Raw genomic sequence first — 55,897 nt, 5'->3', positions numbered from 1 at the left:
GTCCTGGCGCAGTTCCCGCGCCTGGTCGGGGGTGAAGGAGGCCGGGCCGTGCTCCGCCTCGGAGAGCGGGCAGCGCTGTTCCTTCGGGGTGATCAGCACGGCCCGTCCGCAGCCCTTCTCCGTGGAGAACGACTCGCAGTTCGCGTTGCCGACGACGAGCCGGTCCACATCGGCGCGCACGTCCACCGGGAGGGTCTGCGAGACCGCGCGCCGCAGGGGCTCCGTGTCCTTGTGGCTGCTGTTGTCGCCCGCGGTGACGAGCCCGGTCAGGGCCGGCAGCTTCGGGGTGTACTCGTGGCGGGCCTGGACGTCCTGACTGTTCTGGTACGTGGCCACCGCGACCGTGCCGGCGATGGCGGCCAGCACGGCGGCCACGGCGGGAGCCGTACGCCCCCGGTTGCGGACGGCGTCGCGCAGCGCGAGCCGGGGCGCCAGTGGGAGCCACCGGCCGAGCCTCCCGAACAGGCCGACCAGCGTCGGGGTGAGGGCGACGATGCCCAGCTCGGCGAGGGCGCTGCCGCCCGCGACGACGGTGGTGCTGATCCGGGAGCTGCTTCCGTACAGGGCGACGGCGGCTCCGGAGGCCATGGCGAGCAGGCCGAGGACGGGCAGGATCCGGTTGGCCCGGCGCACGCCCCGGCGCCCGGTCAGGGAGGCCAGCACGGTCTGCCGGGAGGCGGTGACCGCCGGGACGATGGCGGCCAGCAGGCCGGTGACGACGGCCAGCAGCGCGATGCCGAGCAACTCCGCCGGGCGGACGGTGAAGCCGGCGAAGCGGGCGCCGATCTGCTCCTCCAGTACGGGTCGCAGCCCGAAGGTGAGGGCCATGCCGAGGGCGGTGCCGACGACGGCGGCAGCGGCGCCGATCACCACGCCGCCGGAGAGCACGACGGCCCGGATGTGGCGGCGGTCGCCGCCGTTGGCCCCGACCAGGCCGAGCTGGCGGTGCGAGCGGCGGGCGCCGACCGCGAAGGCGGGACCGGCGAGCAGGCAGATCTCCAACATGGCCAGGCCCACGACCGTGGCCACCACGGCCCGTTCGGCCAGCTTGCCGGAGGCGTTGGCCACCGCCTCGTACCGGTTCTTCGGTTCCTGCTTGTACAGGGGCACCTCGGAGTCCGCCGGCGGGTTCAGGATCACGCTGCGGGACTCGACGACGCCGCCCTTGGCGTTGGTCTCCTTGACCATGTTCCACGTGAAACCACCGCCACCGGCGACCGAGACCAGGAAGGACTCCTGAGGCTGCGGGGCCGACATGCCGGCCGCCACGTGGCCCTTCTGGTAGTCGGCGAGGAGGGCGCCCGGCAGCGCCAGGATCTGCTGGTCCTTCAGGCTGGAGGGCAGCTCGTACGCGCCGACGATCTTGTGCGGGGTCAGAGAGCCGCGCGGGGTGACCGAGGAGCCCACGAACAGCCCGGAGGCTTCGAGGAAGGCGTTGGTGGCGACGACCTCGCCGGAACCGTCGGGGAACCGGCCCCGGTCGAGGGTGAGGAGACCCTCGACCAGGGGGTCGCGCACGTCCAGCTCGCGCAGGGTGGTGTCGAGCAGCCCGTGCCTGGTGTGGACCTTGGCGCGGACGGTGGAGTCCCGGACGGTGCGGAGTCCGGCCGGGATCGCCGTGGCGAGCGCTGCGCCGTCCTGCTCCGGGCCGGGTTGGTACTTGTCGAAGCCGCCGACGGGCGCGTAACTCTCCGCCTTGGGGGTCTGGAAGAGCGGCGAGCCCCCGAGGCCCAGGCTCACCCGGGCGTCGGCGGCGCCGATCTGACGGGTCAGCATCTGCTCGGCAGTCAGTTCGGCACTGCGGACGGTGAGGTCGATGGCGCTCACCCCGACGATCGGCAGCGCGATCATCGCCAGGACCAGGGAGCTGCGGCCCTTGGCGCGCCAGGCGTCGCGGCGGGCGATCCGCAGGGCGGCCCACCAGCCGTGGTACCAACCGGACAGGGGGGAGTTGTGGTTGCTCACAGGCCGGCCGCCCGCCCGGAGAGCAGGACGTCGGCCTGGCTGCGCAGGGTCTCGTCGACGACGCTGCCGTCGCGCAGGAAGACGACCCGGTCGGCCCAGGCGGCGAACCGGGGCTCGTGCGTGACCAGGACCCCGGCCGCGCCCGCCTCGCAGCGGGAGCGCAGCAGGGCGAGGACGGACTCGCCGGTCTCGGAGTCGAGGGCGCCGGTGGGCTCGTCGGCGAGGACCAGGCGGCGCTCGCCCACCAGGGCCCGGGCTATCGCCACCCGCTGCTGCTGGCCGCCGGACATCTCGTCGGGGAAGCGGTGGGCCAGCCGGGGCAGGCCGATCTCCTCCAGGGCGGCGAGCGCGGCGGTGCGCGCCTTGCGGGCGGAGGTCCCGTCGAGTTCGAGGGGCAGGGCCACGTTCTCGGCGGCGGTGAGGGCCGGGATCAGATTGTAGTCCTGGAAGACGTAGCCGATGCTGCGCCGGCGCAGGGCCGCCAGTCGCTTGCGGCTCGCGGTGGTGAGGTCGACGCCCTCGACCAGGACGTGGCCGCTGGTGGGGGTGTCGAGCCCGCCCGCGAGGGTCAGCAGCGTGGACTTGCCGGAGCCGGACGGGCCCATCACGGCGACGAGTTCACCGGGGTGGACCGAAAGGTCGATCCCGCGCAGGGCGTGCACCTCGGTGGCGCCGCTGCCGTGCGTGCGCACGACCCGGTCGAGTCGCAGGACGGGCTGCGGGGCGGTGGCGGCCGGGGCCGCGTGCGGGGCGGTGGGTGAGTGGCGCTGGTCAGGCATGGAGGGTCCCCCCTGGAACGGTGGTTCAGCCCCGGCGCGCGCGGAAGCCGCGGGGTGCGCCGGAAGTGCCGGAAGTGCCGGAAACGGAGGCGGAGGTCGAGGTGGAGTCGGGTGCGGAGCCGGGCACGGCCGGGGGCGCGGGGTCGGTGGCCGGTGCCGGGGTCGCTTCGTCGGCCGTTCGCGAAAGCCGTACGAGCCGGGCCTCGGAGTGGTCGAGCCAGCGCGCCTCCGCTTCCGTCTGGAAGATCAGCTGCTCCAGGACCAGCAGCCAGGCCAGGTCGTCGCGCTCCGAGGAGCGGCCGCTCTCGACGGCGGTGAGGGCCTGCGCCTTGAGCCGGGTGTAGTCCTGCATGGCCCGGATGGTGGCGTGCCGCTGGGACTGGATGACGGCGCGGATGTCGACGCCGGGGGCGCCCACGGCCATGGCGAGCTTGATGGACAGCTCGTCGCGGGGCGGGTTGGTGCGGTCGACGGGGCGCTCGTACCACTCGCGCAGTTCGGCGCGGCCCGTGTCGGTGATGGCGTAGAGGGTGTGGCCGGCCTCGTCCTCGCCGCCGGGGGCGACGAGGCCGTCGCGCTCCAGCCGGGAGAGCGTCGTGTAGACCTGCCCGACGTTGAGCGGCCAGGTGGAGCCGGTGCGGGATTCGAATTCGGTGCGCAGTTGGGAGCCGTAGCGAGGGCCCCGTTCCAGCAGGGCCAGCAGCCCGTGACGGATCGACATACTCAGTATGTATACCGAGTATGCTCACTTACGCAAGTGCGTCCCCCGGCCCCTTCAACCCGCCCCGGACCCGCCCCCCGCCCCGACCCGCCTACCGGCCCCGCCGCAGCCGTACGCCCATGTAACCCAGTCCGAGGCCCATCAGCGCCAGGCCGCTGCCGAGCGGGAGCATGTGCGCGGCCAGGTCGGCGATCCGGTCGTTGGGCTCCGTGCCCAGCGCGTTCACCGAGGCCGGTCCGCTCGGACCGGGGCTCGCGCCGGTGCTCGGGACCGACTGCCGGTCCGGGGGCTGCGGCCGGGCGGGGCTCTGCGGACGTTGTGGGCGCTGCGGACGCTGCGGGCGCTGCGGACGCTGCGGACGGACGGGCCGGGCCGGGCGCACGGGGTGGGCGACGGCCGCGTACCCGGGGTCGTACTCCACGTCGGCGCTCTCCGCCGCGCTCCGCCCGGGGTGGTCCCGGCCGACGCCGGAGGCGCTTCCCGCGAGCTCCTCGTAGGCCTCCTGCGGGACGTCGTCGGCCACGGGCGCGGAGTGCGCGGCCGTGACGGACAGCGGGGTCCGGGCGGGGATGGCGTGCGCCGGGGCGGTGACCAGCAGGGCGGCGCAGGCCAGTGCGGCTCCGGCGACCCGGCGCGGCAGGCGGAGGCGGTGGATCACGGGGTGCCCCTCCCGTCGAGCGTCCGGGCGGCCGGGCGGCCGAGACGATGTGCTCAGACTCACATAATGGGGCAAAAGTGGCATCCCGGGCCGCCCATCAGGGTGGCCCGGGATGCCGGTCCTTCCAACGGCGGCGCGGGACGGTCCGTCAGGCGCCGCCCGAACTCACTGCGGGTCGCCGGTGGAGACGATCAGGGTGAACTTCGTCCCCTCCTTGGCGACGTCCGTGCCGGCGGCCGGAAGCTGCTCCAGCACCGCGTCCTGGCCGTAGACCGCCTCGTCGCGGTTTTGGATCTCGTACTGCCAGCCCGCCGCCTGGAGGCACTCCTTGACCGAGCGGAGGTTCTTGTACCGCAGGTCGGGCGCCCTGACCTGCGCCGCGTCCTTGTAGGACTTCGAGGCGCTCTTGCATTCCTTCGGGTCGATCGTCCGCGAGAGGTCCGGACCCTTGTGGCCCGCCTGCGCCGGGGCGGACGCGGAGGAGGAAGAGGAGGGGTCCGCGACGACCTTGTCCTTGTTCTTGTCGCCGCCCATGGTCAGGGCCGCGATCAGACCGCCGACCGCCAGCAGCGCCACCACGACGGCGCCGACCACGACCGGGGTGTTCTTCGAGCCGCCGCTCCCCGCGCTGCCGCCGGACGTGGACGCCGCCGAGGGGGAGATGTTGTACGGCGGCGGGGTCTGCGGCGCGTACTGCTGCTGCGGTACCGGCGCGTGCGGGTAGGCGTAGCCGCCCTGCGCGTGCTGCTGGTGTTGCTGTTGCGGCGGGGGCGTCGGCGCGTACGGGGACGGCGGCGGGGTCTGCGGCTGGTACGGCTGCTGGAGCGAGTGCGGGGGCGGCGCCTGGAAGGCGGAGTCCACCGGCGGGAACACGGCGGAGCCGACCCCGGCCCCGCTGCCGCCCGCGTGGGTGCCCGGGACGATGACCGGAGCCCCGGTCCGGCCGGCCGTCAGGACCCGGTCGACCTCGTCGCGCATGGCCGCGGCCGTGGGGAAGCGCTCGTTCGGGTTCTTCTTCAGGGCCCGCGCCACCAGCGCGTCCATCGCCGGCGTGAGCGCCCGGTTGATGCTGGACGGAGCCACCGGCTCCTCCTGCACGTGCGCGTACGCGATGGCCAGCGGCGAATCGGCCTCGAAGGGGATCCGGCCCGTCAGCAGCTGGAAGAGCATGATGCCGACCGAATACAGGTCGGAGCGGGCGTCGACCCCGCGCCCGAGGGCCTGCTCCGGCGACAGGTACTGCGGGGTGCCGACGACCATGCCGGTCTGCGTCATCGAGGTGACCCCCGACTGCATGGCGCGGGCGATGCCGAAGTCCATCACCTTGACCACGCCGCGCTTGGTCATCATCACGTTGCCGGGCTTGATGTCACGGTGGACCAGGCCCATCTCGTGACTGGTCTCCAGGGCGGCCAGGACGTCGGCCGTCACCTTGAGGGCCTTGTCCGTGGGCATCGCCCCGTACTGGCGGACGTCCGAGTCGAGGACCGAGCCGAGGGGCTGCCCCTCCACGTACTCCATGACGATGTACGGCATCACGGTGCCGTCGCCCGCGCCGCCGAACGTGACCTCGCCCTCGCCGGTGTCGAAGACCGAGACGATATTGGTGTGCGACAGTTTGGCAACAGCCTGGGCCTCACGCCTGAACCGCTCGCGGAACGAGGCCTCACGGCCCAGTTCGCTGTGGAGGGTCTTGATCGCGACCTGTCGGTCGAGCGCGGAGTCGTACGCGAGGTAGACGGAGGCCATGCCCCCCTCGCCCAGCAAATCCCTTAGCAGGTAACGGCCACCGGCCAGGGACCCGCCTGCGTACCGGCCCTGAGTGCCGTCCTGGCTCATGACTGTTGCTTCCCCTCGGACTGTGTCCCTACGCCTCTGGCTGAGCGCATGTCGCGCCCAGTCTGCCGGAGGGCAAGCACACGTCAAGCCGGTGCCCGCTGCGTGACGGTGGTGCCACAGGGCGTCTGTGTCCGAACGGTGACCGGTTCCGAGGCTGTAGCGTTCACCGGAGAACCCGCATGAGGACCCGAAGAGGACCTACCGCTAGAGCGGACGAGAGAGACGACGGCGAGGACTGATGGCACCCGAACCCGAGGGAAACGGCGCCGGGATGGCCGAGGGTCCTGAGCACTGGGGCGCGGGCGGCCTGGTGGGCGACGGCCGTTACCGGCTGACCCACCGCCTGGGTCGCGGCGGCATGGCGGAGGTCTTCGCCGCCGAGGACGTGCGCCTCGGCCGCACCGTCGCGGTGAAGCTGCTGCGCGCGGACCTTGCCGAGGACCCGGTCTCCAAGGCCCGCTTCACGCGCGAGGCGCAGTCCGTCGCGGGACTGAACCACCATGCCGTCGTGGCCGTGTACGACTCGGGCGAGGACCGGATCGGACCGAACGTCGTCCCCTACATCGTCATGGAACTGGTCGAGGGCCGCACCATCCGAGACCTGTTGATCAGCGCCGAGGCCCCCGGGCCCGACCAGGCGCTGATCATCGTCTCGGGCGTGCTGGAAGCGCTCGCGTACTCGCACCAGCACGGCATCGTGCACCGTGACATCAAGCCCGCCAACGTCATCATCACCGACACCGGCGCGGTCAAGGTGATGGACTTCGGCATCGCGCGCGCCCTGCACGGCGTGCAGTCGACGATGACCCAGACCGGCATGGTCATGGGCACCCCGCAGTACCTGTCGCCCGAGCAGGCCCTCGGCAAGGCCGTCGACCACCGCAGCGACCTGTACGCGACCGGCTGTCTCCTCTACGAACTCCTCGCGCTGCGGCCCCCCTTCACGGGGGAGACCCCCCTGTCGGTGGTCTACCAGCACGTCCAGGACGCGCCGATCCCGCCCTCGCAACTGCCCGAGGGCCACACGATCCCGCACGAACTCGACGGCCTGGTCATGCGTTCGCTCGCCAAGGACCCGGACGACCGCTTCCAGAGCGCCGAGGAGATGCGCGGGCTCGTCCAGTACTCGCTCCAGATGCTCCACGACCAGGGCCCCAACACCGGTACCTGGAACACCGGTCCGGTCACGATGACCCTGCCGCACGGCCAGCCCGGCGGTCCGGCCACCTCGGCCATGGGCCAGGGTGCGGGCGGTCAGCGTCCTCCGTACAACGCGCACGCCACGACCTCGCAGTTCCAGCAGCCGATGGTGCCCCCGCTCAACCCGAACGACGGCACCGCCTTCCCGGGCGGCGGCGGCAACGGTGGCGGGCAGGGCGGCTACCGGGGCTACGACGGCTACGACGATCGCCCGAGCGGCGGCGGACGCTGGAAGATGATGCTCTTCGCGCTGCTCGCGGTCCTCGCGATCGCCGGCGGAGTCGCGTACGCGGTGAAGTCCGGCGGCCTCGGCGGCAGCGGCGACAGTGGTGGCAGCGGTGGCCACACCAGCAACTCCCCGTCGGCCCCGCAGACCAGCGGGCAGCCCTCGGACACCCCGTCGCAGTCCCAGAGCAGCCAGGACGACAGCTCGCCCGAGGAGTCGTACACGCCGACTCCGAGCAAGAGCAAGTACACGCCGACCAACTCGCCCTCGTCGGTGCCCTCGACCACCCCGCCCCCGACGAAGTCCGACCCGGTGACCCCGCCCCCGACGAAGTCGGACCCGCCGGAGCCGAGCGACAAGCCGACTCCGCCGAGCGGGGAGCCGAACAACGGATCCGCGCCGTAGCGGACGGTACGCGTACGACGAGAGGGCCCGACGGAAGCAATTCCGCCGGGCCCTCTCCTCTTGTTCTGCTTATCGGTGCAGATCAGAGGGCGTGCTGGTACTGCCTGTCCCGACTGTCGAGATTCCCGGCCAGAGTGTGGACGGTGACCAGCTGGGGTTCGATGCGCATGTAGACGGGGTCGAACACCGCGCCGTCCACGAAATGCGGACCCGGTCCGAATAGCTCCAGTTCCGCGTTGGTCGGCTCGACTATTTGGGCCGTTCCGGTGAACTGGACCGACCAGAGTCGGGGGTCGTTCGAATTGAAGTTGTCGGCACCGTACGAGACGACACTTCCGTTGCACGCCTGGTGATACCCGAAACCCGCGTGCATTCTCAGCACGACCTTGTCGTCCACCACGATGTGGCGGGCGAGGGCGAGGAAGGGCAGCGCGCGCATACTGGTGGCGACTCGGCCGTACGGCACCCGGCGCAGCAGTTCGATGGCGTGGAGTTCCTCTGGGGACATGCTGACCACTGTCCGCCACCGACACGAGGTCGGGAAAGAGGAGCCCGCCCCGATGATCGGGGACGTTGGTCCCGAATGGAACGGCCCGCCGGACGGAACGGCCCCCGGCGCAACAGCGCGCCCCGTGGCCCGGGCGGGTGGACCGCCGGGAGCACGGGGCGTCACGGTGCGGAGCGGGAGCGGCCAGACGGCCTAGCGCTTCTCCGCCTGGAGGCGGGCCACGTACGCGGCCGCCTGGGAACGGCGCTCCATGCCCAGCTTGGACAGCAGGCTGGAGACGTAGTTCTTGATCGTCTTCTCGGCCAGGTGCAGCCGCTCGCCGATCACCCGGTTGGTCAGGCCCTCGCCGATCAGGTCGAGGATCTTCCGCTCCTGCTCGGTGAGGTTCGACAGCCGGTCGTCGCCCTTGCCGTTCTTGCCGTCACGCAGTCGCTCCAGCACCCGGGCGGTCGCGACCGGGTCCAGCAGGGACTTGCCGGCGGCCACGTCACGCACCGCGTTGAGCAGCTCGTTCCCGCGGATCGCCTTGAGGACGTAGCCGGAGGCGCCCGCCATGATGGCGTCGAACAGCGCCTCGTCGTCGGCGAACGAGGTCAACATCAGGCACTTGATGTCCTCGTTCTGGGAGCGCACCTCACGGCACACCTCGACGCCGCTGCCGTCGGGCAGGCGCACGTCCAGGACGGCCACGTCGGGGCGGGTGGCGGGGATTCGGGTCAAGGCGTCGGCGGCCGTACCGGCCTCGCCGACGATCTCGATGTCCTCTTCGACCGACAACAGCTCATGAACCCCCCGGCGTACCACTTCGTGGTCGTCCAGGAGAAATACCTTGATTTTTCCGTCTTCGCGCACAAACTCCATCTTCACACACTCACCCCTTCCCTGCCGGAGACGACCGGGATAACGTGCCGTTGTTCCGGCCCCCTGCAAGGCTGTGACCAGTGGTTGTTCCCGCTCCCTCCGATTTACTTGGATATCCAAGCAAAATCGCAGGTCAAACGGGGTTTCGCAGATATGCGAGGCACTGGGTAACGTGCATTGCGCAGGGCACTCGCCGGGGCACCTGTCACGCCTGAATCCCGTACGCGCCGCGCACCCACCCCGTGCGCGGGTACGAATGCAGGTGAGCCGCACTGGACCCCGGAGAACCCGGGTGCCGGACCGACGGAGGAGCACACGTGACCGTGGAGAGCACTGCCGCGCGCAAGCCGCGACGCAGCAGCGGCACCAAGCGGGGGGCCGGCGCTGCGAGCGCAGCCAAGACCGCCGCTGCCACCGCACAGCCGCACGACGCCGAGCCTCAGCTCGTACAACTGCTGACGCCCGAGGGCGAACGCGTCGACGCGGGGCATCCCGACGTCGCGGAGTTCGCGACCTTCGTCGAGGACATCACCACCGAGGACCTGCGCGGGCTCTACCGCGACATGGTCCTCACCCGCCGCTTCGACGGTGAGGCGACCGCCCTCCAGCGCCAGGGAGAGCTGGGCCTGTGGGCCTCGCTGCTGGGCCAGGAGGCGGCCCAGATCGGCTCCGGCCGGGCCCTGCGCGACGACGACTACGTCTTCCCGACCTACCGCGAGCACGGTGTCGCCTGGTGCCGCGGGGTCGACCCGACGAACCTCCTCGGCATGTTCCGCGGCGTCAACCACGGCGGCTGGGACCCCACCGTCAACAACTTCCACCTCTACACGATCGTCATCGGCTCGCAGACCCTGCACGCCACCGGCTACGCCATGGGCGTGGCCAAGGACGGCGCGGACTCGGCGGTCGTCGCGTACTTCGGCGACGGCGCGTCCAGCCAGGGCGACGTGGCCGAGGCCTTCACCTTCTCGGCGGTCTACAACTCCCCCGTGGTGTTCTTCTGCCAGAACAACCAGTGGGCGATCTCCGAGCCCACCGAGCGCCAGATGCGCGTACCGCTCTACCAGCGCGCCCAGGGCTTCGGCTTCCCGGGCGTCCGCGTCGACGGCAACGACGTCCTGGCCTGCCTCGCGGTCACCCGTTGGGCCTTGGCCCGGGCACGGCGCGGCGAGGGCCCGACCCTGGTCGAGGCGTTCACGTACCGCATGGGCGCGCACACCACCTCCGACGACCCGACGAAGTACCGGCGGGACGAGGAGACGGCTGCCTGGGAGGCCAAGGACCCGATCCTGCGCCTGAAGGCCCACCTCCTCGCCGCCGGCGGCGCCGACGAGGCGTTCTTCGCGGAGCTGGAGGCGGAGAGCGAGGTTCTCGGCAAGCGGGTGCGCGAGGTCGTGCGCTCGATGCCCGACCCCGACACCATGGCGATCTTCGAGAACGTCTACGCGGACGGGCACGCGCTCGTCGACGAGGAGCGCGCGCAGTTCGCCGCCTACCTCGCGTCCTTCGACTCGTCCGAGGAGGGCCACTGATGGCTGTAGAGAAGCTGTCGATCGCGAAGGCGCTCAACGAGTCGCTGCGCAAGGCCCTGGAGACCGACCCCAAGGTCCTGATCATGGGTGAGGACGTCGGCAAGCTCGGCGGCGTCTTCCGCATCACCGACGGTCTGCAGAAGGACTTCGGCGAGGAGCGGGTCATCGACACCCCGCTCGCCGAGTCCGGCATCGTCGGCACCGCCATCGGCCTGGCCCTGCGCGGGTACCGGCCGGTCGTGGAGATCCAGTTCGACGGGTTCGTCTTCCCCGCGTACGACCAGATCGTCACGCAGCTCGCGAAGATGCACGCCCGCGCGCTCGGCAAGATCAAGATGCCGGTCGTCATCCGCATTCCGTACGCCGGCGGCATCGGCGCCGTCGAGCACCACAGCGAGTCCCCCGAGGCGCTCTTCGCGCACGTGCCGGGCCTCAAGGTGGTCTCGCCGTCGAACGCGTCCGACGCGTACTGGATGCTCCAGCAGGCCATCCTCAGCGACGACCCGGTGATCTTCTTCGAGCCGAAGCGCCGCTACTGGGACAAGGGCGAGGTCGACGTCGAGGCCATCCCCGGCGAGCTGCACAAGGCGCGCGTGACCCGGGAGGGCACCGACGTCACCCTGGCGGCCTACGGGCCGATGGTGAAGGTCTGCCTGGAGGCGGCGGCCGCCGCCGCCGAGGAGGGCAAGTCGATCGAGGTCGTGGACCTGCGCTCGATGTCCCCGGTGGACTTCGACAGGATCCAGGCCTCGGTGGAGAAGACCCGCCGCCTGGTCGTCGTCCACGAGGCCCCGGTCTTCCTGGGCATGGGCGCGGAGATCGCCGCTCGCATCACGGAGCGGTGCTTCTACCACCTGGAGGCGCCGGTGCTGCGCGTCGGAGGCTTCCACGCCCCCTACCCGCCGGCCCGCCTGGAGGACGAGTACCTGCCCGGCCTGGACCGGGTGCTCGACGCCGTCGACCGCTCGCTGGCGTACTAGGAGATCCGAGCCATGACGATCCGCGAATTCAAGATGCCCGACGTGGGCGAGGGCCTCACCGAGGCCGAGATCCTCAAGTGGTACGTCCAGCCGGGTGACACCGTCACCGACGGTCAGGTCGTCTGCGAGGTCGAGACCGCGAAGGCGGCCGTCGAGCTGCCGATCCCCTTCGACGGAGTGGTGCACGCGCTGCTCTTCGAGGAGGGCGTCACGGTCGACGTCGGCCAGGTGATCATCGCCGTACGGACGGGCGCGGAGGACGGGGCTCCGGCCGAGGCCGCCGCCGTGGCGGCTCCGGCCGCCACCGCGGTCGCCGCTCCTGCCGAGGAGGCCGCGCCCGCGGCCCGCCAGCCGGTGCTGGTCGGCTACGGCGTCTCCACCGCCTCCACCAAGCGCCGCCCCCGCAAGGCCGCGGAGGGCGCCGCGTCCCGCAACGGCGTGGCTCCGGCCGCCGCCGCTCGGGCCGTCGCCGCCCCGGCTCCGGTCGCGCCCGCTCCGGTCGCGCCCGCTCCGGTCGCGCCCGCTCCGGTCGCGCCCGCTCCGGTCGCGCCCGTCTCCGTACCGGCGCAGACCACCGGCGACCGGCCCCTGGCCAAGCCGCCGGTGCGCAAGCTCGCCAAGGACCTCGGCATCGATCTGGCCGCCGTGGTCCCGACCGGCGACGGCGGGGTCGTGACCCGTGAGGACGTCCACGCCGCCGCGGCGGCCGCGATCTCCGCACCGGGCGCCGTGGTCACCGAGGCCCCGGCCCCGGTGGCCGCCGCGGCGCCCGCGCCGCAGGCCGTCGAGGCCTCGGCGCGCGAGACCCGGATCCCGGTCAAGGGCGTCCGCAAGATCACGGCTCAGGCCATGGTCGGCTCGGCCTTCACCGCGCCGCACGTCACGGAGTTCATCACCTTCGACGTGACCCGCACGATGAAGCTGGTCCAGGAGCTCAAGGCGGACCCGGACCTCGCCGGTCTGCGGATCAACCCGCTGCTCCTGATCGCCAAGGCCGTGCTCGTCGCGATCCGCCGCAACCCGGACGTCAACGCGTCGTGGGACGAGGCGGCCCAGGAGATCGTGCTCAAGCACTACGTCAACCTGGGCATCGCGGCCGCCACCCCGCGCGGCCTGATCGTGCCGAACATCAAGGACGCGCACACCAAGACGCTCCCCGAGCTGTCGACGTCCCTGTCCGAGCTGGTCGCCACGGCCCGCGACGGCAAGACCTCCCCGGCCGACATGCAGAACGGCACGATCACCATCACCAACGTGGGCGTCTTCGGCGTCGACACCGGTACGCCGATCCTGAACCCGGGCGAGTCCGCGATCCTCGCGGTCGGCGCGATCAAGCTCCAGCCGTGGGTCCACAAGGGCAAGGTGAAGGCCCGCCAGGTCACCACCCTGGCCCTGTCGTTCGACCACCGTCTGATCGACGGCGAACTCGGTTCGCGGTTCCTGGCGGACATCGCCGCCGTCCTGGAACACCCGCGCCGCCTCGTCACCTGGTCCTGACGGAGCCGCCCGGTCTGACGGACGCGGGAAGCACGAAGGCCGACCGAGGGCCGGTTCCCCGCACAGGGGGGCCGGCCCCCGGCCGTTCCGAGGCGCGCGGCCGACCGGTCCTGCGGACCGGCGGCATGCGCGAGGTGCGGACCGCGAGGTGCGGACGGCGCCGAAACCCGCGGCCGCAGCCGTGGCGATCATGTGATCATCTCCGGATGTACTTCCGCGCTGTCACCGCAGACGCCGCAGACCTCGACCGTGCCGTCGCCTACCCGGCCGACGGCCCCGTCGCCGCCCTGACCGCCCCGAAGGTCCGCGAGGAGTTGGCCGCCGGGCGCTGCCGCCCCGAGTGGACCTGGATCGCCGAGGACGGGGACGGCCGGATGCTGGCCCGCGCCCTGTGGTGGGGGCGCGCCGACAGCGAACGGCCCGTCGCCTTGGACTGCCTCCAGGTCCGCGAGGACGTCCGCGACCCGGGCGCCCTCGCCACCGGCCTCCTCGAAGCCGGGCACGCCGCCTTCGGCGAGCGCCCGGGATACCACCTCTCCCTGCCCCGCGACTGGGGCTCCGTCCCCGAACTCGCCGCCGCCGTCGCCTGGCGGCGGGAGGCCGCGGCGGCGGCGGGCCTGAGCCGGGAGATCGAGCGGCTGCGCTACGAGTGGACCCCGGCCGCCGGAGCGCCCGGCCCCACCGGACGCCTGGTCTTCCGCGAGGGCACCGACGAGGAGTTCCTCGACGGCTTCGCCCGCCTCTCCCGGGGCAGCCTCGACCTGGGGACGCGGAGCGAACTCGCCACGGCCACGGAGGAGGAGGTCGCCCGCGACGACTTCGGCTTCTACCGCGACTGCCCCGGCGAGCGCTCCTGGTGGCGCCTGGCCCACCTCCCCGACGGGACCCTCGCCGGCATGGCCATCCCCTCCGCCACCCCCTACCACCGCAACGTCGGCTACCTCGGCGTCGTCCCCGAGCAGCGCGGGAAGGGGCTCATCTACGAGGTCCTCGCCGAGATCACCCGCTTCCACGCCTCCGAGGGCGCCGAGCGGATCACCGCCACCACCGACACCGTCAACGCCCCGATGGCCGCCGCCTTCGACCGGGCCGGCTACGAGGTCACCGAGATCCGCCTCGTCCTGGAGGAGCCGCTCCGCGCGTGACGCGGTAGCCTCCGCCCGGGGAAAGGGGGCCGGGGCGGCCATCACCGAACTGGGCGTGTACTCCGTGGAGGAAGCCGACGCCGACGGCGGGGTGTGCGTCGTGCGGTGTCACAGCGGGGTCGCCTACCCCGGGCAGGTCTACTCCGCCTCCGACTCCCGCCTCACCCTGAGGCAGTTGGAGTTCAGCCGGCGCAGCGTCGACTTCATCGACGGGGGCGCCACCGCGCGCGCCCACTTCACGGGGCCCGTGGTCGCGCTGCTCACCCGGGGCCAGGTGCTCACCGCCGTGCCGACCCAAGGACACCGCCTGGCCGAGCTGGAGGCCTGGTTGGCCACCGGGCCGCCGCTGCGGGACGAGCCCCGGCCGCAGGCCCTGCGGGCCCTGGCCCGGGCGCGGATGCTGGACCAGGAGCCGGCGCACGAGGTCCGGGTGCGTTGGGCGCGGGTGGCCTTCGCGGCGACGTACCGCCGGGCGGAGGCGGAGGGCACCGGCGAGTTGGAGCGGGCGCCCGACCTGGCCTGGGTGCGCTGCTACCTGATCGGGGAGCTGGGTCAGGCCCACACCGAGGACCCGGCGGCGCTGTGCGCCGAGCTGCTGGCGCTGATCGACCTGACCCCGGCCGAGGCCGCCGCGCAGGGAGCCGTCTGGCGGGAGCTGCCGCTGCCCCGGATCCTGCACCTGCGCCGCGTCAAGAACCTGGTCCGCCGCCTGGAGGACGTACGCCGGCACCTGGCGCCCGACGACCCCCTGGTGGGGGCCGTGGACGCCTGGGCGGCGGTGCGGCGCCTGCTGCCCTGAGCGGGGGCGGGATCAGGCCTTGGCGGCGTTGCCGAGGACTTTGGACGGGGTGATGCGCACGACGACCCGTACCGCGCCGTCGGAGGTGTCCTGGTACTCCTTGCCGGCGCCCGGGCCCAGGTACTGCTCGGCGATGCGGGAGGCGACCACGCGGCCGGTGTCCACGGTCAGGGCGGCCGAGCCGCGGATCTCCGCGTAGAGGAAGGGGTTGGCGAGGTCGAAGACGGTCAGGCCGACCCGCTCGTCGCGGGCGATGTTCCGCTCCTTGCGGCGGCCCTCCTCGGTGGACACCAGGAGGTCGTCGCCGTCCCGGATCACCCAGACCACCGAACTCTGCGGGCTGCCGTCGGGGTTGAGGGTGGCGAGGACCGCCGGGTGCGGGGAGTCGAGGAGCTGTCGCACGGTGTCGTTCAGCGCAATCGTCATGCGCGCGAGGGTAGTCGGCGCCCGTGGTGCGCGCGGGGCGTTCGGGGGCGCGGTGGTGGACTACCCAAAGTCCTCACTTCCAGGGGATGTTGACCCACGGGCTGGCCGGGTCGGAGGTCAGTACCACGTGGGCGGCGAGGGCCCCGGTGTACCAGTCGCCGAACTCCTCCTCGTCGAAGTGCAGGCAGCGCCCCAGGACGTACCCGGCGGAGAACTCCGCCCAGGACCGGTACGTCTGGCGGGCCGCCTCCCCCGCGCGCAGCACCGCGCTCTCGGCCTCCTTGACGGTGGCGTGGCGGGCGCCGACGCCCCAACGGGCCATCTGGGAGGCCCGGCCGTGGTCCCAGGCCTCCACGGAACGCACCCAGCCGTCCTCCGGGAGCAGCCCGTCGGCGCGGAAGCGCTGCTCGTAGCGGGCGATCCGGCCGATGAGCCGGCGCACCCCGGCGATCTCCCCCTCGACCTCGGCCGAGGGCCGGGGCGCGGCGACGGTGACCCCGTCGGGGGTGAGCTGCGGTTCGGCCGCCCGCTCGGCGCTCAGGCGCAGGCTGGTCTCGGCCGCGTGCCGCCAGTGCTCGACGTCGACCGGTCCGGCGAAGTCGGAGGCCAGGACGCGGCGCACGCGCAGGGAGAACTCCCAGACGGGGCTGACCATCCGGGCGTCGAGCAGCCGCTCCAGGGCGTCGGTCCAGCCCGCCCGGTCGGTGATGCCCCAGCCCTTCTCCAGGCGGGAGCGCTGCCGCTGGTAGCCGTTGCCGTGGTAGGCGAGGGAGTTCCAGAACTCCCCGTTGGTGACGGCGAGGTGGCCGCCGACGGCGAGCCCGTGGGCGACGGGCCCGTGCAGGGGCCCGCCGGTGAACAGGGCGTGGACGTGGTGGTCGGGCAGGCCGTAGCCGCCGGCCGCCTCGGCGTGGGCCCGCCAACGGGCCAGGTCGGCGGGGGTGGTGGTGAGGTAGGCCTCGCACGGGGTGCCCGGGTTCACGGCGAGGTGTGCGGGGTCGGAGGGGGCCCAGACCTTGGCGAACCAGCGCAGGCTCTGGGACTCGTAGACCGTCTCGGGGGTGGGGGCGGGCAGCATGCCGGCGGTGTGCACGACGAGGACGCCCGAGGGGGTGGGGTGGAAGAGGACGCTCTCGGGGTCGGCGTCCGAGCGGGCGCGGGACTGGGCGATGTAGAGCCGGTCACCGGCGAGCGCGTCCAGATAGGCGTCCCAGTCGCCCCGGGCCTTCGCCTCGTACAGCTCTCTCTCGATCGCGCTCGGCGCCGTCCAGCCATCCATGGGTGGACCCTATCGGGGCCCTTCGAACGCCGGACCGGCGCGCCGGCGTTCGGCTACGTTGAGGGCGTGGGGTCCGGCGACAGCGGCGACCGGGCCGACACCGAACGCACGGGGGCACGGTGGGCGACGAGGGCGGCGAAGGTGGGGCGGACGTGCGCGGGGCGGCCGAGGCCGGGATGACCGTGTACTGGCGGCCCGGGTGCACCTTCTGCATGCTGCTCTGGAGCAAGCTCCGGCTCAGCGGGACCCCGTACCGGCCCGTCAACATCTGGCGGGACCCGGAGGCGGCGGCCTTCGTGCGCGGGGTCAACAACGGCGACGAGACCGTGCCCACGGTCCGGGTGGTCTCCCCGAACGGGACCGAGACGGTCATGACGAACCCCTCCCTCGCCCGGATCCGCGAAGCCCTCGTGGCCTGATCCGACGCACCGGGAAGGGCCACGAGGAACGCGGAGGCGCGATGCGGGGCGGAACGGTGGCCGTGGTCGGCGGGAGCATCGCGGGGTGCGCCCTCGCGGCCGCGGCGGCGCGGGCGGGCGCGGAACGGGTCGTCGTACTGGAGCGCACGCGCGGGCGCCTCGCCGACCGGGGCCTCGGGCTGTGCGTCAACGACGAGCGGGCCGCCGAACTGGCCGCCGTCGGGGCCCTCCCGCCCGGGATCCCCGCGCACCGGCTGACCCGGCGCCGCTGGGTGGTGCGGGAACCCGTCGCGGGGGCGGGGGGCCGGCTCTTCTGGGAGCAGCCGTTCCCCTTCCACTCCTACCACTGGGGCCTCCTGTGGCGCGGGCTGCGGGCGGCCACTCCCGAGGCCGTCGAGTACCGGCCGGGCGTCACGGTGGCGGGGGTCACCGGGGGCTCCGGCGGGGCCGAGGTCCGGCTCGGGGACGGGACCGCCGAGCGGTACGACCTGGCCGTCGGCGCCGACGGGTACCGCTCCGTCGTCCGCGAGGCGCTCTGCCCCGGGGCGCGCCCGCACTACGCCGGGTACGTCTGCTGGCGCGGCAACCTCGACGCCGGCCGCGCGGAGGCCCTCGGCGGAGCCGACCCGCACCCCGACGCGGTGACCACCGTCTGCTTCCCGGGCGGGAGTTGTGTGATCTACCGGATCCCCGGTCCGGACGGGCCCCGGATCAACTGGGTGCTCTACGCCGCGCCCCCGGCCGGCGGGGTCCTGCGCTACGACGACCCCACGAGCTTCCCGGCGGGCGCGCTGAGCCCCGAACTCCACGCGCACCTGGTCGCGTTGCTGGAGCGGGAGTTCCCGGCGTACTGGGGCCGGGCCCTCGCGCTCACCGACCCGGCGGACACCTTCGTCCAGCCCATCTACGACCTGGTGACCGCGACCACCGCCGGCGGGCGGCTGCTGCTCGCCGGGGACGCGGCCTCCGTCGTGCGCCCGCACAACACCAGCGGCGCCGCCAAGGCCCTCCAGGACGCCGCCGCCTTCGCCGCCGCCTGGGACCGGGCGGAGTCCTGGGACGACCTCCTCGCCGACTACGAGGCCGCCCGGGGCGGAGCCGGCCGTGACCTCGTCGCGCTCGCCCGCCGGCTCGGCCGGGCCCAGGTGGAGCGGACCCCGCCGTGGGCGCGGATGGACCAGGAGCAGCTCGCGCACTGGTGGCGGGACCAACTGGCCGGCGCCCCCGGCATCGGCGGCCAGGCCATGGCCCCGTCGCCCTAAGGGCTGTCCCCTGCGGGCCCCGCCGACCGGGCGCGCAGCCCGGCCTCCAACCGGGCCACGTCCTCGGCGTCCTTCGGGCGCCGGGGGCGTTGCGGCATCCAGACCGGCGTCATGAGCTTGATCTCGATCTGCGCCTCGGGCGAGACCACCGGGGACTCCACACGCCGAGCCGCCCCGTGACCGTCGGCTCCAACATCCCGGCCGGCCAGGCCGTCCCGGCCCAGGGGCCGCCCGCGGCCACCACCGCGCCGCCGTCGCCCCGCGCGACGAGGGCGAAGCTCAGCTCCTCCCCGTCGCGGGCGAGGTCCACCTGCTGTGCGTCCGCGCGCAGCACCTCGTACCCGAGGGCGACGAGGCGCTCCCGCAGGGCCCGCGCGTCGCGCGCCCAGGCGAACCAGTCCACGTCCTCGTGTTCCCGGGTGACCTTGCCGAGCCAGAAGTCCACGGCCCACCCGCCCCGGAGCCAGACCTCCGTTCCGAGTTCCGCGACCACCGCCCGGACTTCCCCGATCATCCCCAACTGCCGCTGTGAGCGCCCCGTTCCCATCCCGTCACCGTACGACCCCCGTGCCTCCGCGCGACCGTACGGACCCCCTTGACGGGGTTCCGGGGCGGGGAGACGCTCCCGGGGCGCACGACCGACGGGGCACAGCTGGGGGGCCGGTATGCCGGGGGAGTCTGTCCAGACGGCGGGGGAGTTGCGGGCGCGGCTCGCGCGGGTGGGGGCGCGCTGGTCGGTCGGCGAGCACCTCGACGACGCCGATCCGCTGCCCCGGCCCGCCCTCGGGCTGGAGCCGGGGGCGCACCTGACACCGGCCGCCGAGGCGCCCCCCGTCGACCTGCGGGCCCTCCTCGGGGCCGGCGGCGCCCGCAGCGGCAACCCGCACCTGACCCGGCGCCGGGCGGCGCACGGCCTCCTGCCCGGGACGGACCCCGGAGCGGGCCGGCCCGTCGCCGTGGACTGGCGGCGGCGCTGGGGGCGGTCCTGGCTGACCAAGGTCAGGGACCAGAACCCCTGCACCTCCTGCTGGGCCTTCGCGGCGACGGGCCTGGTGGAGTCCATGGCCCGGATCGAGCACGACGTCTGGGCGGAGCGCTCCGAGGGCGACGTCCACGACGGCCTCAAGTCCGCCTGCGTGCAGGGCGGGGACCCGGAGACGGCCCTGGACTGGATCCGGGCCAACGGCGGCCTCGCCGACCCGGGCTGCTGGCCGTACGGCAGCCCGCCCCCGGGTCTGCCCCTGGAGCGGCTGGAGGCCTGGCGGGCGGAGTACACACCGAGCTGGGACCGCTCCGGGCGGACCGTCCGGATCCCGGAGGCCGTGCGCCTCGGGGACGTGGAGCAGCAGAAGGTGTGGCTGGACACGGTCGGCCCGCTCACCGCCTGCCTCGACGTGTACGAGGACTTCCTCGGGCTGGGCGCCGGGGTCTACCACCGCACCACCGAACGGCTGGTGGGCGGCCACTGCGTCCTGATCGTCGGCTACGACGACGCGGCGGGCTGCTGGTTGTTCCGCAACTCCTGGGGGACCGGCCACCACGTCGAGGGCTACGGCCGGATCGCGTACGGCGAGGTCAACGTCGACTACTGGGCCAAGTGCGGTCTGCACGGCACCAACATCGACCCCTGGAGCAAGCGCCGCCTGCACACGGGCAGCGTCTACGAGAGCGGCAACGGCCGGGCCCACCGCAACTTCGAGATGTCCGCCACGGCGGGCGGCGGGCGCCTGCGGCACTGGTGGCGCGGGGGCGAGGCCCCGTACGCCTGGACCCGCGCGGAGCTGTACGCGCACGACGCCTCCGGGCAGCCCGCCTTCACCGGCACCACCTACAACCGGAACATGGAGTCCCTGCACGTCACCACGGGCGGCCGGCTGCGCCACTGGTACTACGAGCAGGCCGTCGGCGTCTGGCGCGACGGTGGCGCCTTCGGCCCGGGGGACGCGGCGCTCGGCGCGACCCCCGCGTTCATCCAGAGCGACTACGGCAAGCCGGGCAATTTCGAGGTGGTGGTCCGCACCGCCGACGGGCACCTCAACCACTGGTGGCGGATCAACGGAGCCCCCTGGACCTGGAACGACGCCGGCCGCTTCGCCCCCGGCACCGCCCACTACGGCCCCGCCCTCGTGCAGCGGCGCGACCGGGGCCTGGACCTCGTCGCCGTCCGGGACGACGGCCGGATGCAGCGCTGGTGGCGCGACGACGCCAACGGGTTCGTCTGGCGGGCCGGGGAGGTCTTCGGCGGCGGCACGGAGGCGGGCTCCGCGCCCTGCGTGATCGAGTCCCAGGAGGGGGCCGCAGACGAGGACACCGCCGGGAACTACGAGCTGTGCGTGGCCCGCGTCGACGGACGGGTCGAGCACTGGTGGCGGGGGAACTCGGCCGGCCTGGGCTGGAGCCTGGGGGCGGTCTTCGGGCGGGAGGTGCGGGCCGTCACCGGGATGCTCCAGGGCAGTTTCGGGTTCAACCTGGAAGTCCTCGTCCTGCGCACCGACGGATTGCTCCAGCACTACTGGCGCGACGGCGCGGGGTGGCACGAGGGGGACGTGATCGGCCCGGCGTGAGAAGGGGTGCCGCGTGGAGGTACGGGAGATCGTGCTCGGCCCGGGTGAGGCGTACACCCTGCGGCTGACCGGGCGCGGTGCGCGCGGCTACGTGTGGACCTGGCGGGTCGGCGGCGACGAGGACGCCGTCACCGTCGTGGAGGGCCCCGGGACGGCCGGTGTCCGGGCCGCGCCGGGCACCACCCTGGAGCGGGCGTACGAGGTCCGGGCCGGCCGCCCGGGGGCGCGGGCCCGGGTCCGCTTCGCGCAGGTCCGGCCGGCGTACCCGCAGGAGGCCCCGTACGACGAGTTCCTCCTGGACGTGGAGGTCCGGTCGGCGGGCAGCCCTTAGGCCGTCCCTTTCGGATCGTGGCGGGCAGTGTCCGGATGCTGGACGGGGAGGGCCGGTGTATTGCTCATGTATCTATCCTGTGCGCATGCCGAGCGCCCCCGCCTCCCCCGCGTCCCCCGTGTCCGCGCCCTCCCCCGCCCTCAGGCCGCCGCCCGCCGCGGACCGCGTCTACCGACACGTCAAGCAGGGCGTCCTGGAACGCCGCTACGAGGGAGGCGTGCTCCTCACCGAGGGCGAACTGGCCGAGGCCGTCGGGGTGTCCCGCACCCCGGTGCGCGAGGCGCTGCTGCGGCTGGAGACCGAGGGGCTGCTCAAGCTCTATCCGAAGAAGGGCGCGCTGGTGCTGCCGGTCTCCGCGCAGGAGATCGCCGATGTCGTCGAAACCCGGCTGCTGGTCGAGGAGTTCACCGTCCGGCGGGCCGTGCCCGCCCCGCCCGCCCTGCTGGAGCGGCTCGCGGAGCTGATCGAGGAGCAGCGCGCGCACGCCGCGCGCGGGGACCTCGCGGCGATGATGGCGGCCGACCGCCTCTTCCACGCCGAGATCGTCCGGCACGCCGGCAACGAGATCCTGGCCAGGCTCTACGACCAGCTGCGGGACCGCCAACTGCGGATGGGCGTGGCCCTGCTGCACGCGCACCCCGGGCGGGTGGACCCGACCCTCGCCGAGCACACCGAGATCCTGGACGCGCTGCGCGCCGGGGACGCGGAGGCGGCCGCCGCCGCCGTGCGCGGGCACATCGGCCGGGTCGAGGCCCTGGTGCGGGGGGCGCAGCGATGACCGCGCTGCCGAAGACTCCCCGCGCGCGGGACCCGCTCGCCCAAGACCCGCTCGCGCAGGACCCGCTGCCGACGGGCCCGCTTCCCGAGACCCCGCTGCCCAAGGACCCGCCCGGGGGGCGCAAGGCCGTCGCCGTCTGGTCGATCGGCGTCGCCGTCTACTTCGTCGCCGTCATCTTCCGCACCAGCCTGGGCGTCGCCGGACTCGACGCCGCCGACCGCTTCCAGGTCAACGCCTCCGCCCTGGCCGCCTTCTCCCTGCTCCAGTTGCTCGTCTACGCGGGCATGCAGATACCCGTCGGCCTGATGGTGGACCGGCTGGGGACCAAGAAGGTGCTGACGCTCGGCGCCGTGCTGTTCACCGCCGGGCAGATCGGCTTCGCGCTGTCGCCCTCCTACGGCATGGCCCTGGCCGCCCGCGCCCTGCTGGGCTGCGGCGACGCGATGACCTTCATCTCCGTGCTCCGGCTCGGTACCCGCTGGTTCCCGGCCCGGCGCGGGCCGCTGATGGCCCAGCTCGCCGGGCTGGTGGGGATGGCGGGCAACCTCGTCTCCACCCTGGTGCTGGCGCCCGTCCTGCACGGGGTCGGCTGGACGGCGGCCTTCGCGGGCAGCGCGGTCGCGGGGCTGGTGGTGCTGGTGCCGCTGGTGCTGTTCCTGCGCGACCACCCCGAGGGGTACGGTCCGGATCCGGCCGCGCGCGAGGCGGCCCGCGCCGGGGGCTTCGTACGCCGTCAGATCGCCGACTCCTGGCGGGAGCCCGGCACCCGGCTCGGGCTGTGGGTGCACTTCACCACCCAGTTCCCGGCGATGGTCTTCCTGCTGCTGTGGGGGATGCCGTTCCTCGTCGAGGCGCAGGGGCTGTCGCGGACCACCGCCGGCGGGCTGCTGACCCTGGTGGTCGCCTCCAACATGGGCTTCGGCCTGCTCTACGGACAGCTCGTCGGCCGCCGCCAGTCCTCCCGGATCCCGCTCGCCCTGGGCACGGTCGCGCTCACCGCCCTGCTGTGGGGCTCGGTCCTCGCCTACCCGGGCGACCGCGCGCCGATGTGGCTGCTCGTCGCCCTGTGCGTGGTGCTGGGGACCTGCGGTCCGGCCTCGATGATCGGCTTCGACTTCGCCCGGCCCGCCAACCCGGCCGAGCGGCAGGGCACCGCCTCCGGGATCACCAACATGGGCGGCTTCCTCGCCTCCATGGCCACGCTGCTCGCGGTGGGCGTCCTGCTCGACGCCACCGGGGACGACTACCGGATCGCCTTCTCGTCGGTCTTCGTCCTGGAGGTCTTGGGCGTGACCCAGATCCTGCGCCTGCGCGGCCGGGCCCTGGCCCGCGAGCGGGAACGGCTGCCCGTCGGCCCGGCGGCGGTGTTCCCGAGGCAGGCCTCCGAGCCCGCCGTGCCCGTCGGCCCGGCCGGGGCCCGGACCCGCGCGTCGCAGAGCCGGGGGGCAGGGGTCAGGGAGTGACCGCGAAGGCGGCCAGGATGGCCCCGGCCAGTGCCTCGTCGCCCTCCACCTTCACCCGGTCGGCGACCGACCGCGCGCGGACCCGGCCGCCCGCGAGGCGTACGTACGTCTCCCAGTCCAGGGTCAGCGTCACCGCCGGGCCCAGTGAGGGCGTCTTGTCGACGGTGCCCCGGCCGGCGGCGTCCACCCGGACGATCCGCATGAACTCCAGCGCCCCGTGGACGTCCACGACCACGGCCGAGTTCGGGGGCGCGCCGGCCCCCTTCGCGACCACCTTCGCCAGCCCGGCCAGCAGGATGTCCCGGGCCACGTACGCGCCCGGCGAGTCCCAGTTGCCGGGGACGCCCAGCGCCGCCCGCAGGTCCTGCTCGTGCATCCAGACGTCGAAGGCCCGCAGCCGCAGCGCGTGCTCCAGGGTCACCTGCTCGCCGAGCGGCCCGCGCACCAGCGTGGCCGGATCCCGCTTCTCGTTGCGGAGTTGGCGCGAGCGGCGGATGACCGTGTACTCCAGCTCGGAGGTCATCTCGGGTGCGGTGTGGTGGCGCCGGATGTCCACCTGTACTTCCATGTACCGGGTGAACTCGTCCACCACGTGCCGCAGGTCGCGCGGCAGCGTGTGGATCGGCCGGGGGTCCCCGAGCTGCTCGCACTCGATGCCGATGATGTGTGACACGACGTCACGGACGGACCACGCGGGGCAGGGGGTCGGCCGGTTCCACTCGCCCTCGCCGAGGGGGAGGACCAGCTCGGTTATCGCCTCGATGGAATGCGTCCACGCGTCGGCATAGGGCTCAAGGCTGGGATGGACGGTCAACGGGACCCCTCGCGTGCTGTTCAGTGGCGCGTTGTGGACTGTTCCCAAAACTACGCTGCCGGTCAGGACGACGGCAGTGCTTTCGTGTGACGATCGTAGGCCCGAGTGGACGGCTGACAAGCCAGGACGGTGGTAATGTGCGCGCCTCTCTGATCCAAATCGCGGTGAACGAGGGGGAGTCGGTGGCTTCCCGACGCTCCCGCGTCGCCGATCTCGTCCGTGAGCAGGGCGATTGCGATCTCGTCGTCCTGCCGGAACTGTGGACGGTCGGCGCCTTCGCCTACGAGCAGTTCGAGATCGAGGCCGAGCCCCTGGACGGCCCGACCTACGAGGCGCTCTCCAAGGCCGCCCGTGACGCCGGCGTGTGGCTGCACGGCGGCTCGATCGTGGAGCGCGCCGGCGACGGCTCGCTCTACAACACCGCGTTCGTGCTCTCCCCGACCGGCGAGTCGGCCGCGACCTACCGCAAGATCCACCGCTTCGGCTTCGACCAGGGCGAGGCGGTGCTGATGTCGGCGGGCGACTCCCTGACCACGGTGACCCTGCCGGAGCAGACCCTCGGCCTCGCCACCTGCTACGACCTCCGCTTCCCCGAGCTGTTCCGCGGGCTCGTCGATGCGGGAGCCACCACGATGGTGGTCTCCGCCGGCTGGCCGGCCCGCCGCCGGGCCCACTGGACCCTGCTGAACCGGGCGCGGGCCGTCGAGGACCAGTCGTACGTACTGGCCTGCGCGCTGGCCGGGACCCACGCGGGCGTCGAGCAGTCCGGGCACAGCCTGGTCGTGGACCCCTGGGGCGAGGTCCTCGCGGAGGCGGGGCCCGGCGAGGAGGTGCTCACCGTCGAGCTGGACCCGGCGAAGGTGGCGCAGACCCGCGAGCAGTTCCCCGCCCTCAAGGACCGGGTCCTCGGGGTCCGGGCGCCGGGCGGGCGCTCATGAAGCGCGGCAGACCGGGTAGGACTGCTCCCGGCACCGGAACCCACGGAAGGCGGAGGCGAAGCTCGTGACCGAGCAGGAGGAGCGGGCCGCGGCAGCGGTGGAGGCCGCCGCGGAACCCCACGACCCCGCGCCGGGCGAGCGCGCGGCCCGGGACCGGATCAGGGCCGAGGCCACGGGCATGAGCCACCACCGGGCCGAGGAGGCCCTGGAGGCCGCCCGGAAGGCCCCGGACGCCGAACCGGCCGCAGTGGCGGAGTGGGAGCGGCTCACCGAGCACCTCGAAACCCACGGCGGGCCCTACGACCCGCTGACGGACCCCTACGTCCAGGGCCAACTCGCCGCCCGGGCCCACCACGCCCGCACGGACGCCCGCACGGAGGTCGTCACGGACGCCCGCTGAGGGCCGACCGGGACCGATCGCTCTCGCCGCCGCGGCGGGACCCCCGTACGGCAGCAGGGCCCGGACCGCGCGTCGCGGTCCGGGCCCTGCTGCCGTACGGTGCCGCCCTGCGGCGGTGGTGCGTCAGCTCTGCGCGGCGTCGTCGCCCGTCTGCCCGGCGTCCTCGGCCACGCCCGCCTTCTCGCGCATCTTGCGCACCAGCTCCGCCTTCTGGTCGAAGGAACCCTGGCGGTCGAGGTTGCGGTGCGGACCGTTGTTCTGGCGTTCGGCGCGGGACTGCCTCTTGCGCTGGCCGCCGCCCTGGCCCACGGGGTTGTTGATGTTCTTGCTCACGGTCATGGGTTCTCCCGGTAATGATGTGAAGTGATCTACGGATTCATCGGCGCAGGACGGGCGCGGCGACATCGAAGGACGTCAGCGGGGGCCCATCACGCTCTCACTCGTAAATCGGCGTCTGGAAGAACATGACAAAGACGTTACCCGGTTCCGTCCGCCCCGCACACCAGGCTTTTCGCCGCCCCGGTGTCGGCCGGGCCTTCGGCGGGCGCCCGGGACCACGGGCCGAGGTCGCCGCCGGGCGTTGTCGGTGGTCGCGAGCGCGCGGACGGCCGTGACACCTCTTCGCCCGCCGCGGCCGATGTGTCCCACATCTCCCCGGTTCGCGTGGCCGCACGACCGTCCCGGGCGCGACGGGCACACCGGGCACCCCGGGCGGACGGACCGCGTCAGTTCTCGGAGTCGGGCTCCCGCTCCTTCTCGGCCATCCGGATCACGCACACCGCGACCGCGATCAACAGCGCCGCGTCCGCGTCCTCGCGCACGATGTCCACGGCGTACGTCTCGCGGATCCGGTACCACTGGCGGGAGATCAGCGCGAGCAGCTCCCCGTCGTACTCGACCTTGAACTCCCGGTCCAGGATCCGCCCGCTGACATCCAGCTCGGTGCCCTCGGTGAGGGTCACCAGGAAGTGGTTGCGCAGCAGCGACAGCCGCTTGCGGCGGATCACCGCGAGGCGCTCCTCGTCGCGCTCCAACGTCATCGAGTCCCGCAGCGCGAACAGCTTCGCCCGCAGGGTGATCAGCGTCCGGCCGTCCCGGTCCTTCAGCTCCAGGGTGTCCCGGAAGCGCAGGGCCTTCCCGTCCACGAGGAAGGCGGGCCGGCCGTCCTGGTCCTCGATCCAGTAGTCGTCCCCGATGGCCAGCAGTTTGTCCCGTACGAGGTATTTCATGGCCTGATCAGTGCCCGGGGTAGGTTGCCGCCATGCCTCTTCTCTACGTGACCGACCTGGCCTACCCGGCGCGCGGCCGCCGCTACGGCGACGAGGACATATTCCTCACCGCCCGCCTGCGCGAGCACTTCCCGCTGGCCCTGTGCCACCCCCTCGACGCCGAGGCCCTGATGCCCGGCTTCGACGCGTTGGTCGTCCGCAACAGCGGCCCGGTCCTGCACCATCAGGAGGCCTACGACTCCTTCCGCGCGGCCGCCCTCGCCGCCGGGACCCTCGTCTACAACCCGCTCACCGGCCGAGGTGACATGGCCGGGAAGCAGTACCTCCTCGACCTCACGGCCGCCGGACTCCCCGTCATCCCCACCGTCGACGACCCCGCCGACCTGCACCTGCTGCCGCGCGTGGACACGTACGCCGTCAAGCCCAAGCAGGGCGCCGACTCCATCGGCCTGACCTTCACGGACACCCCCGCCGGCCCGGCGGGCGAGATCCTGATCCAGCCCCGGATCGACTTCGCGTACGAGGTGTCCTTCTACTTCGTCGACGACGCCTTCCAGTACGCCCTGTACGCCCCCGACCCCGCGCGCCGCTGGGAGCTGACCCCCTACGCGCCGACGCCGGCCGACCTCGCCTTCGCCCGCCGCTTCGTCGAGTGGAACACCCTCGACCACGGCATCCAGCGGGTCGACGCCTGCCGCGCCCCCTCCGGCGAACTGCTGCTGGTGGAGCTGGAGGACCTGAACCCGTACCTCTCGCTGGACCTGCTCCCCGAGCCCGTCCGGGAGGCCTTCGTGAAGGCGCTCGTCAGCTCGCTGCGGTCGTTCCTCGCCCCTTCCTGAGCAACAACCGGCGCCCGGGGACCTCCACCCAGGTGTGCAGGGCCCAGGCCAGTGCCAGCGACGCGGAGAACGCCGCCGCCAGGACCAGGAGGCCGCCGTCCCACAGGGGCAGCTTCGGATGCCCGCCGAAGAGGTGCTCGCCGGTCCGGATCACCAGGATGTGGACCATGTAGAAGGCGAAGGAGACCTCGCCCAGCTTCACGCTGAGCCGCCCCCGCCACGGCGAGGGCTCCCCCGCCAGGTCGGCCCGCGCGGCGGCGGCGATCAGGCAGGTGAAGCCGACGATGGTGCAGGCGGTGGTGCGGAAGGCGTAGTCGGCCTGGTAGCTGAGGAAGTAGCCGACCACGGCCAGCCCGAGGGAGGCCGTCAGCCCCGGTCCCCGCCAGCGGCCGGCGCGGACCAGCTCGGCGACGGCGATGCCGAGGACGAACTCGGGCAGCCGGGTCAGGGGGTCGAAGTACTGCGCCCAGACGGCGCCGTCGGAGACTCCGGTCAGCTCCATGACGGTGGGGACGGTCACCACCGCGGCCAGGGCGAGCACCGCCACGGGCAGCGCGCAGCGCGGGCCGAAGCGGCGCAGCGGCCAGAACAGCAGGGGGAAGGCGAGGTAGAAGAAGGCCTCGCAGGCCAGGGACCAGCTGACCGGGTTCAGCCCCTGGAAGTAGGGCACCTGGGGCACCCAGGACTGGACGAGCAGCAGGTTCGCGGTGAGCGGCCCGCGGTCCGGCAGGGTGTCCGGGGCGAGGAGGAAGCCCATCGCGAGGGCCATGGCGACGGTGGCCAGGTGCAGCGGGTAGACCCGCGCGAAGCGGCGCCGCCAGAAGCGCGGGACGCCCCGGCCGGTGGGCGCGGTCGCGGAGGACCAGGCGAGGACGAAGCCGGAGAGCACGAAGAAGAACGACACCCCGGTGTTGCCCACGCCGAAGGCGAAGGTGACGAGGTCGTTCGCGCGTCCGCCGAAGTACTCGACGATGTGGACGTGGTAGAAGAACACCATCAGCGCGGCGGTCCAGCGCAGGCCGGTGAGCGAGGGCAGGTCCACGGGTCGCGGATCGCGCGCTCCCGAGGCCGCGCCGGGACGGTCGTCCTGCCGGGGTATGAGATCGGTCGTCGACACGGGCGGCACCCTACCGGTAGGTATACCTCCGGTTGCCCCCGCACCCGCGCCGAGCGCGTGATCCGCCGTTCACACCCGGATGGCAAGCTTGAAGCATGAACGATGACGCCCCGGCGCCCACCCCCGCGCCCGTGCCCCGCCGTGCCCGTATCCGTGCTCCCGAGCTGATCGGCAAGGGGGGCTGGCTCAATACCGGAGGGCGGTCCTACACCCTGGCCGACCTGCGAGGACGGATTGTCGTTCTCGATTTTTGGACCTTCTGCTGTATCAACTGCCTGCACGTCCTCGACGAGCTGCGCGAGCTGGAGGAGAAGCACCGGGACACCCTGGTGATCATCGGGGTGCACTCCCCGAAGTTCGTCCACGAGGCCGATCACGCGGCCGTCGTCGACGCCGTCGAGCGCTACGGGGTGCACCACCCCGTGCTCGACGATCCCGAGCTGGCCACCTGGAAGCAGTACGCCGTACGGGCCTGGCCCACGCTCGTGGTCATCGACCCCGAGGGGTACATCGTCGCGCAGCACGCCGGCGAGGGGCACGCGCACGCCATCGCGCGGCTCGTCGAGGAGCTGGAGGCCGAGCACGGGGCCAAGGGCACCCTGCGGCGCGGGGGCGGGCCGTACGTGGCCCCCGAGCCCGTCGCCACCGACCTGCGCTTCCCCGGGAAGGCCCTCGCGCTGCCCTCCGGGAACCTCCTGGTGTCCGACTCCACCCGGAACCAGCTCGTGGAGCTGGCCGCCGACGGGGAGAGCGTCGTACGGCGCGTCGGGAGCGGGAAGCGCGGGTTCACCGCCGACACCTTCAGCGAGCCGCAGGGCCTCGCGCTGCTGCCCGACGGCCGGGTCGTCGTCGCCGACACCGTCAACCACGCGCTGCGCGCCTACGACCCGGCCACCGGCGCCGTCGAGACCGTCGCCGGCACCGGCCGGCAGTGGTGGCAGGGCTCCCCCACCTCCGGGCCCGCCCTGGAGGTGGACCTGTCCTCCCCGTGGGACGTGGCCTGGTGGCAGGGCCGGGTGTGGATCGCCATGGCCGGCACGCACCAGCTGTGGACCTGGGACCCCGAGGAGGGCACCGTCGCCCTCGCCGCCGGAACCACCAACGAGGGGCTCTTCGACGGCCCCGCCGCCGAGGCCTGGTTCGCGCAGCCGTCCGGGCTGGCCGCCGCCGGTGACCGGCTGTGGATCGCCGACGCCGAGACCAGCGCCCTGCGCTACGTCCACCGGGACGACACCGGCGCCGGGTACGCGGTGACCACCGCCGTCGGCACGGGCCTGTTCGACTTCGGCCACCGCGACGGCGACGCCGCCCAGGCCCTGCTCCAGCACCCCCTCGGGGTGACGGCCCTGCCGGACGGGTCGGTCGCGGTGTGCGACACGTACAACCACGCCCTGCGCCGCTACGACCCCGCGAGCGGGCAGGTCACCACCCTCGCCACCGATCTGCGCGAGCCCAGCGACGCGGTGCTGGTCGGCGGGGACATCGTGGTCGTGGAGTCCGCCCGCCACCGACTGACCCGGCTGCGCCTGCCGGAGGAGGCCGTACGGGTCGACGCGGTCGCCCACCGCACGCGTCGGGCCGCGACCGAGGTGGCCCCCGGCGGGCTCCGCCTCGACGTGGTCTTCCAGGCCCCGGCCGGGCAGAAGCTCGACACCCGCTACGGGCCCTCGACCCGGCTGCTGGTCTCCTCGACCCCGCCGGAGCTGCTCGTGGGCGGCGAGGGCCAGGGCACGGACCTCTTCCGGGAGCTGGTGTTGAACCCGGAGGTCACCGAGGGCGTCCTGCACGTGTCGGCGATGGCCGCCTCCTGCGACGACGATCCCGCCAACGAGTACCCGGCCTGCCACGTCCACCAGCAGGACTGGGGCGTGCCGGTGAAGGTGACGCCCGAGGGCGTCGCCCGGCTGCCGCTGGTCCTCGCGGGCCTGGACGCCTGACGCGCCGACGGGTGCGGCCCGGCCCCCCGGGGACCGGGCCGCACCCGTGTGCGGCTCGGCACCCTTTGCGGCTCAGCCCTCCAGGAACGACAGCAGCGCGTTGGCCAGGAGGTACGGGTCGTCCGCGCCGCACAGCTCGCGGGCGGAGTGCATGGAGAGGATCGCGACGCCGATGTCGACGGTCTGGATGCCGTGGCGGGCGGCCGTGATGGGGCCGATCGTCGTGCCGCAGGGCATGGAGTTGTTGGAGACGAAGGTCTGCCACGGCACTCCGGCGCGCTCGCAGGCGGCGGCGAACACGGCCCGGCCGCTGCCGTCGGTGGCGTAGCGCTGGTTGACGTTGACCTTGAGGATCGGGCCGCCGTTGGCGCGCGGGTGGTGCGAGGGGTCGTGCCGCTCGGAGTAGTTGGGGTGCACGGCGTGCCCGGTGTCCGAGGACAGACAGATGGTGGCGGCGAAGGCGCGCGCCCGGTCCTCGTAGGTCCCGCCGCGCGAGAAGACAGAACGTTCCAGCACGTTGCCCAGGAGCGGTCCGTCGGCGCCGGTGTCCGACTGGGAGCCGTTCTCCTCGTGGTCGAAGGCGGCCAGCACGGGGATGTGGTCGAGGCCCTCGGAGGTGGAGGCGGCGGCGAGGGCGGCGACGCCCGCGTGCACCGACAGCAGGTTGTCCATGCGCGGCCCGGCCAGCAGTTCGCGGTCACGGCCCAGGTAGGCGGGCGGCTCGATCGAGTGGACCATCAGGTCCCAGCCGGCCACCGAGCCCTGGGGAAGGCCCTCTTCCTCTTCCAGGAACGCGATCAGGTCGCCCTCGCGGGCGTCGCCCAGACCCCAGATCGGCTGCATGTGGCGCTGCTTGTCGAGCTTGAGGCCGTCGGTGTTCACCGACCGGTCCAGGTGCACGGCGAGTTGGGGCACGCGCAGCAGCGCGCGGTCGATGTTGACGAGCCGTTCGCTGCCGTCGCGCAGGGTGAGCCGCCCGGCCAGGCCCAGGTCGCGGTCGAGCCAGGTGTTGAGCAGGGTGCCCCCGTAGATCTCCACGGCGACCTGGCGCCAGCCCTGTGACCCGGTGTCAGGGACGGGCTTGACGCGCAGGTTGGGGGAGTCGGTGTGGGCGCCGACGATCCGGAAGGGGGTGTGGGCGGGGGCGCCCTCGGGGACGTACCAGGCGATGAGCGCACCGCCGCGCAGGACGAACCGGCCTCCCGTGCCCGAGTCCCAGGCGTCCGATTCCGACAACTGCCTGAAGCCTGCCTTTTCCAGCCGCTCGGCCGCGTTGGCCACGGCGTGGTACGGCGACGGACTGGCCGTCAGGAAGGTCATCAGATCGTCGGTGTGGCCGCGGTCGAAGCGGGCGGGAGAGCTCATGTGGTTCACCTTAACGACGGTCGTGTTCGTCATGTCCGGACTGCGGCGGATAGCGGAAAGGCCGGGGATCACGGGGTGTTCGGCCCGTGTTCCCGCGGCTTTCAGCCCGGCGGTCGCTCGAATCTGCGCTGCAGTTGCCGGCGCTCGCCCCGCCGGATGCGCGGGAGCATCTCGGGGGTCTGAGCGGGGCGCTGAGCGCGTCTTTTGCGTCCGGCGCAGAAGATACAGGCCTCACCGGGGGGTGCGTCGGGGTCGATGGGCGCACCGGGGTGCTCGGAGCATCCGGAGGCGTTGCGCGGGCGGGACAGTTCGCGGGCCACGATGAAGGCCCGGTGGAGGTCGTCGGCGATGCGCACGAAGTCCTCGTCGGGGGAGCCGAGGGTGAGGTGGAAGCGCTGTTCGTCGATGACGCGCAGGAAGCGGCGCAGCCCGTCGAGGTCGTACGGGGGCTCCGGCACGGGGTAGCCGAGTCGGCGCTGCTCACCGCCGGCGGGGGCGGCGGGGCGGCCTCCCTGGAGGCGTCGGCCGAGGCGCCGGCGGTCGTTGCAGATGAGGCAGCGGCCCCAGCCCTCGGGGGCCTCGGGGTCGAGGGCGCCGTTGGGGTGCTCGGCGCAGCCCGTGTAGCTCTTGGCGGGGGCGAGGCCGGAGGCCGTGCGGAAGGCCACGTAGAGGGCGTCGGCCACGGGGTCGTACTCGGCGGGGTGCGCGCCGTCGTACAGCTCCTTGACCCGGTCGCCGAGGGCGCCCACCTTCGCCTGGAGCTCCTTGAGGGCGTACGGACGCCCGGTGGGGACGGAATACCCCCTGCTGCTGTGCTGCTCCTGCGGACTCATGTCTACGAGCGTCCCATGAACGGCTGACATCGCGGAAAGCCGCCGGTCGGAGCGGCCGCCGGGCACACACCGGCGGCCGGGTCCCCGTGGGGGGAACCCGGCCGCTGTGCGTGCACCGCGTACGTGGGGCGGGGCCCGCCCGGGGGCGGGATCCGGGGCCCGTCCTAGAAGGCGGCCTCGTCCAGCTCCATGAGGGAGTTGTCGACGGACTCGGCCAGCGCGCGCTGGACCGAGACGCCCGGCAGGATTTGGGCCGCGAAGAACTTCGCGGCGGCGATCTTGCCCGTGTAGAACGGCACGTCCTTGGCGGAGGCCGTCGCGAGCTTCTCGGCGGCCACGGCCGCGCCCTTGAGGAGCAGGTACCCGACGACCACGTCGCCGGAGGCCATCAGCAGGCGGGTGGTGTTCTGGCCGACCTTGTAGATGTTCTTGACGTCCTCGCCGGTGGCGGTGAGGTCGACGATCATCTGGCCGACGATGGCCTCCAGGTCCACGGCGGCCTTGGCGAGGGCGTCGCGGGCGGGGGCGAGGTCGTCGCCGCCGACGGCCTCGGCGAGGAACTTCTTCATCGTCTCGCTGAGGATGTTCAGCGAGGCGCCCTGGTCGCGGACGATCTTCCGGAAGAAGAAGTCCTGGCCCTGGATGGCCGTGGTGCCCTCGTAGAGGGTGTCGATCTTGGCGTCGCGGATGTACTGCTCGATCGGGTACTCCTGCAGGTAGCCGGAGCCGCCGAAGGTCTGCAGGGACTGGGCGAGCTGCTCGTAGGACTTCTCCGAGCCGTAGCCCTTCACGATCGGCAGGAGCAGGTCGTTGAGGCCGATCTCGGCGGAGGCGTCCTCGCCGGCGGCCTGCTTGACCTGGATCTCGTCCTGGACGGAGGCGGTGTAGAGGACGAGGGCGCGCATGCCCTCGGCGTACGCCTTCTGCGTCATGAGCGAGCGGCGCACGTCGGGGTGGTGCGTGATGGTGACCTTGGGGGCCGTCTTGTCCATGAAGTTCGCCAGGTCCGGGCCCTGCACGCGCTCCTTGGCGTACTCCAGCGCGTTCAGGTAGCCGGTGGAGAGCGTGGCGATGGCCTTCGTGCCGACCATCATGCGCGCGAACTCGATGATCATGAACATCTGGCGGATGCCGTCGTGCTTGTCGCCGATCAGCCAGCCCTTGGCGGGGTGGCGGTCGCCGAAGGTCATCTCGCACGTGTTGGAGGCCTTGAGGCCCATCTTGTGCTCGACGTTCGTCGCGTAGACGCCGTTGCGCTCGCCCAGCTCGCCGGTCTCCCAGTCGAAGTGGAACTTCGGGACGAGGAAGAGGGACAGGCCCTTGGTGCCCGGGCCGTGGCCCTCGGGGCGGGCGAGGACGTAGTGGAGGATGTTCTCCTCCATGTCGTGCTCACCGGAGGTGATGAAGCGCTTGACGCCCTCGATGTGCCAGGAGCCGTCGTCCTGCTGGACGGCCTTGGTGCGGCCGGCGCCGACGTCCGAGCCGGCGTCCGGCTCGGTGAGGACCATGGTGGAGCCCCAGCGCTTCTCGACGGCTATCCCGGCGACCTTCTTCTGCGCCTCGTTGCCCTCTTCGAAGAGGATGCCGGCGAAGGCCGGGCCGGAGGAGTACATCCAGACGGCCGGGTTGGCGCCGAGGATCGTCTCGGCGAACGCCCAGATGAGGGAGCGGGGCGAGGTGGTGCCGCCGATCTCCTCGGGCAGGCCGAGACGCCAGTACTCGGAGTCCATGAAGGCCTGGTAGCTCTTCTTGAACGACGCCGGGACGGGCGCGGTGTTGGTGGCCGGGTCGAAGACCGGCGGCCGGCGGTCGGCGTCCTCGAAGGAGGCGGCCAGCTCGTTCTCGGAGAGCTTGGTCATCTCGCTGAGGATGGTCTTGGCGGTGTCGGTGTCCATCTCGCCGAACGGGCCGGTGCCGTACAGCTTGTCGCGGCCGAGCACCTCGAAGAGGTTGAACTCGATGTCGCGGAGATTCGACTTGTAGTGCCCCATGGCGACGGCTCCGTTAAGGCTCGGTGAGACGGGTTCCTCGTACATACCAATCGGTAACGTAATGATGCTACCCACGGGTAATAACCCGCAACCCCTGTGGTCCGACTGTGACACGCATCAAGCCGCGACGGCCGGCGGGCGGCGGTCGGATTTCGCGGGGGCGCCCGGTTTCCCGGGGTCGCGGGGTCCGGTGGCCGGTACCCGTCCGTAGGGGCGCGGGCGCTCGGTAGGCTTCGGGGCATGTACGGCTACGACCAGACTCCGGGCGCCCAACAGGGCTACGCGCAGCCCCCGCAGCAGCAGGGCTACGCGCAGCAGCCGCCGCTCTACCCCGAGCCCTCGCCGCCCTCGCTCGGCGACGCCGTACGCGCCTTCACCACCGGGTCGTTGTCCGCCGAGGACTTCCAGCAGATCTTCGCCACTTCGAAGGTGTACTGCCCCCGGGGCGACACCCCCGGCTTCCTGGCGCTGCACAACACCCAGCAGCCGGTCATCCCGATGTTCACCACGCTCAAGGAACTGCGCCGCTACGCCGGCAAGGAGTCCAAGTACTTCGTGATCACCGGTGCGGAGGTGATCGACCTGCTGCCGACCGGCTACGGGTTCGTCCTCGACATGGAGGGCGACCACCGGATGGTCTTCGACGCGAAGGCGGTCGAGCAGATGGTCGACTTCGCCATGCGCCGCATGTACGGCTGAAGCCCGCTCGACGGAGTCGGAGCCCCCGGGGAATGTCCCCGGGGGCTCCGCTGTTCTGTGGGGCAGTGGCAGAAAGTTCGAGTTTCAACTAAACTCGACGCCAGAAGGAGGTCACGACCATGCCCGCAGTGACTGTTGAGAACCCGTTGACCCTTCCCCGCGTGGCCGAGCCGCAGACGGCCGCCTCCCGCAAGGTGCTGGCCGTCAGCACGGCCCCGGGTGGATTCGAGGGCGAGGGATTCCCGGTGCGCCGCGCGTTCGCCGGGATCAACTACCAGCACCTCGACCCGTTCATCATGATGGACCAGATGGGCGAGGTGGAGTACGCGCCGGGCGAGCCCAAGGGCACCCCCTGGCACCCCCACCGCGGCTTCGAGACCGTCACCTACCTGATCGACGGAACCTTCGTCCACCAGGACAGCAACGGCGGCGGCGGAGTCATCAACGGCGGCGACACGCAGTGGATGACCGCCGGCGCGGGCCTGCTCCACATCGAGGCCCCGCCGGAGTCGCTCGTCGTCAGCGGCGGGCTCTTCCACGGCCTCCAGCTGTGGGTCAACCTGCCGGCCTCCGACAAGATGATGCCCCCGCGCTACCAGGACATCGGCGGCGGCCAGGTCCAGTTGCTGTCCACCCCCGACGGCGGCGCCCTGCTCCGCGTGATCGCCGGTGAGTTGGACGGTCACGAGGGCCCGGGCATCACCCACACCCCGATCACGATGATCCACGCCACAGTCACCCCGGGCGCGCAGATCACCCTGCCGTGGCGCGAGGACTTCAACGCCCTCGCGTACGTCATGGCCGGCCGCGGCTCGGTCGGCGCGGAGCGCCGGCCCGTCCACACCGGGCAGACGGTCGTCTTCGGCGAGGGCGGCTCGCTCACGGTCCGCGCGGACGAGGCCCAGGACTCCAACGCCCCGGACCTGGAGGTCGTGCTCCTCGGCGGCCGTCCCATCCGGGAGCCGATGGCGCACTACGGGCCGTTCGTGATGAACAGCCGCGACGAGCTCCAGCAGGCCTTCGACGACTTCCAGGCGGGCCGGCTCGGCCGGATCCCGACCACGGAGCGGAAGAAGTAGCGCACGCGCTCGAAGGAGGCCCGGACCGTTGTCGGTCCGGGCCTTTTCCGTGGTTCGGAGCGAGGCCGGAGCCCGGCAAGATCCGAAAGGGGCGGCCTCAGGGCTGTCGGCGCGGGCCGGCCCTCGCGCATACCGGCGGGCCGTCTGCGTGGGCCCTACATCTTCACGCAGACACGCAGAGGGGGGTGCCCGCCGCCAACGCCGGTTGGTGCGGGCGGAGTCGCTCCACCTTCGAGCGGCATGCCCGGCCGGCCCGCCCCGCCCCGCCTCAGGCGTCCGGCGTTGCCCCGGTCGCCGCCGTGTCCGGTTCCGGGGGCTGCGGGGCGAAGCGGCCCCTCAGTTCCGAGACCACCCCGAACACCGCGGCCGTCAGGGGTACGGCGAGCAGCATGCCGAGGATGCCGGCGACGCTCGCCCCCGCCGTGATCGCCAGCATCACCACCGCCGGGTGCATCTGCACCGTGCGGCTCTGCACCAGGGGCTGGAGCACGTAGCCCTCGATCATCTGGACGGCCAGCACCACGCCCAGCGTCCACAGGCCGATGATCCAGCCCCGGTCGGCGAGGGCGACGAGGACCGCCACGGAGCCGGAGAGGAACGCGCCGAGGTAGGGGATGTACGCCGTGACGAAGACCAGCGCGGCCAGCCCCACCGCGCCCGGCACCCGCAGGACGAGCAGGCCCGTGCCGATCAGCACGGCGTCGACGAGCGCGACGAAGGTGGTCCCGCGCATGAAGCCCTCGACGGCCCCGTAGGCGCGCCGCCCCATGGCCTCCATCAGGTCGCCCGCGCCGTGCGGTACCAGCGAGCGCAGGGTGGCGACGGCCCGGTCGGAGTCCCGCAGGAAGAAGAAGATCAGTACCAGGGACAGCAGAGCCGTGGCGATCATCGTGCCCACCACGCTGAGTCCGCTGAGCACCCCGGAGGCGGCCGTGCCGCCGAACTTCGCCAGGAGGCCCTTGGAGTGGGCGGCCACGTCCTCCAGGGAGGTGCCGACCGCCCCGAAGTGCTCCGCGAGGGCGGCACCGGCCCGCTTGAGGGAGTCGATGATCTGGTCACCGGTCTTGATCAGCGCGAGGACGACCACGTACGAGGCCCCGCCGACGACCCCGGTCACGGCGAGGCAGGTCAGGCCGGCGGCGAGGGAGCGGTTGACCCGCAGGGCGACCAGCCGACGGTGCATCGGCCCGAGCAGGGCCGTACCGAGCACGGCGAGCAGCAGCGGGGTCACGACCGTCTTGAGGGTCACGCACAGCCACACGACCAGTGCGAGCACGGCCGCGGCGAGCAGGACGACTCCGCACCAGGCGCCCAACCGACGCACCGGTTCGGGCAGCAGAGGGGTCGACATCGCCGTACCCGCCTTTCAGTCGGGATGGCCGGAAAGCCGGAAGGCCGGATCAGCCGGATCAGCCGGGGTCGTCTTCTTCGGCGGTCTCGTCCCGCTTGGAGCGTTCGTACAGCTCGAACCAGGTCGACTTGCCCTGGCCCCGGGGGTCGACGCCCCAGGTGTCGGCCAGCATCTCCATGAGCAGCACCCCGCGCCCGCTCGACGCCATCTCGCCGGGCTGCCGCTTGTGCGGGAGTTCGTCGCTGGAGTCCGCGACCTCCACGCGCAACCGCCGCGCGCCCCGCTCGCCGGCGGCCTCCGCGAGCAGCGCGGCGTCCCCGTCGGTGTGCACCAGGACGTTGGTCACCATCTCGGAGACCATCAGCACCGCCGAGTCCACCTGCTCCGGGTCCGCCCAGTCGTGCAGCAGTTCCCTGATCTGCCGGCGGACTCCCGAGATCCGCCCCGGCTCGGCCTGCGCCACGGTCAGCATCGTGCGCCGGGCGGGCCGCGCCGGGTGCGGCGGCAGGCCCTCGCGGCCGGGGGCGGGGTGCTCGCGCCACAGCAGGACCACGGCTATGTCGTCCTCGCGGCGGTCGGCCAGCGGTCCGGTGGTGTGGTGCGAGGAGGGCCCGTGCACGGCCTGGACCAGCAGGTCGGCGAGCCGCTCCAGGTGCCCGGCGCCGGGACCGCCGGAACCCGCACCGGCGGAACCGGCACCGGCGCCGACGTCGGCCCGCGCGTCCACGTCCGCGTCGGCCTCCAGGATCGCGCGCAGCCGTGCCCAGCCCGTGTCGAGGTCGTGGCCGCCGGTCTCGATGAGCCCGTCCGTGCACAGCATCATCGTCTCGCCGGGCTCCAGGGCGAAGCGGGTCGTCGGGTAGTCGGTGTCCGGGACGATGCCGAGCGGCAGCCCGCCCGCCGTGGGCCGCACCAGGACGGTGCCGTCGCTCATCCGCACCGCCGGGTCGGGGTGCCCGGCGCGGGCCACCTCCAGCATCCCGGTCCCCGGGTCGCACTCCACGTACAGGCAGGTGGCGAAGCGCGGGCTCAGGAAGTCCGCGTCCTCGTCCCCGGCGAGCCCGTCCGCGTCCTCCTGGGAGGAGCACAGCCCGGCCAGGAAGCGGGAGGCGCGGGAGAGCACGGCGTCGGGCCGGTGGCCCTCGGAGGCGTAGGCGCGTACGGCGATCCGCAGCTGCCCCATCAGGCCGGCGGCCCGTACGTCGTGTCCCTGGACGTCCCCGATGACCAGGGCGAAGCGGCCCGAGGGAAGCGGGATCACGTCGTACCAGTCGCCGCCGACCTGGAGCCCGCCCCCGGTGGGGACGTAGCGGGCGGCGATGGTCATGCCGGGGATCTCCGGGCCGAGCTGGGGCATCATCGAGCGCTGGAGTCCGGTGGTGAGTTCCCGTTCGGACTCGGCCACGACCGCCCGCTGGAGGGCCTGGGCCAGCATCCGGGCCACCGTCGTCAGGACGGAGCGCTCGTCGGGGGAGAAGGACACCGGGTGCTTGAAGGCGGCCATCCAGGCCCCCATGGTGCGCCCCGCCACGATCAGCGGGATGAACGCCCAGGATTCCCGGCCGAAGCGCTGGGCGAGCGGCCAGGTGGCGGGGAAGCGGCGCTTGTAGTCCTCGGGGGTGGGGAGGTAGATCGCCCGCCCGGTCCGGACCACCTCGGTGGCCGGATAGTCCGTCTCCAGGCCCATGTCCGTGAAGGGGGCCTCGGCGCCGGGGCCGTGCCCGTGGTGCCCGATGATCGACAGCCGGTCGCCGGCGACCCCGAAGACGGCCAGCCCGTCGGGGCTGAACCCCGGCATGGACAGGGAGGCCGCCACCCGGAGCACCTCGCTGGTGGAGCGGGCCTCGGCCAGGGCCCGGCCCGCGTCGAGGAGGAAGGCCTCGCGGGAGCGCCGCCAGTCGCCGGTGATGGGGGTGTGCACGGCGGTGGTGCCGGGCTGGGGTTCGGCGATCTCCTGGATGGTGCCGATCAGCTCGTAGTCGACGCGGCCCTCGGCCGTCCGGTTCTCCCTGGGCTTCGAGCGGCTGCGTACGGTGCGCAGCACGCGCCCGTCCTCGTCCATGATCCGCAGCCGGGCCTCGGCGAGTGTTCCCTCGGCGACGGCGAGGTTCACGATCCCGTTGATCTCGTTCCAGTCCACCGGGTGGAAGCGCGAGCGCACGGCGACCTCGGGCAGGACGACCGGCTCGGCGGGCAGCCCGAGCAGCCGGGCGGCCTCGCCGTCGAGGGTGACCGTCCCGGAGGCGTTGTCCCATCGCCACAGGCCGGTCGCGATGGCGGCCAGGACGTCCTCGGTGCGCACCCGGTCATCTTTACAGGTCATCCCGCGGGAGTGCCTGTTCAGCGGCCTCCACGGGCGTGCCCGCGCGGCACGCCTGCCGGACGGTAACCTGGGGACGGTTGAATCCACCCTGGTATCGCGTAGAACTGGATGACTGATGCATCGGTACAGGTCCCACAAGTGCGGCGAGCTTCGAGCCTCCGACGTCGGCTCCGACGTCCGGCTGAGCGGCTGGGTGCACAATCGGCGTGACCTGGGCGGCATCCTCTTCATCGATCTGCGTGACCACTACGGCATCACGCAGCTCGTCGTCCGCCCCGGCACCGCCGGGGCCGAGGCGCTGGGCAACGTCACGAAGGAGACCGTCGTCCGCATCGACGGCAAGGTCCTCTCCCGTGGCGCGGACAACGTCAACCCGGAGCTGCCGACCGGTGACGTCGAGGTCGAGGTCACCGAGGTCGAGGTGCTCGGCGCCTCCGCCCCGCTGCCCTTCACGATCAACACCGACGACGGGGTGAACGAGGAGCGGCGCCTGGAGTACCGCTTCCTCGACCTGCGCCGCAAGCGCATGCACGACAACATCATGCTGCGCTCGGCCGTCATCGCGTCGATCCGCTCGAAGATGGTGGCCCTCGGCTTCAACGAGATGGCGACCCCGATCCTCACCGCGACCTCCCCCGAGGGCGCCCGTGACTTCGTCGTCCCGTCCCGCCTGAACCCGGGCAAGTTCTACGCCCTGCCGCAGGCCCCGCAGCAGTTCAAGCAGCTGCTGATGATCTCCGGCTTCGACCGGTACTTCCAGATCGCGCCCTGCTTCCGCGACGAGGACGCCCGCGCCGACCGTTCGCCGGGCGAGTTCTACCAGCTCGACGTCGAGATGTCCTTCGTCGAGCAGGAGGACGTCTTCCAGCCGATCGAGCGTCTGATGACCGAGATCTTCACCGAGTTCGGCAAGGGCCGCGAGGTCACCTCGCCGTTCCCGCGGATCCCGTTCCGCGAGTCGATGGTCAAGTACGGCAACGACAAGCCCGACCTGCGCGCCAAGCTGGAACTCGTCGACATCACCGACGTGTTCGAGGGCTCGGAGTTCAAGGCGTTCGCCGGCAAGCACGTGCGCGCGCTGGCCGTCCCGGACACCGCCGCGCAGCCGCGCAAGTTCTTCGACGGCCTCGGCGAGTACGCGATCTCGCTGGGCGCCAAGGGCCTGGCCTGGGTCCGCGTGGGTGACGAGGGCGCGCTGACCGGCCCGATCGCCAAGTTCCTCACCGAGGAGAACGTCAAGGTCCTCACCGAGCGTCTGGGCCTGGCGGCCGGGCACGCGGTGTTCTTCGGCGCGGGCGAGTTCGACGAGGTCTCCAAGATCATGTCCGGCGTCCGCGTCGAGGCGGCCAAGCGCGCGGGCCAGTTCGAGGAGAACGTCTTCCGCTTCTGCTGGATCGTCGACTTCCCGATGTACGAGAAGGACGAGGAGACCGGCAAGATCGACTTCTCCCACAACCCGTTCTCCATGCCGCAGGGCGGCATGAAGGACCTGGAGGAGAAGGACCCGCTCGACATCCTGGCCTGGCAGTACGACATCGTCTGCAACGGCATCGAGCTCTCCTCCGGCGCCATCCGCAACCACGAGCCCGAGGTCATGCTCAAGGCCTTCGAGATCGCCGGCTACGAGGCCGAGACCGTCGAGCGGGAGTTCGCGGGCATGCTGCGCGCGTTCCGCCTCGGCGCCCCGCCGCACGGTGGCATCGCCCCGGGCGTGGACCGCATGGTGATGCTGCTCGCCGACGAGCCGAACATCCGCGAGACCATCGCCTTCCCGCTGAACGGCAACGCCCAGGACCTGATGATGGGCGCCCCGACGGTGCTGGAGGAGTCCCGCCTGCGCGAGCTGAACATCGCGCTGCGCAAGCCGGTCGAGACGAAGGCGGCTCCGACGGAGCGTCCCGTGTCGGACGCGGTCATCCCGGACGCCGGGTCGCCGCGCGCGTAGCCTGCCGGCTGTTCGACGTACGAAGGCGGCGCCCCCTCCCGGACCGGGAGGGGGCGCCGCCTTCTGTGGTCACCGGGTCAGTACGACTGGAGCAGACCCTTGAGGAGCGCGGCCGGGGCCAGCTCGGTGGGGGCCGTTCCGGCGTGGAAGAGGCCGGCGTTCGCGAGGTCCAGCTTGCGCAGGAAGTCGAAGGCCTTGGAGTCGGGCTCGCCGAACGCGACGAACTGCCAGTGGACGTCGGGGGCGGCGGCGACGGCGTCGGCGATCGCCTGGCGGGCGGGCTGACGGTTGTCGGGAGCGCCGTCCGTCTGGAAGACGACCAGGGCCGGGCCCGCGCCGCCGTCCTTCTGGTAGCGCTCCATCACGGCCTCGACGGCGACGTGGTAGCTGGTGCGTCCCATCCGGCCGAGTTCGGCGTGCCGGGCCTCGACCCAGGCCGGGTCGTGGGCGTCGAGGGACAGTTCGGCGGTGCCGTCGAGCTCGGTGGAGAAGAACACCGTGTGGACGGTGGCCCGCTCGTCGAGGTGCGCGGCCAGGGCCAGGGCGTGGTCGGCGAGGTACTGGGCGCTGCCGTCCTTGTAGAACCCGCGCATCGATCCCGAACGGTCGAGCACCAGGTACACCTTGGCCCGTGCCCCGGCCTTCCCCTTGGCGCGCAGCACCTGCCCGGCGGCCTTGTACGCCCCGACGACGCCGGGCGCCGTCCGCCGTACGACGGCCGCGGCGACAGCGGCCCCCGCGACTGCCTCCGGCGGGGTCTGGGTGGCGGGGGCTGCCGCGACGGGCTCCGGCTGAGTGGCGGGCTCCGGCTGGGCGACGGGCTCTTCCTGAGCCTGCGGCTCGGCTTCGGCCTCGATCTCGGCTTCGGCTTCGGCGGCTGCCGGGACGGGCTCCGGCTGTGTGGCCGGCTCGTCGTGAGCCTCGGGCTCGGGGTGAGCCTGCGGCTCGGGCTCGGCCTCGGCCTCGGCCGCGACGGCCTCCGGCTGGGCTTCGGCGGCTGCCGCGACGGGCTCCGCTTCCGCCTGAGCCTGGGCCTCCGGCTGGGCCTCGGCTTCGGCTGAGACGGCCTCCGGTTCAGTGGCGGGCTCGTCCTGAGCCACCGGCTCGGGGTCCACCTCGGCGGTTGCCGGGGCGGCCTCCGGCTCGGCCTCGGCTTCGGCCGTTACGGCCTCCGCTTCCGGCTGGGCCTGCGGCTCGGTCTCGGCCCGCACCTCGGCCTGTGCGGCCGGTTCGGTCGGGGCCTCCGGCTGGGCGTCGGCCTCGACCTCCGCGTCGGCCTCTGCCTCGACCGTGACGGCTTCCGGCTGGGCGGCCGGTTCGACTTCGGCCGTGACAGCCTCGGGCTCCGGCTCGGCGGTGGTTTCAGCCGGGGCGGCGTCGGCCTCGGGCTGGGCTTCCGGCTCGGCGGCGGCTTCGGCCGGGACGGCTTCCGGCTCCGGCTGGGCCTCGGCCTCGGCCGGGGCGGCCTCCGGCGTGGTGGCGGCAGCGGGTTCGGTCGGGGTGGGCTCCACCTGCGCGGCGGCCGGCTCGGCCACGGGCGGGGTGCCGCCCGATCCCGGGGTCTCCGCGCCCGCCGGAGGCGAAGGGCGGCGTGCCTCCGGGACGGTGGGGTCCGCCACCGGGGTGGGGGCGGTCAGAAGTGTGCCGGGCTCGCGGTCCCGCGGTGCGGACTGCGGCGGCACGGTCGGATTGTCGAAGGAAGCGGCCACCAACTCGGCGGCCACGTCCAGGGGAGTACGTTCCGCCTGGTTGGGGACGACCGCCGAAGAGGACTCCGACGTCTCCGGAACCGGCTCGGCAGATCGTCCGAATACCTTGCGCAACAAGCTCCGAATACCCATGGGCCAGGCCTTTCGCATGAGTGCGTGCGTCATTTGTCCGTGCTGCGCGGATGATCCCTGCCCAGAGTGGACACGTAAGGTTATCGGCCCCTTGGCTGGAACTTCGGCAGGGGCGCCTTTCGTGGCGCCCGACGCCCCAGCGAACCGGGTCCGCCGACCGAACTGCCCCTCCGCCGTGCCGGGTTCATTCACCGTTCATCCCCACGCCCCCGCATCGGCGCAACCCGGGCCTAGCGTCACGCCTGATTCGTACCGACATCTTGTCGGTGTCGTGCACTTATCGGAGGACACCTCGTGCGCAAGCTCCTTCCGCTCCTCGGCAACTCGCACGGGGGCGGACGTTCCGCCCTCACCTGCCGCTACCGCTGCGGCGACGCATGCTTCCACGAGGTGCCCAACACCAGCGACAACGAGTACGCGGGTGACGTCATGGCCCGCGCCTACTCCCGCCGCTCGATGCTCCGCTCCGCCGCGATCGTCACCGTCGCGACCGCCGCCGGTACCGCCGTCACCCTCGGCGCCGGCGGTGGCCAGTCCGCCGAGGCGACCCCCTCCGTCGACCCCAAGGCCGGCTCCGGCGAGGCCGCCCGCGGTCTGCGCTTCAAGGCCGTCGCGCCGAACACGGCCGACAAGGTCACCGTTCCCGAAGGCTACGAGCAGAACGTCGTCATCCGCTGGGGCGAGCCGATCGTCAAGGGCGCCCCGGGCTTCAACTCCGACAAGCAGAGCGCCGCCGCCCAGGCCGGGCAGTTCGGCTACAACAACGACTTCCTGAGCCTCCTCCCGCTCGACGGCGACTACGAGCGTCAGCAGTTGCTCGTGGCCAACCACGAGTACACGGACGAGAACCTCATGTTCAAGGGCTACGACCCGGCCAACCCGACCCGCGAGCAGGTCGAGATCGCCTGGGCCGCGCACGGGCTGTCGGTCGTCGTCGTCCAGGAGGACCACCGCAGCGGCAAGCTCACCGCGGTCAACCGCCACCAGCTCAACCGCCGCCTGACGGCCACCAGCGTGTTCCGCCTGACCGGCCCGGCGGCCGGCAGCGCCCTGCTGAAGACCTCCGTGGACGCGACCGGCACCAAGGTCCTCGGCACGCTCAACAACTGCGCCGGCGGCACCACCCCGTGGGGCACCACCCTCCACGGCGAGGAGAACTTCAACCAGTACTTCGGCAACGCCGGCCTGGTCACCGAGCCCGTCGAGGCCGCCCGCCTCAAGCGCTACGGCGTGACCGCGGGAGCCACCGAGCGCAAGTGGGAGCGCTTCGACAAGCGCTTCGACGTGTCGCAGGAGCCCAACGAGTCGCACCGCTTCGGCTGGGTCGTCGAGCTGGACCCGTACGACCCGAACTCCACCCCGCGCAAGCGCACCGCGCTCGGCCGCTTCAAGCACGAGGCCGCCCAGCCCCGTCTGACCGAGGACGGCCGTCCGGTCGTCTACATGGGCGACGACGAGCGCTTCGACTACTTCTACAAGTTCGTGTCCTCGAAGCAGATGAAGAAGGGCAACTCCCGTGCGGCCAAGGAGTACAACCTGACGCTGCTGGACGAGGGCACCCTCTACGTCGCCAAGCTCACCGGGGACTCCCCGGTCGACCAGCTCGACGGCACCGGCAAGCTGCCCTCCGACGGCGAGTTCGACGGTTCGGGCATCTGGATCAAGCTCGCCACCGGCAACGTCTCGCACGTCGAGGGGATGACGGCCGAAGAGGTCTACGTCTTCACCCGCCAGGCCGCCGACAAGGCCGGCGCCACGAAGATGGACCGCCCCGAGGACGTCGAGCCATCCCCGCGTTCCGGTCGCGTCTACATCGCGCTGACCAACAACACCGACCGCGGCAAGCCCGGCAAGGAGGGCCCCACCGAGGCGAACCCGCGCAACCTGAACAAGCACGGCCAGATCCTGGAGCTCGCCGAGAACTTCGACGACCCGGCCGGTGACGGGTTCGCCTGGCGCCTGTTCCTGGTCGCCGGTGACCCGAACGACCCGTCCACCTACTTCGCGGGCTTCCCGAAGGACAAGGTCAGCCCGATCTCCTGCCCGGACAACGTGGCCTTCGACCCGCACGGCAACCTGTGGATCTCCACCGATGGCAACCAGCTGGGCTCGCACGACGGCCTGTTCGGCGTCGCGACCGCCGGTGAGCGGCGCGGTGAGCTGAAGCAGTTCCTGACCGTCCCGCGCGGCGCCGAGACCTGTGGTCCGCTGGTTCAGGACAAGCGCGTCCTGGTCGCCGTCCAGCACCCGGGCGAGATCGACGGGGCGTCCGTCGAGAAGCCGCAGTCGGTGTGGCCCGACGGACCGGGCAAGATCGTCCGTCCGTCGGTCGTGTCGGTGTGGCGCAAGGACGGCAAGAACATCGGCGTCTGATCCACCCCATGCACAGGGCCAGTTGACCGGCCCGGGGGGTGTTTCACGTGAAACATCTCCCGGGCCGTCCGGTCAACTCGCCTCGGGCAGGCGCCCCACCGGGAGCCGGAGCACGGTCACCGCGCCCCCGTCGGGGGCGTTGGCGAAGGTCAGCTCGATCTCCAGGACCGCCGCCTGGCCCGCGACGATCGTCAGGCCCAGTCCGTGGCCCCGGCCGCGCCCGGGATCGCCGGTGCGGAAGCGTTTGGGGCCGTGCTCGATCAGCTCCGGCGGATAGCCCGGCCCGTGGTCCCGCAGGGTGATCACCGGACCGTCCACCGTCACCTCGACCGGCTCCCGACCGTGCTTGTGGGCGTTGACCAGGAGGTTGGCGAGGATCCGGTCCAGTCGGCGCCGATCGGTGAGCACCACGAAGTCCCGTACGACCCGGACCTCGGTGGTCGGCCGGACGGCGGCCACGGCCCGTTCGACGGCCCGGCCCAGTTCCACCCGCGCCACGTCGGCCCGCTCCACGCCCGAGTCCAGCCGGGAGATCTCCAAGAGGTCCTCGGTGAGCAGGTGCAGGGCCTGGAGCCGATCGTTGATCATCTCTTTGGGGCGGCCCTCCGGCAGCAGCGCGGCGGCGGCCAGCGAACCCGTCAGCGGGGTGCGCAACTCGTGGGCCACGTCGGCGGTGAACCGCTTCTCGGCCTCCAACCGCTCCTGGAGCGAGGCCGCCATCGAATCCAGGGCGTGGGCCACGTCCCGTACCTCGTCGCGCGAGCCGCCCGGTCGCCGGTCGCCGCCCTCGGCGGGGAAGTCCACCCGCGCGTCGAGGTCTCCGGCGCTGATCCGCCGGGCCACGGCGGCGGTGGTGTCGAGCCGCCGGCTGATCCGGTCGGCGAGGAACAGACCGGCGAGGGCCACCACCCCGGCCGCCAGGGCCGAGGAGGCGAGGATGGCGGTGTCGATGTCCCGGAGCCGATTGCGGGTGGCCTGGAAGGGGGTCCAGACCGCGAGGGCCTTCCCGTCGGCCGGCGCGGCGCCCCACATGACGGGCTCGTCCCGGTAGTCGCCCACCATGGTGCCCGTGTCCCCCCGGGTGACCAGCGCGCGCAGGGGAGCGGGCAGGCCCGGCGGATCCAGGGCGATCTGTACGTCGCCGTGGGCGGTGCCGTACTCGTAGTGGCCCAGGGCGTGGTCGAGATCGCGTTCCACGTCCTTGCGCACCTCGCCGACGACCTGCCGGGCGACGACGTTGTGCACGAGGATCCCCAGGACGGCGGCCACCATGCAGCAGACCATCGTCGTGGTCAGCGCGATCTTCCAGCGCAGGCTGCTCAGCGCGCGCATCGCGCCCGTCCCTCGGCCAACGGGACGTCCGTGAGGGCCTGGCACTCGTCGAGGGTGAGCTGCGAGAGGCTCATGTTGCCCGCCTTCGGGTCCCACACGTAGTCGGAGACGGAGATGTACCGCGGGTTCGAGGTCGGCTCGCGCACGGCCAGGTGCTCGGCGGCCACTTCCACGGCCTCCAGGACGCCACGCCGGGAGAGGATCCGGACGACGCTGCCGTCCTTGCGGGCCGCGTAGACGCGCAGCTCGGTGACCCGGTCGTCCACGTCCAGGGCGGTGATCAGCTCCTCCTTGCCGTCGCCGGTCAGGTCGTGGAGGACGGGAGGGCGCACGGGGCAGTCCGCGCCACCGTCACCGGTCTCCGTGCACAGGGCGAGCCGCTGGACGCTTCGAGGGTCGACCAGCCGACCCGTGCCGCCGTCGGCGGCGGTGGCCGCCTTGACGTCGGCGCGCACGACGGCGAGCGCGTCCACACCCCGCATGCTCCCGCCCGAGACCTTGGCGACCCCGGGCACCACCGGGGCGCCCGTCTGCTGATCGGGTGCGGGAGGGCGGGGGTGGTAGGACTTCCACAGGCTCTGGGGTGCGCGTGCCGTGCCCAGGTCGCCCTCGCTGCTCAGCCCCTCGACATCGGCGCAGCCCGCCGCGCCGGCCGCCAGGACGACGGCGAGGGCCAGCGAGGCCGCTCTGGCCGCTCCGGCGCGCGGGGGACGGTACATGCTCCGATGCTCCCCCGGCGGCGCCCGCCCGGCCCGGCCCGCGTGGCGTTCGGGGGACGCCCCGGCCCGACATCCCGGCCCTACCAACCGGCCCGACCAACCGGCCCCACCGGCTGCCCCCACCGCCCGACCCCACCGACCGGCCCGATGGTCGGGGCGTGTCGGTCAGGGGCGCCGGTCCGGCTGGGCGATGGCCCGGGCGGCCGACACCTCCTGGTGCACGGGGGCCAGTACGGACTCCTCCGCGCCCGGCGGCAGCGGCACGACGCGCACCCCCGCCAGGGTGCTGCTGTTGCGCAGCCCCTCGGCCAGCCCGCGCAGCTCCTTCGCGATGGTCTCCACCTCGGCGGGGGCGGGCGGGTCGGCCCCGTGGTTGACGCGGACCCGGGCGGCGGTGGTCGCGTCGACCACCCGCTCCACGGCCACGACCAGCGGCCACCAGGCGGCGGCCCGTGCCCCGGTCGGCGGGGGCTCGGTCAGCGCCCGCTGGAACTCGCTGCGGACGCCCGACAGCTCCCGGTAGATCCGGCGGCGGGCCTGGAGCCGGTGCTGTCGGGCGGCCCGCAGCGCGACCTCGTCGGCGACGGGGGCGAAGGCCCGTTCGAGGTAGCGGGCGGCGTCGTCGACGGCGCCCGCGAGCCGGTCGCCGATCCGGGTGTGCCAGCTCTCGGGCCACAGCAGGTAGCCGGCGACGAGGGTGATCGCGCAGCCGATCAGGCTGTCCAGCAGCCTGGGCCGGATCAGGTCGAAGCCCTGGTGGTTGAGGAGGTCCGACAGGAGCAGGATCACCGGGGTGATCGCGGCGGTCTGGAAGGCGTACCCCTTGGCGGAGAAGGCCGGGATCAGGGCCGCCAGCAGCGCCATCACGGGCACGTCCCACCAGCCGCGCGGCACCTCGGACAGGACGGCGGCGGCCAGCACCAGACCGACCGCCGTGCCCAACGCGCGCAGCACGGCCCGGGAGAAGACCGAGCCGAAGTCCGGCTTGAGGACGAAGGTGACGGTCAGCGCGACCCAGTAGGACCGCTCGACGGCGACGAGGGAGACGAGCGACTGCGCGAGCCCGATGCACAGGGCCAGCCGCAGTCCGTACCGCCAGGAAGCCCGGGACATCATCATGTCGCGCACCGCCCGCCGGGTGCGGATGCCCAGGGCCGCGGGCCGGCCGAGGCGGTCGTCGACGTTGTGCAGGTCCGGCTCGGCGAGCGGCACGATCGTCGCCGCGTGCCGCAGGGCGGCGTCCAGGGCCCGCTCGGACTGGCTCCGGGGCTCGGGCAGTTCCAGGCCGGGCACGCCCGTGCGGCCCGCTTCCACGGCGGCCGCCAGCTCCCGTACGGCCGCCGGGATCTCGGCGGGCAGCGGGCGTCCGCGCAGATGGACGGCGGGGGCCGCCTCGACGAGGGGGATCAGCACGTTCAGCTGGGACAGCATCCGCACCAGCGAGGAACTGCGCCCGTGCACCCGGGCGCGGCGGCCCAGGACCAGGTCGTAGGCCTGGTTCAGGGCCAGGGTGACCTGGAGGCGGCGTTCCTCGTACGAGGGCCCTCCCGCGGCCTCCAGGCTGTCGGCCACGGCCCGGTAGGCGCCCGCGACGGCGGCCCGCTCGGGGTGACGGCCGCGCAGCGGCCAGCCCAGCAGGGTCAGGGCCAGCACGAACAACCCGCCGGCGCTCAGCAGCAGCGGCGCCGTCCACCAGGGCCGGGGCATGGGCAGGCCCGCGCCGACGACGGCGTTCAGCAGGAGCAGCAGCCCGGACACGGAGGCGACCGTGCCGATGGAGGAGATCATCCCGGAGACGAGGGCGATCAGGGTGAGGGCGCCGACGGCCACCCAGCCGTGCCCGAAGACGAGGGTGCCGAGGGCCACTCCGACCGCGCCGAAGAGCTGGGGGACGGCGATGTTCAAAACGCGCATCCGGTAGGCGTCGGCGGTGTCGCCGATCACCCCGGAGAGGGCGCCCATCGAGACGAGGGCACCGAACTCGGGCTCGTCCAGGGCGAAGCCCACCGCGAGCGGCACGGACAGGGCGATCGCGGCGCGGACGGCGCCCGCCCAGGGGATGGGGGCGCTGCTGGGGCGCAGGCCCGCGAGCAGCCAGGAAGGGGGCGTCAGCGGGTTCGGGCGGGACGGCCCGGACGGTATGTGCTCGGTGCGTCGTTCGGTGGTCATTCCGCTTCCGTGTCACCGCTCGCGAATCGGTCGTTCTGTGGTGTTCTGCGGAGGATGGGCACCTACCGAGCTTATGGGGTGCGGCGCAGTCGGCCCATCAGCCATGCGGACAATGCCACCGCCAGGCCCAGGGCGAGCACGACCCACGCCGTGGTGCGCAGGAACGCGGTCAGCGCGTCGTACACCGCGCCGGCCGCCTTCCGGTCGATGTCGGCCGGCAGGTCGTCGAGGGTCAGGCCGCGGCACAGGCTCACCGTGATCCACAGCAGCACCGCTCCGACCGCCAGCCCGAGGCCGGTGGCGAGGACGGCGCGACGCCGCCGGACGGCCAGGGCCACCGCCGCCAGGGCCAGCACCACGGTCAGCACGGGAAGCCAGACGCCCGCGATCTGGAGCATGTGGAACCACCTCCGCAGGGCGCCGAGATTGTCGTACTCCATGACCTTCACGGAGAGGTGCGTCTGCGGGATGCGGTCCGCGAAGGGCACCCCGTCGTTCATCAGCTCGACCCGGACCTGCGCGATCACCGGCGCCAGATCGATGGTGAGGGCGTCGCCGTGGCCGGTGTTCAGGGCGTCGAGGAAGGCGGTGTGCGCGGCCCGGTTGGCGGCGTCCCAGGCCGTCCGGTAGGCCGGGGTCCCGGCGAAGGAGTCCAAAGCCTCACCGATGAGGGTGTCCACGCCGCCCTGGAAGGGACCCGCGTCGATCTGGCCGGAGAGGGCGCGGGTGGCCTGGGTGACCACCACCGACCGGACGGCCGGATCGCCGGCGAGCGGGGCCATGGCGGCCGTGTAGCGGTCCGCGTTCCCCAGCTCGTGATCGGCCCAGTACGCGACCGCGCTCGCGGGCACGAGCAGAGCCACGAGCACGATCAGGGCCGACGAAAGGAAGGTGCGCACGTCACCAGGGAAAACCGCCCCGGTGGCCGCTGCCACCGGTGCTGCTGCGTACGGGTGCCCCCGCGCGGCAGGCCCCCGCGGTTGATCCACTTGCCGCCCGGCCCCACCGGGTGTGCCCTGGAGTCTGGAAGAGAGGAGCCCCGCCATGGCACATGCGGCACCCACCGCCCCCCGGCGCCACCGCCCGATGACTTCGGCGGACGCGCACCACACCGGCATGAACGCCCTGATCCGCCCGCTGCTGGCCGGACTGGTCTACGGGGTCTGGTGCGCCTTCATCCAACGCCAGATGGGACCGGTCAACGCGGGCAACGTGTTCTACGGGATCCTGTGCGGCGTGCTCTTCGCCGGCATCATGTTCGCCCTCGCCCGCTTCGGACCCAGGATGAAGCGCGAGGTCCACGCGCTCTCCTACGCGGTCTTCGGCGGACTGGCCGCCGGCTACCTGCACAGCCTGACCAACTCCACGGTGCTGCGCTCCGTCTCGATCGGGCTGTTCACGGCTCTGGGCGTCGGGCTCGTGGCGTTCTACCGCTACTACACGCGGGAGGACTGAACGACCGGGCCGAGCCGCCGGATCGTACTTTCGGGCGGGACGGAGCCGGCCGGACGCCCGAGGTGGGGCGCGCCGGGCCGGTGGAGACTGAAGGGCGGCGCCGGTTCCCGTGCCCGTGGTCGACCTCACACGACCACGACTCCGTTGCCGAGGGCGCGGGACCGGCGCCGCTTCATGTCCGCGGCAGGCCGTCTCTTTCGACCTAGGCCGCCGAGTCCCCCTGGCCCTGCGGGGTCTCGCGCGCGGGATCGGCTTCGGCGGCGGCTGCGGCGGTCGGTGCCGCCGTCCGGTCGGGCCGGGTGGCTGGCGGGGCGGGCGGGGAGAAGCGGGAGGCCTCGGCGCGGAGCATGGCGTTCAGGGCCGCGTACGGGTCGATGGGCATGGCGGAACCTCATCTGGTGCGAGGGGATGTGTGGGGGGTGCGCTCCGCTGCTCGGCCCGCTCAGCAGCGCAGGACCACACTCCGTACCGCGTGCCGGGGCCGTACCGGCAGGCTCAGCCCGCCGACGGTCGGCCGGGCGCCCTCGTCGACGCCGTCGATCTCGTCGGCGTGTTTCACGTGAAACATCCGCGGCGGAAGCCGTCGTACGGTCGGCCTCCCGCGCGCCGGCTCCCTCAGGGCCGCGCGCGACTCGCTGTCGGCCGCCGGATCGGCCGGCGCTTCGGCCGGGTCCGCGGGTGCCGAGGAGGCGGGACGTGACTCGGACGCCGTCGCCGCCGGGATCGCGGCCGGACCGGCGCCGAACAGGCACAGCAGGACGACACAGGCCACGGTGAGGGCCCGTGCCACCACCGTCCGCGCGTACCGCGTACCGCTCATGCGTGCTTCTCTGCCCCGCCACACCGGCCGACTCCCCACCTCGGGCCCAGAAGCCCCCGACCGGGGGACGAAGACACCCCCCTCGGCTGACGATCGGTTGACAGCGGGGGCCGCTCCCGACGCCGGCACCCGCTCAGCGCCCGCCCGGCACCCGCTCAGCGCCCGCGCAGCGGTCCCGAGAGGCGGGCCAGCACCGCCGTCTCCCCGCTGACCAGCCTCAATCGGGCCCGGCCCGGCCGCTCGGCGCCGCCCCCGGGACCCCCGCGGCCCCCGGAGGCCCCGTCGGGGGAGACCCGCTCGACGGTGAACACGGCCGTACGGTGGTCCGCGCGGGCGACCTCGATGGTGCGCCCCCGCCTCAGCTCGGCCAGGGGGAGCCCGTTCCCGGTGATCACGGCCGTTCCGGCGGCGCCCGGGGCCGGCCCGGAGGTGTCCCAGCCGACCGCGTCCTCGCCCCGCCGCGAGCCCGCGACCACGGGCAGGTCCGTCCCCAGGCTGGGGATGCGCAGCCGCAGCGGTCGGGAGTTCCGCATCGGCGCGTGCTTCGTGCCGCGGAGCCCCTGCCCCGTGCCGGGGGCCCCGCCGTGCTGTTCCATCCCCTGCACGAGGCGGCGGTGCCCCGACAGCCCCAGGGCCCGGGACGGCAGCGCGTCGCTCACGCCCGAAGTGGCGGGCACGGCCCCCTCGGTGCTCCGCAACACCCCTACTCCGATGCAGAGCAGACTGACCGTCAGCGTGGCGACGACCCACTGGGCGCGGGGCATGGCGTTCCTCTCCCGGTCCGGCTCGGGCGGCCGGTCCCTGGGAGCAGTCCATCGCTCCGGGGCCCCGCGCACACGACCGACCCACGGAAAGTGACGGCGCGTCACGGGGATGCCGTGGCCTCGGGGCGGAAGTCTTCGCAGTTGGCGGCGGGTGCGCCCGCCGTGCCCCGACCGCCTCGGGACGTGCGCCCGAACGGGTGAGGCGTCGAGCCCGGACCGACCGGCGCCGGCCTCAGATCACCACGAACGCCACCGCCGCCGCCCCCATGAGGGCGGCGGCGAGGTGCATCGCGGGGTGGCCGTAATCGCCGAACCAGAGTTGGCGGGCCAGTCCCCCGAGCGCGGCCAAGGCGGTGATGACACCGATCTGGGCGAGCAGGGGGACGGTGGTGAAGGGGGCGACGAGCAGGATTAAGGAGTTCAGCCAGAAGGGCGCGGCGCCGGTCCAGCCCCGCCATTCCCGGATCGCGGCCTGCATGTTCCGGCTCCCGCCCTCCGCACGCTTCACACCCTCGGTGAGGGGTGCGGAGTGCTCAACTCGTCGGCTGTACAGCCTCCTGGCGTGCGGCGGCCGGGGCAATAGCGCGTTCGGCTAGATATCCGAAAGCCAGGCCGAAAGTAGTCCACAGGGCGATCTGGATGCCCAGGGTCGTGAGGCGGAACTGCCAGATCAGCGCCGCCGGGAAGTCCGCCGGAACCTCGTTGACGGCGGGCAGGAACGCGTAGGCGAGCCCGATCGCGACGACGAAGGCCAGGCCGGCGGCGATCGAGGCGTTCCAGTTGCCCAGGGCCGGCGCCAGTCGGCGGCCCAGGATCACGGCGCCCCCGGCGAGCAGCAGGCTCAGGACGATCATCAGGATGAACAGGGTGGTCCGCTTGACGACGGTGTCGGGGTCGCCCACGGCCGGCGGATTGGCGGGGTACTTGAGGAACGGCACCAGGTTGACGGTGACGAACAGGCCGCCGGAGACGAGCGCGGCGGTGGTGCGGGGCCCGAAGCGGCCGATGCGGCCCAGGGCGTAGCAGAAGACGAGCGCGGCGATGCCGCCGAGCGCGATGCCGTAGAGGAGGGTGCCGGTGCCGAGTCCGGCCGTGGCCTGGAGGGTTCGGCTGACCGGACCCTCCTCGTGGTCGTGCATCGGCGCGCCGGCCTCTTCGATGGCGATGGCGGCGTCGACCTTGGACTCGCCCAGGAGGTAGGCGACGAGGAAGGCGGCCACGCCGGCCAGCAGGCCGGCGAGCATGCCTCTGATCAGCAGGACGCGCGGGGAGATGGTGTTCATGCTGCGGGTTCCCTTGCTGGAGCGGTGCGGATCAGTGGCAAGGGAAGCCGAGGAGGTGGCGGCCGTCGTGCATCCACTCGTGGATCCCGTCGCCCTGGAAGACGGCGGTGGCGCCCTGTTCGGCGCCGACGAGGTAGAGCAGGACGAGCATCAGGACGCCCACGAACAGGGCCCAGGGGGCCAGTTCCTTGAGCGAGAGGGGGGAGACGGCGACGGGAGCCGAAGTGGGCACGGCAGAGTCGGCCATGGCAGAACCTCCAGAGGGAACACGCGTCCCGGTCAGTGGTGCTCTCGACGAAGGTGGCGGGTCTGACTTCCCTTCCCACGTTGCAGTGGAAGGATTCACAGTGGCGCGACCGTGCCGGATTCCCACCGGTACTTCCGTCATGCCTTCGTCATGTCGTCCGAGACCGTACCGCGCCGCCGGCTTGAACACCACGGCGTGTGGTCGCCGTCTCACGCCGTGGGCGCGCCCTCTACGCTCCCCGCATGAACGACTTCCGACCCGCTGCGAGCCTTCCGGCGCCCCCCGTCCGACTGCGTCTGGTCACCCCGCCGCTCGACGGGGCCGTGCGCCGGGGCCGTTTCGGGACCGCGGAGCCGTGCCCCGGGCATCCGGGTCTGGCCGCCCCGGCGACGGGGCT

At 72.8% G+C, this 55,897-nt stretch carries 52 protein-coding genes (2 of these 52 running past the window's edge); 22 read left to right on the top strand and 30 right to left on the bottom strand.

Annotated features, from left to right (window positions below; all coding sequences use genetic code 11):
- The 5 genes from ACIOD1_RS18165 to ACIOD1_RS18145 all read right to left on the bottom strand — a co-directional run.
- A protein-coding gene (locus ACIOD1_RS18165) for an FtsX-like permease family protein (protein WP_401903556.1) crosses the window boundary here: on the bottom strand, window positions 1-1,944 show its 5' portion. Its footprint begins 918 nt before the window's first position; the window shows 1,944 of its 2,862 coding nt (coding positions 1-1,944); it begins with the start codon at window positions 1,942-1,944; the stop codon falls past the left edge of the window.
- Between the two features lie 17 nt (window positions 1,945-1,961).
- Window positions 1,962-2,744, bottom strand: coding sequence for an ABC transporter ATP-binding protein (locus tag ACIOD1_RS18160; protein WP_365615998.1), 783 nt, complete (start codon window positions 2,742-2,744; stop codon window positions 1,962-1,964).
- A gap of 25 nt (window positions 2,745-2,769) precedes the next feature.
- Window positions 2,770-3,465 (bottom strand): PadR family transcriptional regulator, encoded by a 696-nt coding sequence (locus tag ACIOD1_RS18155; protein WP_401903295.1) that lies wholly within the window; start codon window positions 3,463-3,465, stop codon window positions 2,770-2,772.
- Window positions 3,466-3,556: 91 nt separating this feature from the next.
- Complete coding sequence (locus ACIOD1_RS18150; protein WP_365615992.1) at window positions 3,557-4,123, bottom strand: hypothetical protein; 567 nt, start codon at window positions 4,121-4,123, stop codon at window positions 3,557-3,559.
- Window positions 4,124-4,288: 165 nt separating this feature from the next.
- Window positions 4,289-5,962: a protein kinase gene (locus tag ACIOD1_RS18145; RefSeq protein WP_401903292.1), complete on the bottom strand. Its 1,674-nt coding sequence runs from the start codon at window positions 5,960-5,962 to the stop codon at window positions 4,289-4,291.
- Window positions 5,963-6,200: 238 nt separating this feature from the next.
- Here ACIOD1_RS18145 and ACIOD1_RS18140 point away from each other — a divergent pair, with 238 nt between their 5' ends.
- Entirely contained in the window at window positions 6,201-7,793 is a 1,593-nt protein-coding gene (locus ACIOD1_RS18140) for a protein kinase domain-containing protein (RefSeq protein ID WP_365615986.1), read from the top strand.
- 82 nt (window positions 7,794-7,875) lie between these two features.
- Here the strand turns inward: ACIOD1_RS18140 and ACIOD1_RS18135 are convergent, their stop codons facing one another.
- Entirely contained in the window at window positions 7,876-8,301 is a 426-nt protein-coding gene (locus ACIOD1_RS18135) for a pyridoxamine 5'-phosphate oxidase family protein (RefSeq protein WP_365615983.1), read from the bottom strand.
- A 192-nt stretch (window positions 8,302-8,493) separates the two neighbouring features.
- The gene (locus tag ACIOD1_RS18130) at window positions 8,494-9,153 is read right to left on the bottom strand and encodes a response regulator transcription factor (RefSeq protein ID WP_365615980.1); all 660 of its coding nucleotides are present in this window, start codon (window positions 9,151-9,153) and stop codon (window positions 8,494-8,496) included.
- A 326-nt stretch (window positions 9,154-9,479) separates the two neighbouring features.
- On the opposite strand from ACIOD1_RS18130, the gene pdhA reads away from it, so the two are divergent.
- The 5 genes from pdhA (at window position 9,480) to ACIOD1_RS18105 (ending at window position 15,115) form a co-directional block, all read left to right on the top strand.
- Complete coding sequence (gene pdhA, locus ACIOD1_RS18125; RefSeq protein WP_365615977.1) at window positions 9,480-10,694, top strand: pyruvate dehydrogenase (acetyl-transferring) E1 component subunit alpha; 1,215 nt, start codon at window positions 9,480-9,482, stop codon at window positions 10,692-10,694.
- Window positions 10,694-11,674, top strand: coding sequence for an alpha-ketoacid dehydrogenase subunit beta (locus ACIOD1_RS18120; protein WP_365615974.1), 981 nt, complete (start codon window positions 10,694-10,696; stop codon window positions 11,672-11,674). Before pdhA ends, ACIOD1_RS18120 begins: the two co-directional genes overlap by 1 nt.
- A 12-nt stretch (window positions 11,675-11,686) precedes the next feature.
- Complete coding sequence (locus ACIOD1_RS18115; protein WP_401903287.1) at window positions 11,687-13,171, top strand: dihydrolipoamide acetyltransferase family protein; 1,485 nt, start codon at window positions 11,687-11,689, stop codon at window positions 13,169-13,171.
- A 206-nt stretch (window positions 13,172-13,377) separates the two neighbouring features.
- The gene (locus ACIOD1_RS18110; protein ID WP_365615968.1) at window positions 13,378-14,316 is read left to right on the top strand and encodes a GNAT family N-acetyltransferase; all 939 of its coding nucleotides are present in this window, start codon (window positions 13,378-13,380) and stop codon (window positions 14,314-14,316) included.
- 55 nt (window positions 14,317-14,371) lie between these two features.
- Window positions 14,372-15,115, top strand: a complete 744-nt coding sequence (locus ACIOD1_RS18105; protein ID WP_365615965.1) for a hypothetical protein — start codon at window positions 14,372-14,374, stop codon at window positions 15,113-15,115.
- A gap of 12 nt (window positions 15,116-15,127) precedes the next feature.
- Here the strand turns inward: ACIOD1_RS18105 and ACIOD1_RS18100 are convergent, their stop codons facing one another.
- Both ACIOD1_RS18100 and ACIOD1_RS18095 read right to left on the bottom strand, forming a co-directional pair.
- A complete protein-coding gene (locus ACIOD1_RS18100) occupies window positions 15,128-15,541 on the bottom strand; it encodes a PPOX class F420-dependent oxidoreductase (protein WP_365615962.1) in 414 nt (137 codons plus the stop codon).
- Between the two features lie 73 nt (window positions 15,542-15,614).
- On the bottom strand, window positions 15,615-16,820 hold the full coding sequence (locus tag ACIOD1_RS18095) for a DUF1266 domain-containing protein (protein WP_401903283.1): 1,206 nt from the start codon (window positions 16,818-16,820) through the stop codon (window positions 15,615-15,617).
- A gap of 176 nt (window positions 16,821-16,996) precedes the next feature.
- Here ACIOD1_RS18095 and ACIOD1_RS18090 point away from each other — a divergent pair, with 176 nt between their 5' ends.
- Together ACIOD1_RS18090 and ACIOD1_RS18085 are read left to right on the top strand one after the other, a co-directional pair.
- The gene (locus ACIOD1_RS18090) at window positions 16,997-17,239 is read left to right on the top strand and encodes a glutaredoxin domain-containing protein (protein ID WP_365616213.1); all 243 of its coding nucleotides are present in this window, start codon (window positions 16,997-16,999) and stop codon (window positions 17,237-17,239) included.
- A 41-nt stretch (window positions 17,240-17,280) separates the two neighbouring features.
- The gene (locus ACIOD1_RS18085; RefSeq protein ID WP_401903280.1) at window positions 17,281-18,501 is read left to right on the top strand and encodes an FAD-dependent monooxygenase; all 1,221 of its coding nucleotides are present in this window, start codon (window positions 17,281-17,283) and stop codon (window positions 18,499-18,501) included.
- 109 nt (window positions 18,502-18,610) lie between these two features.
- On the opposite strand, the gene ACIOD1_RS18080 is transcribed toward ACIOD1_RS18085, so the two are convergent.
- On the bottom strand, window positions 18,611-19,048 hold the full coding sequence (locus ACIOD1_RS18080; protein WP_401903277.1) for a nucleotidyltransferase domain-containing protein: 438 nt from the start codon (window positions 19,046-19,048) through the stop codon (window positions 18,611-18,613).
- 118 nt (window positions 19,049-19,166) lie between these two features.
- On the opposite strand from ACIOD1_RS18080, the gene ACIOD1_RS18075 reads away from it, so the two are divergent.
- From ACIOD1_RS18075 to ACIOD1_RS18060, 4 genes are all read left to right on the top strand, one after another.
- Window positions 19,167-21,065, top strand: a complete 1,899-nt coding sequence (locus ACIOD1_RS18075; RefSeq protein WP_365615950.1) for a C1 family peptidase — start codon at window positions 19,167-19,169, stop codon at window positions 21,063-21,065.
- Window positions 21,066-21,078: 13 nt separating this feature from the next.
- Entirely contained in the window at window positions 21,079-21,396 is a 318-nt protein-coding gene (locus ACIOD1_RS18070; RefSeq protein WP_365615948.1) for a hypothetical protein, read from the top strand.
- 85 nt (window positions 21,397-21,481) lie between these two features.
- The gene (locus ACIOD1_RS18065; RefSeq protein ID WP_365615945.1) at window positions 21,482-22,174 is read left to right on the top strand and encodes a GntR family transcriptional regulator; all 693 of its coding nucleotides are present in this window, start codon (window positions 21,482-21,484) and stop codon (window positions 22,172-22,174) included.
- Window positions 22,171-23,637, top strand: a complete 1,467-nt coding sequence (locus ACIOD1_RS18060) for a nitrate/nitrite transporter (RefSeq protein WP_401903273.1) — start codon at window positions 22,171-22,173, stop codon at window positions 23,635-23,637. Before ACIOD1_RS18065 ends, ACIOD1_RS18060 begins: the two co-directional genes overlap by 4 nt.
- Here ACIOD1_RS18060 and ACIOD1_RS18055 read toward each other — a convergent pair.
- Window positions 23,627-24,451 carry a maleylpyruvate isomerase family mycothiol-dependent enzyme gene (locus tag ACIOD1_RS18055; RefSeq protein ID WP_365615942.1) on the bottom strand — a complete coding sequence of 275 codons (825 nt, stop codon included), beginning with the start codon at window positions 24,449-24,451 and terminating at the stop codon, window positions 23,627-23,629. The two genes, ACIOD1_RS18060 and ACIOD1_RS18055, sit on opposite strands and share 11 nt — an antisense overlap.
- Window positions 24,452-24,588: 137 nt before the next feature.
- Between ACIOD1_RS18055 and ACIOD1_RS18050 the strand changes: the two genes are divergently transcribed.
- Both ACIOD1_RS18050 and ACIOD1_RS18045 read left to right on the top strand, forming a co-directional pair.
- A complete protein-coding gene (locus tag ACIOD1_RS18050; protein WP_365615939.1) occupies window positions 24,589-25,389 on the top strand; it encodes a carbon-nitrogen family hydrolase in 801 nt (266 codons plus the stop codon).
- Between the two features lie 64 nt (window positions 25,390-25,453).
- Window positions 25,454-25,789, top strand: a complete 336-nt coding sequence (locus tag ACIOD1_RS18045; protein WP_365615936.1) for a hypothetical protein — start codon at window positions 25,454-25,456, stop codon at window positions 25,787-25,789.
- A gap of 123 nt (window positions 25,790-25,912) precedes the next feature.
- On the opposite strand, the gene ACIOD1_RS18040 is transcribed toward ACIOD1_RS18045, so the two are convergent.
- Together ACIOD1_RS18040 and ACIOD1_RS18035 are read right to left on the bottom strand one after the other, a co-directional pair.
- Complete coding sequence (locus tag ACIOD1_RS18040; protein WP_365615933.1) at window positions 25,913-26,128, bottom strand: DUF6243 family protein; 216 nt, start codon at window positions 26,126-26,128, stop codon at window positions 25,913-25,915.
- Window positions 26,129-26,514: 386 nt separating this feature from the next.
- Window positions 26,515-27,018 carry an LURP-one-related/scramblase family protein gene (locus ACIOD1_RS18035; protein ID WP_401903267.1) on the bottom strand — a complete coding sequence of 168 codons (504 nt, stop codon included), beginning with the start codon at window positions 27,016-27,018 and terminating at the stop codon, window positions 26,515-26,517.
- 32 nt (window positions 27,019-27,050) lie between these two features.
- On the opposite strand from ACIOD1_RS18035, the gene ACIOD1_RS18030 reads away from it, so the two are divergent.
- Window positions 27,051-27,857: a hypothetical protein gene (locus ACIOD1_RS18030; protein ID WP_401903265.1), complete on the top strand. Its 807-nt coding sequence runs from the start codon at window positions 27,051-27,053 to the stop codon at window positions 27,855-27,857.
- On the opposite strand, the gene ACIOD1_RS18025 is transcribed toward ACIOD1_RS18030, so the two are convergent.
- A complete protein-coding gene (locus ACIOD1_RS18025) occupies window positions 27,823-28,974 on the bottom strand; it encodes an acyltransferase family protein (protein ID WP_401903262.1) in 1,152 nt (383 codons plus the stop codon). The genes ACIOD1_RS18030 and ACIOD1_RS18025 overlap by 35 nt on opposite strands.
- A 95-nt stretch (window positions 28,975-29,069) precedes the next feature.
- Here ACIOD1_RS18025 and ACIOD1_RS18020 point away from each other — a divergent pair, with 95 nt between their 5' ends.
- Window positions 29,070-30,911, top strand: a complete 1,842-nt coding sequence (locus ACIOD1_RS18020; protein WP_365615922.1) for an NHL domain-containing thioredoxin family protein — start codon at window positions 29,070-29,072, stop codon at window positions 30,909-30,911.
- A gap of 72 nt (window positions 30,912-30,983) precedes the next feature.
- Here the strand turns inward: ACIOD1_RS18020 and ACIOD1_RS18015 are convergent, their stop codons facing one another.
- The 3 genes from ACIOD1_RS18015 to ACIOD1_RS18005 form a co-directional block, all read right to left on the bottom strand.
- Complete coding sequence (locus ACIOD1_RS18015) at window positions 30,984-32,276, bottom strand: M18 family aminopeptidase (RefSeq protein WP_365615919.1); 1,293 nt, start codon at window positions 32,274-32,276, stop codon at window positions 30,984-30,986.
- 101 nt (window positions 32,277-32,377) lie between these two features.
- Window positions 32,378-33,109, bottom strand: coding sequence for a hypothetical protein (locus ACIOD1_RS18010; RefSeq protein ID WP_365615917.1), 732 nt, complete (start codon window positions 33,107-33,109; stop codon window positions 32,378-32,380).
- Window positions 33,110-33,273: 164 nt separating this feature from the next.
- A complete protein-coding gene (locus ACIOD1_RS18005; protein WP_365616209.1) occupies window positions 33,274-35,100 on the bottom strand; it encodes an acyl-CoA dehydrogenase in 1,827 nt (608 codons plus the stop codon).
- A gap of 240 nt (window positions 35,101-35,340) precedes the next feature.
- Between ACIOD1_RS18005 and ACIOD1_RS18000 the strand changes: the two genes are divergently transcribed.
- A complete protein-coding gene (locus ACIOD1_RS18000) occupies window positions 35,341-35,799 on the top strand; it encodes an SseB family protein (protein ID WP_365615914.1) in 459 nt (152 codons plus the stop codon).
- A 119-nt stretch (window positions 35,800-35,918) separates the two neighbouring features.
- A complete protein-coding gene (locus ACIOD1_RS17995) occupies window positions 35,919-36,878 on the top strand; it encodes a pirin family protein (RefSeq protein WP_365615911.1) in 960 nt (319 codons plus the stop codon).
- A 268-nt stretch (window positions 36,879-37,146) separates the two neighbouring features.
- Here the strand turns inward: ACIOD1_RS17995 and ACIOD1_RS17990 are convergent, their stop codons facing one another.
- Both ACIOD1_RS17990 and ACIOD1_RS17985 read right to left on the bottom strand, forming a co-directional pair.
- A complete protein-coding gene (locus ACIOD1_RS17990) occupies window positions 37,147-38,229 on the bottom strand; it encodes an AI-2E family transporter (RefSeq protein WP_401903258.1) in 1,083 nt (360 codons plus the stop codon).
- A gap of 58 nt (window positions 38,230-38,287) precedes the next feature.
- Window positions 38,288-40,531 (bottom strand): SpoIIE family protein phosphatase, encoded by a 2,244-nt coding sequence (locus ACIOD1_RS17985; RefSeq protein WP_401903554.1) that lies wholly within the window; start codon window positions 40,529-40,531, stop codon window positions 38,288-38,290.
- Window positions 40,532-40,667: 136 nt separating this feature from the next.
- On the opposite strand from ACIOD1_RS17985, the gene aspS reads away from it, so the two are divergent.
- A complete protein-coding gene (gene aspS / locus ACIOD1_RS17980; protein ID WP_365615906.1) occupies window positions 40,668-42,497 on the top strand; it encodes an aspartate--tRNA ligase in 1,830 nt (609 codons plus the stop codon).
- 77 nt (window positions 42,498-42,574) lie between these two features.
- Here the strand turns inward: aspS and ACIOD1_RS17975 are convergent, their stop codons facing one another.
- The gene (locus tag ACIOD1_RS17975; protein WP_401903254.1) at window positions 42,575-44,221 is read right to left on the bottom strand and encodes a VWA domain-containing protein; all 1,647 of its coding nucleotides are present in this window, start codon (window positions 44,219-44,221) and stop codon (window positions 42,575-42,577) included.
- 411 nt (window positions 44,222-44,632) lie between these two features.
- On the opposite strand from ACIOD1_RS17975, the gene ACIOD1_RS17970 reads away from it, so the two are divergent.
- Window positions 44,633-46,711 carry a PhoX family phosphatase gene (locus tag ACIOD1_RS17970; RefSeq protein WP_365615900.1) on the top strand — a complete coding sequence of 693 codons (2,079 nt, stop codon included), beginning with the start codon at window positions 44,633-44,635 and terminating at the stop codon, window positions 46,709-46,711.
- A 72-nt stretch (window positions 46,712-46,783) separates the two neighbouring features.
- Here ACIOD1_RS17970 and ACIOD1_RS17965 read toward each other — a convergent pair whose 3' ends face one another.
- The 4 genes from ACIOD1_RS17965 to ACIOD1_RS17950 form a co-directional block, all read right to left on the bottom strand.
- Entirely contained in the window at window positions 46,784-48,043 is a 1,260-nt protein-coding gene (locus ACIOD1_RS17965) for a sensor histidine kinase (protein ID WP_401903251.1), read from the bottom strand.
- The gene (locus ACIOD1_RS17960; protein WP_365615894.1) at window positions 48,031-48,762 is read right to left on the bottom strand and encodes a hypothetical protein; all 732 of its coding nucleotides are present in this window, start codon (window positions 48,760-48,762) and stop codon (window positions 48,031-48,033) included. Before ACIOD1_RS17960 ends, ACIOD1_RS17965 begins: the two co-directional genes overlap by 13 nt.
- A gap of 165 nt (window positions 48,763-48,927) precedes the next feature.
- The gene (locus ACIOD1_RS17955; protein WP_401903248.1) at window positions 48,928-50,931 is read right to left on the bottom strand and encodes an FUSC family protein; all 2,004 of its coding nucleotides are present in this window, start codon (window positions 50,929-50,931) and stop codon (window positions 48,928-48,930) included.
- 71 nt (window positions 50,932-51,002) lie between these two features.
- Window positions 51,003-51,830 (bottom strand): hypothetical protein, encoded by an 828-nt coding sequence (locus tag ACIOD1_RS17950; protein ID WP_365615888.1) that lies wholly within the window; start codon window positions 51,828-51,830, stop codon window positions 51,003-51,005.
- Between the two features lie 145 nt (window positions 51,831-51,975).
- Here ACIOD1_RS17950 and ACIOD1_RS17945 point away from each other — a divergent pair, with 145 nt between their 5' ends.
- A complete protein-coding gene (locus ACIOD1_RS17945) occupies window positions 51,976-52,386 on the top strand; it encodes a hypothetical protein (protein ID WP_365615885.1) in 411 nt (136 codons plus the stop codon).
- A 202-nt stretch (window positions 52,387-52,588) separates the two neighbouring features.
- On the opposite strand, the gene ACIOD1_RS17940 is transcribed toward ACIOD1_RS17945, so the two are convergent.
- From ACIOD1_RS17940 to ACIOD1_RS17915, 6 genes are all read right to left on the bottom strand, one after another.
- Window positions 52,589-52,768, bottom strand: a complete 180-nt coding sequence (locus ACIOD1_RS17940; protein WP_401903245.1) for a hypothetical protein — start codon at window positions 52,766-52,768, stop codon at window positions 52,589-52,591.
- A 60-nt stretch (window positions 52,769-52,828) separates the two neighbouring features.
- Entirely contained in the window at window positions 52,829-53,206 is a 378-nt protein-coding gene (locus ACIOD1_RS17935) for a hypothetical protein (RefSeq protein ID WP_401903242.1), read from the bottom strand.
- Window positions 53,207-53,361: 155 nt separating this feature from the next.
- The gene (locus ACIOD1_RS17930) at window positions 53,362-53,970 is read right to left on the bottom strand and encodes a class F sortase (protein ID WP_365615876.1); all 609 of its coding nucleotides are present in this window, start codon (window positions 53,968-53,970) and stop codon (window positions 53,362-53,364) included.
- Window positions 53,971-54,202: 232 nt separating this feature from the next.
- Window positions 54,203-54,448, bottom strand: a complete 246-nt coding sequence (locus ACIOD1_RS17925) for a hypothetical protein (RefSeq protein WP_365615873.1) — start codon at window positions 54,446-54,448, stop codon at window positions 54,203-54,205.
- A gap of 55 nt (window positions 54,449-54,503) precedes the next feature.
- Entirely contained in the window at window positions 54,504-55,253 is a 750-nt protein-coding gene (locus ACIOD1_RS17920; protein ID WP_365615871.1) for a CbtA family protein, read from the bottom strand.
- 31 nt (window positions 55,254-55,284) lie between these two features.
- Window positions 55,285-55,500 carry a CbtB-domain containing protein gene (locus ACIOD1_RS17915; protein WP_365615868.1) on the bottom strand — a complete coding sequence of 72 codons (216 nt, stop codon included), beginning with the start codon at window positions 55,498-55,500 and terminating at the stop codon, window positions 55,285-55,287.
- 242 nt (window positions 55,501-55,742) lie between these two features.
- On the opposite strand from ACIOD1_RS17915, the gene ACIOD1_RS17910 reads away from it, so the two are divergent.
- A protein-coding gene (locus ACIOD1_RS17910) for a histidine phosphatase family protein (protein WP_365615865.1) crosses the window boundary here: on the top strand, window positions 55,743-55,897 show its beginning. Its footprint extends 367 nt past the window's final position; the window shows 155 of its 522 coding nt (coding positions 1-155); it begins with the start codon at window positions 55,743-55,745; its stop codon lies off the right edge, out of view.

Source organism: Streptomyces sp. NPDC088097 (genome assembly GCF_044741845.1).
GTDB lineage: Bacteria > Actinomycetota > Actinomycetes > Streptomycetales > Streptomycetaceae > Streptomyces.
This window is presented reverse-complemented; position numbering and strand designations above follow the sequence as displayed.

Coding starts and splice junctions, on each gene's coding strand:
- ACIOD1_RS18090 (WP_365616213.1), top strand. CDS start 16,997: ATGACCGTGTACTGGCGGCCCGGGTGCACCTTCTGCATGCTGCTCTGG.
- ACIOD1_RS18040 (WP_365615933.1), bottom strand. CDS start 26,128: ATGACCGTGAGCAAGAACATCAACAACCCCGTGGGCCAGGGCGGCGGC.
- ACIOD1_RS17990 (WP_401903258.1), bottom strand. CDS start 38,229: ATGTCGACCCCTCTGCTGCCCGAACCGGTGCGTCGGTTGGGCGCCTGG.
- ACIOD1_RS18145 (WP_401903292.1), bottom strand. CDS start 5,962: ATGAGCCAGGACGGCACTCAGGGCCGGTACGCAGGCGGGTCCCTGGCC.
- ACIOD1_RS18160 (WP_365615998.1), bottom strand. CDS start 2,744: ATGCCTGACCAGCGCCACTCACCCACCGCCCCGCACGCGGCCCCGGCC.
- ACIOD1_RS17965 (WP_401903251.1), bottom strand. CDS start 48,043: ATGCGCGCGCTGAGCAGCCTGCGCTGGAAGATCGCGCTGACCACGACG.
- ACIOD1_RS17955 (WP_401903248.1), bottom strand. CDS start 50,931: ATGACCACCGAACGACGCACCGAGCACATACCGTCCGGGCCGTCCCGC.
- ACIOD1_RS17995 (WP_365615911.1), top strand. CDS start 35,919: ATGCCCGCAGTGACTGTTGAGAACCCGTTGACCCTTCCCCGCGTGGCC.
- ACIOD1_RS17945 (WP_365615885.1), top strand. CDS start 51,976: ATGGCACATGCGGCACCCACCGCCCCCCGGCGCCACCGCCCGATGACT.
- ACIOD1_RS18065 (WP_365615945.1), top strand. CDS start 21,482: ATGCCGAGCGCCCCCGCCTCCCCCGCGTCCCCCGTGTCCGCGCCCTCC.
- ACIOD1_RS18140 (WP_365615986.1), top strand. CDS start 6,201: ATGGCACCCGAACCCGAGGGAAACGGCGCCGGGATGGCCGAGGGTCCT.
- ACIOD1_RS18120 (WP_365615974.1), top strand. CDS start 10,694: ATGGCTGTAGAGAAGCTGTCGATCGCGAAGGCGCTCAACGAGTCGCTG.
- ACIOD1_RS18015 (WP_365615919.1), bottom strand. CDS start 32,276: ATGAGCTCTCCCGCCCGCTTCGACCGCGGCCACACCGACGATCTGATG.
- ACIOD1_RS18155 (WP_401903295.1), bottom strand. CDS start 3,465: ATGTCGATCCGTCACGGGCTGCTGGCCCTGCTGGAACGGGGCCCTCGC.
- ACIOD1_RS17940 (WP_401903245.1), bottom strand. CDS start 52,768: ATGCCCATCGACCCGTACGCGGCCCTGAACGCCATGCTCCGCGCCGAG.
- ACIOD1_RS18000 (WP_365615914.1), top strand. CDS start 35,341: ATGTACGGCTACGACCAGACTCCGGGCGCCCAACAGGGCTACGCGCAG.
- ACIOD1_RS18010 (WP_365615917.1), bottom strand. CDS start 33,109: ATGAGTCCGCAGGAGCAGCACAGCAGCAGGGGGTATTCCGTCCCCACC.
- ACIOD1_RS18030 (WP_401903265.1), top strand. CDS start 27,051: ATGCCTCTTCTCTACGTGACCGACCTGGCCTACCCGGCGCGCGGCCGC.
- ACIOD1_RS17960 (WP_365615894.1), bottom strand. CDS start 48,762: ATGTACCGTCCCCCGCGCGCCGGAGCGGCCAGAGCGGCCTCGCTGGCC.
- ACIOD1_RS18020 (WP_365615922.1), top strand. CDS start 29,070: ATGAACGATGACGCCCCGGCGCCCACCCCCGCGCCCGTGCCCCGCCGT.
- ACIOD1_RS18085 (WP_401903280.1), top strand. CDS start 17,281: ATGCGGGGCGGAACGGTGGCCGTGGTCGGCGGGAGCATCGCGGGGTGC.
- ACIOD1_RS18060 (WP_401903273.1), top strand. CDS start 22,171: ATGACCGCGCTGCCGAAGACTCCCCGCGCGCGGGACCCGCTCGCCCAA.
- aspS (WP_365615906.1), top strand. CDS start 40,668: ATGCATCGGTACAGGTCCCACAAGTGCGGCGAGCTTCGAGCCTCCGAC.
- ACIOD1_RS17925 (WP_365615873.1), bottom strand. CDS start 54,448: ATGCAGGCCGCGATCCGGGAATGGCGGGGCTGGACCGGCGCCGCGCCC.
- ACIOD1_RS18005 (WP_365616209.1), bottom strand. CDS start 35,100: ATGGGGCACTACAAGTCGAATCTCCGCGACATCGAGTTCAACCTCTTC.
- ACIOD1_RS18035 (WP_401903267.1), bottom strand. CDS start 27,018: ATGAAATACCTCGTACGGGACAAACTGCTGGCCATCGGGGACGACTAC.
- ACIOD1_RS18075 (WP_365615950.1), top strand. CDS start 19,167: ATGCCGGGGGAGTCTGTCCAGACGGCGGGGGAGTTGCGGGCGCGGCTC.
- ACIOD1_RS18135 (WP_365615983.1), bottom strand. CDS start 8,301: ATGTCCCCAGAGGAACTCCACGCCATCGAACTGCTGCGCCGGGTGCCG.
- ACIOD1_RS18080 (WP_401903277.1), bottom strand. CDS start 19,048: ATGGGAACGGGGCGCTCACAGCGGCAGTTGGGGATGATCGGGGAAGTC.
- ACIOD1_RS18095 (WP_401903283.1), bottom strand. CDS start 16,820: ATGGATGGCTGGACGGCGCCGAGCGCGATCGAGAGAGAGCTGTACGAG.
- ACIOD1_RS17930 (WP_365615876.1), bottom strand. CDS start 53,970: ATGCCCCGCGCCCAGTGGGTCGTCGCCACGCTGACGGTCAGTCTGCTC.
- ACIOD1_RS18115 (WP_401903287.1), top strand. CDS start 11,687: ATGACGATCCGCGAATTCAAGATGCCCGACGTGGGCGAGGGCCTCACC.
- ACIOD1_RS17935 (WP_401903242.1), bottom strand. CDS start 53,206: ATGAGCGGTACGCGGTACGCGCGGACGGTGGTGGCACGGGCCCTCACC.
- ACIOD1_RS17915 (WP_365615868.1), bottom strand. CDS start 55,500: ATGGCCGACTCTGCCGTGCCCACTTCGGCTCCCGTCGCCGTCTCCCCC.
- ACIOD1_RS18110 (WP_365615968.1), top strand. CDS start 13,378: ATGTACTTCCGCGCTGTCACCGCAGACGCCGCAGACCTCGACCGTGCC.
- ACIOD1_RS18100 (WP_365615962.1), bottom strand. CDS start 15,541: ATGACGATTGCGCTGAACGACACCGTGCGACAGCTCCTCGACTCCCCG.
- ACIOD1_RS17920 (WP_365615871.1), bottom strand. CDS start 55,253: ATGAACACCATCTCCCCGCGCGTCCTGCTGATCAGAGGCATGCTCGCC.